At 61.1% G+C, this 57,671-nt stretch carries 50 protein-coding genes (2 of these 50 cut by a window edge); 31 read left to right on the plus strand and 19 right to left on the minus strand.

Features of this window, described 5'->3' with window-relative positions; genetic code table 11:
- The 9 genes from murD to lpxC form a co-directional block, all read left to right on the plus strand.
- Positions 1 to 1,245 carry the 3' portion of a UDP-N-acetylmuramoyl-L-alanine--D-glutamate ligase gene (gene murD, locus IMX17_RS16345; RefSeq protein WP_182265288.1) on the plus strand. 75 nt of this gene lie to the left of the window's left edge, so the window shows 1,245 of its 1,320 coding nt (coding positions 76-1,320); the start codon falls outside the window, past its left edge; its stop codon occupies positions 1,243 to 1,245.
- The gene (gene ftsW / locus IMX17_RS16350) at positions 1,242 to 2,444 is read left to right on the plus strand and encodes a cell division protein FtsW (RefSeq protein ID WP_015376649.1); all 1,203 of its coding nucleotides are present in this window, start codon (positions 1,242 to 1,244) and stop codon (positions 2,442 to 2,444) included. Before murD ends, ftsW begins: the two co-directional genes overlap by 4 nt.
- A gap of 3 nt (positions 2,445 to 2,447) precedes the next feature.
- Entirely contained in the window at positions 2,448 to 3,512 is a 1,065-nt protein-coding gene (gene murG / locus IMX17_RS16355) for an undecaprenyldiphospho-muramoylpentapeptide beta-N-acetylglucosaminyltransferase (RefSeq protein ID WP_004932773.1), read from the plus strand.
- Between the two features lie 84 nt (positions 3,513 to 3,596).
- Positions 3,597 to 5,072: a UDP-N-acetylmuramate--L-alanine ligase gene (gene murC, locus IMX17_RS16360; protein ID WP_074055947.1), complete on the plus strand. Its 1,476-nt coding sequence runs from the start codon at positions 3,597 to 3,599 to the stop codon at positions 5,070 to 5,072.
- The gene (locus tag IMX17_RS16365; RefSeq protein WP_033651670.1) at positions 5,065 to 5,985 is read left to right on the plus strand and encodes a D-alanine--D-alanine ligase; all 921 of its coding nucleotides are present in this window, start codon (positions 5,065 to 5,067) and stop codon (positions 5,983 to 5,985) included. Before murC ends, IMX17_RS16365 begins: the two co-directional genes overlap by 8 nt.
- A 1-nt stretch (position 5,986) precedes the next feature.
- Positions 5,987 to 6,838, plus strand: coding sequence for a cell division protein FtsQ (gene ftsQ, locus IMX17_RS16370; protein WP_004932761.1), 852 nt, complete (start codon positions 5,987 to 5,989; stop codon positions 6,836 to 6,838).
- Entirely contained in the window at positions 6,835 to 8,091 is a 1,257-nt protein-coding gene (ftsA, locus tag IMX17_RS16375; RefSeq protein ID WP_004932758.1) for a cell division protein FtsA, read from the plus strand. The genes ftsQ and ftsA overlap by 4 nt, the downstream gene beginning before the upstream one ends.
- Positions 8,092 to 8,165: 74 nt before the next feature.
- Positions 8,166 to 9,320: a cell division protein FtsZ gene (ftsZ, locus tag IMX17_RS16380; protein WP_004932757.1), complete on the plus strand. Its 1,155-nt coding sequence runs from the start codon at positions 8,166 to 8,168 to the stop codon at positions 9,318 to 9,320.
- 103 nt (positions 9,321 to 9,423) lie between these two features.
- Complete coding sequence (gene lpxC, locus IMX17_RS16385) at positions 9,424 to 10,341, plus strand: UDP-3-O-acyl-N-acetylglucosamine deacetylase (RefSeq protein ID WP_025159644.1); 918 nt, start codon at positions 9,424 to 9,426, stop codon at positions 10,339 to 10,341.
- A 113-nt stretch (positions 10,342 to 10,454) separates the two neighbouring features.
- Here the strand turns inward: lpxC and IMX17_RS16390 are convergent, their stop codons facing one another.
- Positions 10,455 to 10,970: a DUF721 domain-containing protein gene (locus tag IMX17_RS16390; RefSeq protein WP_046898125.1), complete on the minus strand. Its 516-nt coding sequence runs from the start codon at positions 10,968 to 10,970 to the stop codon at positions 10,455 to 10,457.
- A gap of 26 nt (positions 10,971 to 10,996) precedes the next feature.
- Between IMX17_RS16390 and secM the strand changes: the two genes are divergently transcribed.
- The 3 genes from secM (at position 10,997) to mutT (ending at position 14,803) form a co-directional block, all read left to right on the plus strand.
- A complete protein-coding gene (gene secM / locus IMX17_RS16395; RefSeq protein WP_033641856.1) occupies positions 10,997 to 11,527 on the plus strand; it encodes a secA translation cis-regulator SecM in 531 nt (176 codons plus the stop codon).
- 82 nt (positions 11,528 to 11,609) lie between these two features.
- Complete coding sequence (gene secA / locus IMX17_RS16400) at positions 11,610 to 14,318, plus strand: preprotein translocase subunit SecA (RefSeq protein ID WP_046898126.1); 2,709 nt, start codon at positions 11,610 to 11,612, stop codon at positions 14,316 to 14,318.
- An 80-nt stretch (positions 14,319 to 14,398) separates the two neighbouring features.
- On the plus strand, positions 14,399 to 14,803 hold the full coding sequence (mutT, locus tag IMX17_RS16405; RefSeq protein ID WP_046898127.1) for an 8-oxo-dGTP diphosphatase MutT: 405 nt from the start codon (positions 14,399 to 14,401) through the stop codon (positions 14,801 to 14,803).
- Between the two features lie 39 nt (positions 14,804 to 14,842).
- Here the strand turns inward: mutT and yacG are convergent, their stop codons facing one another.
- Genes yacG through coaE form a run of 3 tightly spaced genes read right to left on the minus strand, consistent with a single transcriptional unit; the run spans position 14,843 to position 16,458 of the window.
- Positions 14,843 to 15,034 carry a DNA gyrase inhibitor YacG gene (yacG, locus tag IMX17_RS16410; protein WP_025301578.1) on the minus strand — a complete coding sequence of 64 codons (192 nt, stop codon included), beginning with the start codon at positions 15,032 to 15,034 and terminating at the stop codon, positions 14,843 to 14,845.
- A 51-nt stretch (positions 15,035 to 15,085) separates the two neighbouring features.
- Positions 15,086 to 15,838: a cell division protein ZapD gene (gene zapD, locus IMX17_RS16415; RefSeq protein WP_033641859.1), complete on the minus strand. Its 753-nt coding sequence runs from the start codon at positions 15,836 to 15,838 to the stop codon at positions 15,086 to 15,088.
- A 5-nt stretch (positions 15,839 to 15,843) separates the two neighbouring features.
- Entirely contained in the window at positions 15,844 to 16,458 is a 615-nt protein-coding gene (gene coaE / locus IMX17_RS16420) for a dephospho-CoA kinase (RefSeq protein ID WP_193549986.1), read from the minus strand.
- Between the two features lie 362 nt (positions 16,459 to 16,820).
- Here coaE and IMX17_RS16425 point away from each other — a divergent pair, with 362 nt between their 5' ends.
- Positions 16,821 to 17,864 (plus strand): GMP reductase, encoded by a 1,044-nt coding sequence (locus tag IMX17_RS16425; RefSeq protein ID WP_015376656.1) that lies wholly within the window; start codon positions 16,821 to 16,823, stop codon positions 17,862 to 17,864.
- A gap of 54 nt (positions 17,865 to 17,918) precedes the next feature.
- Here the strand turns inward: IMX17_RS16425 and hofC are convergent, their stop codons facing one another.
- The 4 genes from hofC to nadC all read right to left on the minus strand — a co-directional run bounded on the left by hofC (position 17,919) and on the right by nadC (position 22,080).
- Positions 17,919 to 19,118: a protein transport protein HofC gene (gene hofC, locus IMX17_RS16430; RefSeq protein WP_033651666.1), complete on the minus strand. Its 1,200-nt coding sequence runs from the start codon at positions 19,116 to 19,118 to the stop codon at positions 17,919 to 17,921.
- Positions 19,115 to 20,557, minus strand: coding sequence for a type II secretion system protein GspE (gene gspE / locus IMX17_RS16435; protein ID WP_046898129.1), 1,443 nt, complete (start codon positions 20,555 to 20,557; stop codon positions 19,115 to 19,117). Before gspE ends, hofC begins: the two co-directional genes overlap by 4 nt.
- A gap of 5 nt (positions 20,558 to 20,562) precedes the next feature.
- A complete protein-coding gene (ppdD, locus tag IMX17_RS16440) occupies positions 20,563 to 21,000 on the minus strand; it encodes a prepilin peptidase-dependent pilin (RefSeq protein WP_046898130.1) in 438 nt (145 codons plus the stop codon).
- A gap of 189 nt (positions 21,001 to 21,189) precedes the next feature.
- Complete coding sequence (nadC, locus tag IMX17_RS16445) at positions 21,190 to 22,080, minus strand: carboxylating nicotinate-nucleotide diphosphorylase (protein WP_046898131.1); 891 nt, start codon at positions 22,078 to 22,080, stop codon at positions 21,190 to 21,192.
- Between the two features lie 84 nt (positions 22,081 to 22,164).
- Between nadC and ampD the strand changes: the two genes are divergently transcribed.
- Positions 22,165 to 22,761, plus strand: a complete 597-nt coding sequence (gene ampD, locus IMX17_RS16450) for a 1,6-anhydro-N-acetylmuramyl-L-alanine amidase AmpD (protein WP_025301585.1) — start codon at positions 22,165 to 22,167, stop codon at positions 22,759 to 22,761.
- Entirely contained in the window at positions 22,761 to 23,615 is an 855-nt protein-coding gene (gene ampE, locus IMX17_RS16455) for a beta-lactamase regulator AmpE (RefSeq protein WP_046898132.1), read from the plus strand. Before ampD ends, ampE begins: the two co-directional genes overlap by 1 nt.
- A 61-nt stretch (positions 23,616 to 23,676) precedes the next feature.
- Here ampE and hemL read toward each other — a convergent pair whose 3' ends face one another.
- The gene (gene hemL / locus IMX17_RS16460; RefSeq protein WP_193549987.1) at positions 23,677 to 24,966 is read right to left on the minus strand and encodes a glutamate-1-semialdehyde 2,1-aminomutase; all 1,290 of its coding nucleotides are present in this window, start codon (positions 24,964 to 24,966) and stop codon (positions 23,677 to 23,679) included.
- A 174-nt stretch (positions 24,967 to 25,140) separates the two neighbouring features.
- Between hemL and clcA the strand changes: the two genes are divergently transcribed.
- On the plus strand, positions 25,141 to 26,580 hold the full coding sequence (gene clcA, locus IMX17_RS16465) for a H(+)/Cl(-) exchange transporter ClcA (RefSeq protein ID WP_046898133.1): 1,440 nt from the start codon (positions 25,141 to 25,143) through the stop codon (positions 26,578 to 26,580).
- Positions 26,581 to 26,669: 89 nt separating this feature from the next.
- On the plus strand, positions 26,670 to 27,014 hold the full coding sequence (gene erpA, locus IMX17_RS16470; protein ID WP_033641865.1) for an iron-sulfur cluster insertion protein ErpA: 345 nt from the start codon (positions 26,670 to 26,672) through the stop codon (positions 27,012 to 27,014).
- 56 nt (positions 27,015 to 27,070) lie between these two features.
- On the opposite strand, the gene IMX17_RS16475 is transcribed toward erpA, so the two are convergent.
- From IMX17_RS16475 to mtnN, 4 genes are all read right to left on the minus strand, one after another.
- Entirely contained in the window at positions 27,071 to 27,304 is a 234-nt protein-coding gene (locus IMX17_RS16475; RefSeq protein WP_052759944.1) for a hypothetical protein, read from the minus strand.
- A 201-nt stretch (positions 27,305 to 27,505) separates the two neighbouring features.
- On the minus strand, positions 27,506 to 28,120 hold the full coding sequence (locus IMX17_RS16480; RefSeq protein ID WP_033641866.1) for a TRIC cation channel family protein: 615 nt from the start codon (positions 28,118 to 28,120) through the stop codon (positions 27,506 to 27,508).
- Entirely contained in the window at positions 28,120 to 28,926 is an 807-nt protein-coding gene (gene btuF / locus IMX17_RS16485) for a vitamin B12 ABC transporter substrate-binding protein BtuF (RefSeq protein WP_193549988.1), read from the minus strand. Before btuF ends, IMX17_RS16480 begins: the two co-directional genes overlap by 1 nt.
- Position 28,927: 1 nt before the next feature.
- Positions 28,928 to 29,629: a 5'-methylthioadenosine/S-adenosylhomocysteine nucleosidase gene (gene mtnN, locus IMX17_RS16490; protein ID WP_193549989.1), complete on the minus strand. Its 702-nt coding sequence runs from the start codon at positions 29,627 to 29,629 to the stop codon at positions 28,928 to 28,930.
- A gap of 129 nt (positions 29,630 to 29,758) precedes the next feature.
- Here mtnN and dgt point away from each other — a divergent pair, with 129 nt between their 5' ends.
- On the plus strand, positions 29,759 to 31,276 hold the full coding sequence (gene dgt / locus IMX17_RS16495; protein ID WP_046898137.1) for a dGTPase: 1,518 nt from the start codon (positions 29,759 to 29,761) through the stop codon (positions 31,274 to 31,276).
- Positions 31,277 to 31,457: 181 nt separating this feature from the next.
- Positions 31,458 to 32,900, plus strand: a complete 1,443-nt coding sequence (gene degP / locus IMX17_RS16500; RefSeq protein WP_033651660.1) for a serine endoprotease DegP — start codon at positions 31,458 to 31,460, stop codon at positions 32,898 to 32,900.
- A 68-nt stretch (positions 32,901 to 32,968) separates the two neighbouring features.
- On the opposite strand, the gene barA is transcribed toward degP, so the two are convergent.
- Complete coding sequence (gene barA, locus IMX17_RS16505; protein ID WP_046898138.1) at positions 32,969 to 35,695, minus strand: two-component sensor histidine kinase BarA; 2,727 nt, start codon at positions 35,693 to 35,695, stop codon at positions 32,969 to 32,971.
- Positions 35,696 to 35,761: 66 nt separating this feature from the next.
- Between barA and rlmD the strand changes: the two genes are divergently transcribed.
- The 8 genes from rlmD (at position 35,762) to IMX17_RS16545 (ending at position 46,714) form a co-directional block, all read left to right on the plus strand.
- The gene (gene rlmD / locus IMX17_RS16510) at positions 35,762 to 37,111 is read left to right on the plus strand and encodes a 23S rRNA (uracil(1939)-C(5))-methyltransferase RlmD (RefSeq protein WP_193549990.1); all 1,350 of its coding nucleotides are present in this window, start codon (positions 35,762 to 35,764) and stop codon (positions 37,109 to 37,111) included.
- A gap of 9 nt (positions 37,112 to 37,120) precedes the next feature.
- Positions 37,121 to 39,352, plus strand: coding sequence for a GTP diphosphokinase (relA, locus tag IMX17_RS16515; RefSeq protein WP_089194286.1), 2,232 nt, complete (start codon positions 37,121 to 37,123; stop codon positions 39,350 to 39,352).
- A 99-nt stretch (positions 39,353 to 39,451) separates the two neighbouring features.
- Positions 39,452 to 40,246 carry a nucleoside triphosphate pyrophosphohydrolase gene (gene mazG / locus IMX17_RS16520; protein WP_116286807.1) on the plus strand — a complete coding sequence of 265 codons (795 nt, stop codon included), beginning with the start codon at positions 39,452 to 39,454 and terminating at the stop codon, positions 40,244 to 40,246.
- Between the two features lie 351 nt (positions 40,247 to 40,597).
- Positions 40,598 to 42,235: a glutamine hydrolyzing CTP synthase gene (pyrG, locus tag IMX17_RS16525; protein WP_004932674.1), complete on the plus strand. Its 1,638-nt coding sequence runs from the start codon at positions 40,598 to 40,600 to the stop codon at positions 42,233 to 42,235.
- A gap of 81 nt (positions 42,236 to 42,316) precedes the next feature.
- The gene (eno, locus tag IMX17_RS16530; RefSeq protein WP_004932670.1) at positions 42,317 to 43,612 is read left to right on the plus strand and encodes a phosphopyruvate hydratase; all 1,296 of its coding nucleotides are present in this window, start codon (positions 42,317 to 42,319) and stop codon (positions 43,610 to 43,612) included.
- A 283-nt stretch (positions 43,613 to 43,895) separates the two neighbouring features.
- Positions 43,896 to 45,086 (plus strand): FAD/NAD(P)-binding oxidoreductase, encoded by a 1,191-nt coding sequence (locus IMX17_RS16535; RefSeq protein WP_193549991.1) that lies wholly within the window; start codon positions 43,896 to 43,898, stop codon positions 45,084 to 45,086.
- Entirely contained in the window at positions 45,083 to 45,487 is a 405-nt protein-coding gene (locus IMX17_RS16540; RefSeq protein ID WP_193549992.1) for a hypothetical protein, read from the plus strand. The genes IMX17_RS16535 and IMX17_RS16540 overlap by 4 nt, the downstream gene beginning before the upstream one ends.
- Positions 45,488 to 45,517: 30 nt before the next feature.
- Entirely contained in the window at positions 45,518 to 46,714 is a 1,197-nt protein-coding gene (locus IMX17_RS16545; RefSeq protein WP_193549993.1) for a methionine gamma-lyase, read from the plus strand.
- A 36-nt stretch (positions 46,715 to 46,750) separates the two neighbouring features.
- Here the strand turns inward: IMX17_RS16545 and IMX17_RS16550 are convergent, their stop codons facing one another.
- The 4 genes from IMX17_RS16550 to IMX17_RS16565 form a co-directional block, all read right to left on the minus strand.
- On the minus strand, positions 46,751 to 48,145 hold the full coding sequence (locus tag IMX17_RS16550) for an amino acid permease (protein WP_033652933.1): 1,395 nt from the start codon (positions 48,143 to 48,145) through the stop codon (positions 46,751 to 46,753).
- Positions 48,146 to 48,247: 102 nt separating this feature from the next.
- Positions 48,248 to 49,783 carry a histidine ammonia-lyase gene (gene hutH, locus IMX17_RS16555; protein WP_025301604.1) on the minus strand — a complete coding sequence of 512 codons (1,536 nt, stop codon included), beginning with the start codon at positions 49,781 to 49,783 and terminating at the stop codon, positions 48,248 to 48,250.
- A complete protein-coding gene (gene hutU, locus IMX17_RS16560) occupies positions 49,780 to 51,471 on the minus strand; it encodes a urocanate hydratase (protein WP_015376677.1) in 1,692 nt (563 codons plus the stop codon). Before hutU ends, hutH begins: the two co-directional genes overlap by 4 nt.
- 375 nt (positions 51,472 to 51,846) lie before the next feature.
- Complete coding sequence (locus IMX17_RS16565) at positions 51,847 to 53,187, minus strand: aromatic acid/H+ symport family MFS transporter (protein WP_033641877.1); 1,341 nt, start codon at positions 53,185 to 53,187, stop codon at positions 51,847 to 51,849.
- 327 nt (positions 53,188 to 53,514) lie between these two features.
- Here IMX17_RS16565 and queE point away from each other — a divergent pair, with 327 nt between their 5' ends.
- Together queE and IMX17_RS16575 are read left to right on the plus strand one after the other, a co-directional pair.
- Positions 53,515 to 54,186, plus strand: coding sequence for a 7-carboxy-7-deazaguanine synthase QueE (gene queE / locus IMX17_RS16570; protein ID WP_033641878.1), 672 nt, complete (start codon positions 53,515 to 53,517; stop codon positions 54,184 to 54,186).
- Between the two features lie 43 nt (positions 54,187 to 54,229).
- Entirely contained in the window at positions 54,230 to 54,739 is a 510-nt protein-coding gene (locus IMX17_RS16575; protein ID WP_193549994.1) for a GNAT family N-acetyltransferase, read from the plus strand.
- Positions 54,740 to 54,765: 26 nt separating this feature from the next.
- Here the strand turns inward: IMX17_RS16575 and queD are convergent, their stop codons facing one another.
- A complete protein-coding gene (queD, locus tag IMX17_RS16580) occupies positions 54,766 to 55,125 on the minus strand; it encodes a 6-carboxytetrahydropterin synthase QueD (protein WP_004932638.1) in 360 nt (119 codons plus the stop codon).
- Positions 55,126 to 55,561: 436 nt separating this feature from the next.
- Here queD and cysJ point away from each other — a divergent pair, with 436 nt between their 5' ends.
- Complete coding sequence (gene cysJ, locus IMX17_RS16585; RefSeq protein ID WP_182265293.1) at positions 55,562 to 57,361, plus strand: NADPH-dependent assimilatory sulfite reductase flavoprotein subunit; 1,800 nt, start codon at positions 55,562 to 55,564, stop codon at positions 57,359 to 57,361.
- Positions 57,361 to 57,671, plus strand: the start of a protein-coding gene (gene cysI / locus IMX17_RS16590; RefSeq protein WP_182265294.1) for an assimilatory sulfite reductase (NADPH) hemoprotein subunit. The gene runs 1,405 nt beyond the window's last position; 311 of the gene's 1,716 nt are visible here — the first part of the coding sequence; it begins with the start codon at positions 57,361 to 57,363; its stop codon lies beyond the right edge, outside the window. The genes cysJ and cysI overlap by 1 nt, the downstream gene beginning before the upstream one ends.

Below are 57,671 nucleotides of genomic sequence, written 5' to 3' on the forward strand. Positions count from 1 at the left end.
ATGGCGCGCGGCGTGACGCCGCGCGTGATGGATACCCGTATCGCGCCGCCAGGGTTGGACAAACTGCCTGAAAGCGTGGAGCGCCATCTGGGCGATCTGAACCAGGACTGGCTGCTGGCGGCGGATCTGATCGTCGCCAGCCCGGGCGTCGCGCTGGCGACCCCGGCATTGAGCGCCGCGGCGGAAGCCGGCGTGGAAATCGTCGGCGACGTCGAACTGTTCTGCCGCGAGGCGCAGGCGCCGATCGTGGCGATTACCGGCTCCAACGGCAAGAGCACCGTCACCACCCTGGTGGGCGAGATGGCGAAAGCCGCCGGTTGGGCGGTGGGCGTGGGCGGCAATATCGGCCTGCCGGCGCTGAGCCTGTTGCGTCAGGAATGTCAGCTGTATGTGCTGGAGCTGTCCAGCTTCCAGCTGGAAACGACGTATAGCCTGCGGGCGGCGGCGGCGACCATCCTGAACGTGACCGAAGATCATATGGATCGCTATCCGTTCGGCCTGCAGCAGTATCGCGGCGCCAAGCTGCGCGTGTATGAAAACGCCGCGGTGTGCGTGGTGAACGCGGACGATGCGCTGACCATGCCGGTGCGCGGCGCCGACGAACGCTGCGTCAGCTTCGGGGCGGACGTGGGCGACTATCACCTGAACCGTCAGCAGGGGGAAACCTGGCTGCGGGTGCGCGGTGAGAAGGTGCTGAACACGCGCGAGATGAAGCTGACCGGCCGCCACAATTACACCAACGCTCTGGCGGCGCTGGCGCTGGCGGATGCGGTCAATATCCCGCGTGCCTCCAGCCTGAAGGCGCTGACCACCTTCACCGGCCTGGCGCACCGCTTCCAGCTGGCCTGGGAGAACAACGGCGTGCGTTGGATCAACGATTCCAAAGCCACCAACGTCGGCAGCACCGAAGCGGCGCTGAACGGCCTGCAGGTGGACGGCACGCTGCATCTGCTGCTGGGCGGCGACGGCAAGTCCGCCGATTTCTCGCCGCTGGCGCGCTATCTGCAGGGCGACAACGTGCGTTTGTATTGCTTTGGCCGCGACGGCGCCCAGCTGGCGCAGCTGCGGCCGGAAGTGGCGACGCTGACCGAGACCATGGAGCAGGCGATGCGCACCATCGCCGGCCGCGTACAGCCCGGCGATATGGTGCTGTTGTCGCCGGCCTGCGCCAGTCTCGATCAGTTCCGTAATTTTGAAGTGCGCGGCGATGAGTTCGCCCGCCTGGCGCAGGAGCTTGGCGGATGAAACTACGCTTGCCGAACTTCGGGCTGACAGAACGGCTGAAAGACTGGGTGACCGGCGCGCGCGACAACGACGCGGTCAACATGGTGCTGTACGATCGCACCCTGCTGTGGCTGACCTTCGGGTTGGCGATCATCGGCTTCGTGATGGTGACCTCGGCGTCGATGCCGATCGGCCAACGCCTGGCGGACGATCCGTTCCTGTTCGCCAAACGCGATGCGCTGTACCTCGGCCTGGCGTTCGGCCTGTCGCTGGTGACGCTGCGCATCCCGATGGAAGTTTGGCAGCGCTACAGCAACGTGATGCTGCTGATGTCGATCGTGATGCTGCTGATCGTCCTGGTGGTGGGGAGCTCGGTGAACGGGGCCTCGCGCTGGATCGCGCTCGGCCCGCTGCGTATTCAGCCGGCGGAGCTGTCCAAGCTGTCGCTGTTCTGCTACCTGGCGAGCTATCTGGTGCGCAAGGTGGAAGAGGTGCGCAGCAACTTCTGGGGCTTCTGTAAGCCGATGGGCGTCATGGTGGTGCTGGCGGTGCTGCTGCTGGCGCAGCCGGATCTCGGCACCGTGGTGGTGCTGTTCATCACCACGCTGGCGATGCTGTTCCTGGCCGGCGCGAAAATGTGGCAGTTCCTGGCGATCATCGGCTCCGGCGTGTTCGCCGTGGTGCTGCTGATTATCGCGGAACCGTACCGTATGCGCCGCGTGACCTCGTTCTGGAACCCGTGGGCCGACCCGTTCGGCAGCGGCTACCAGTTGACCCAGTCGCTGATGGCGTTCGGCCGCGGCGAGTTCTGGGGGCAGGGGCTCGGCAACTCGGTGCAGAAACTGGAGTATTTGCCGGAAGCGCACACCGACTTCATCTTCTCCATTTTGGGTGAAGAACTGGGCTATATCGGTGTGGTTTTAGCCCTGTTAATGGTATTCTTCGTCGCTTTTCGCGCGATGTCCATTGGGCGCCGCGCGCTGGAGATCGACCAACGCTTCTCCGGCTTCCTGGCCTGCGCGATCGGCGTGTGGTTCAGCTTCCAGGCGCTGGTTAACGTCGGCGCCGCCGCGGGCATGCTGCCGACCAAAGGTCTGACGCTGCCGCTGATCAGTTACGGCGGCTCGAGCTTGCTGATTATGTCGACGGCGATCGTGCTGTTGCTGCGAATTGATTATGAAACGCGCCTGACCAAGGCTCAGGCGTTTGTGAAGAGGTAAGGGATGAGCGGGAAACCTAAGCGTTTAATGGTGATGGCAGGCGGTACCGGCGGGCACGTGTTCCCGGGGCTGGCGGTCGCGCATCATCTGATGGCGCAGGGCTGGCAGGTGCGTTGGCTCGGAACCGCAGACCGTATGGAAGCCGATCTGGTGCCGAAGCATGGGATCGAGATTGATTTTATCCGCATCTCCGGCCTGCGCGGCAAGGGCCTGAAGGCCCAGCTGACCGCGCCATTGCGCATCTGGCAGGCGGTGCGCCAGGCGAAAGCCATCATGCGCAGTTATCAGCCGGATGTGGTGCTGGGGATGGGCGGTTACGTTTCCGGCCCCGGCGGCCTGGCGGCCTGGCAGTGCGGCATCCCGGTGGTGTTGCATGAGCAGAATGGCATCGCCGGCCTGACCAACCGCTGGCTGGCGCGCATCGCCGCCAAAGTGATGCAGGCCTTCCCCGGCGCGTTCCCGAACGCCGAGGTGGTGGGCAACCCGGTGCGTACCGACGTGCTGGCGCTGCCGTTGCCGGCGGAGCGGTTGCAAGGGCGCGAAGGCCCGATCCGCGTGCTGGTGATTGGCGGAAGTCAGGGCGCCCGCGTGCTGAATCAGACAGTTCCTGAAGTCGCGGCGCGTTTGGGCGATAGAATTACGCTCTGGCATCAGGTGGGCAAGGGCGCGCTGGAAACGGTGCTGCGCGACTACGAGAGGGTAGGGCAGACGCAGCACAAGGTGACCGAGTTCATCGACGACATGGCCGCCGCCTATGCCTGGGCCGACGTGGTGGTCTGCCGCTCCGGCGCGTTGACCGTCAGCGAAATCGCGGCGGCGGGGCTGCCGGCGATCTTCGTGCCGTTCATGCACAAGGATCGTCAACAGTACTGGAACGCACGCCCGCTGGAAGAAGCCGGCGCGGCGAAGATTATCGAACAGCCGCAGTTCAACGCCGATGTGGTGGCCGAACTGCTGGCGAGCTGGGATCGCAAGACGCTGCTGGCCATGGCCGAGAAAGCGCGCGCGGTCGCCATTCCGGACGCCACCGAGCGCGTGGCGGCGGAGCTGGTGCGGCTCGCCAAGTAACGAGTGCAGGGGTTCGGCGCGCCGAACCTGAATAAAAGCAATGTGATGTAGGGCCGGGGTACCGGATCCGGATTAGAGAGAGTGATGAATACACAACAACTGGCGAAACTACGTACTATCGTGCCTGAGATGCGTCGCGTCCGGCACATTCACTTTGTCGGCATCGGTGGCGCCGGCATGGGTGGTATCGCCGAAGTGTTGGCAAACGAAGGGTATCAGATCAGCGGCTCCGACCTGGCGCCGAATCCGGTGACCCAGCAGTTGAGCGCGCTCGGGGCGACGATTTATTTCAATCACCGTCCGGAAAACGTGCTGGATGCGAGCGTGGTGGTGGTTTCTACCGCCATCTCCGCCGACAACCCGGAGATCGTCGCCGCCCGTGAAGCGCGCATCCCGGTGATCCGCCGCGCTGAAATGCTGGCGGAGCTGATGCGTTTTCGCCACGGCATCGCTATCGCCGGCACGCACGGCAAAACCACCACCACGGCGATGGTCTCGAGCATTTACGCCGAAGCCCGCCTGGACCCGACCTTCGTTAACGGCGGGCTGGTGAAGGCGGCGGGGACCCACGCACGACTGGGGTCCAGCCGTTATCTGATCGCGGAAGCGGATGAGAGCGATGCGTCGTTCCTGCATCTGCAGCCGATGGTGGCCGTGGTCACCAACATCGAAGCCGACCACATGGACACCTACCAGGGCGACTTCGAGAACCTGAAGCAGACGTTTATCAATTTCTTGCACAACCTGCCGTTCTACGGTCGCGCGGTGATGTGCATCGACGATCCGGTGGTGCGTGAGCTGCTGCCGCGCGTGGGTCGCCATATCACCACCTACGGCTTCAGTGAAGATGCCGACGTGCGCATCGAAGACTACCGGCAGATTGGGCCGCAGGGGCACTTTACCCTGAGCCGTCAGGACAAACCGTTGCTGACGGTGACGCTGAACGCGCCGGGCCGCCACAATGCGTTGAACGCAGCGGCGGCGGTGGCGGTAGCGACCGAAGAAGGCATCGACGACGAAGATATCCTGCGCGCGCTGGCGGGCTTCCAGGGCACCGGGCGCCGCTTCGATTTCCTCGGCGAGTTTCCGCTGGAGCCGGTCAACGGCAAAGCGGGCAGCGCGATGCTGGTGGACGATTACGGCCACCATCCGACCGAAGTGGACGCCACGCTGAAAGCGGCGCGCGCCGGTTGGCCGGACAAGCGTCTGGTGATGATCTTCCAGCCGCACCGCTACACGCGCACCCGCGATCTGTACGACGATTTCGCCAACGTGCTGTCGCAGGTGGATGTGCTGCTGATGCTCGACGTGTACGCCGCCGGCGAAGCGCCGATCCCGGGCGCGGACAGCCGCTCGCTGTGCCGCACCATCCGCAGCCGCGGCAAGCTGGATCCGATCCTGGTTTCCGATGCCGATACCGTGCCGGAAACCCTGGCGCAGCTGCTGCAGGATGACGATTTGGTGCTGGTGCAAGGCGCCGGCAACGTGGGCAAAATCGCCCGTAAACTGGCCGAGCTGAAGCTGCAGCCGCCGAAGAAAGAGGAGGAGCACCATGGCTGATAAAGTTGCAGTTCTGCTGGGCGGCACCTCCGCTGAACGTGACGTTTCTCTGCAGTCCGGCGCTGCGGTGCTGGCCGGGTTGCGCGAAGCCGGTATCGATGCGCACGGCGTCGATACCCGCGATTTCCCGGTGACCCAGCTGAAAGAGCAGGGGTTCACCAAAGTGTTTATCGCGCTGCACGGCCGCGGCGGCGAGGACGGCACCCTGCAGGGGCTGCTAGAGTTCCTCGAGCTGCCTTATACCGGCAGCGGCGTGATGGCCTCGGCGCTGACCATGGACAAATGGCGCACCAAGATGGTGTGGCAGTCGATGGGCTTGCCGGTGGCGCCTTACGTGGCGCTGAATCGCCAGCTGTATCTCGGCGCCGAAAAAGCGGCGCTGCTGGCGCGCGTGGCGGATCTCGGCCTGCCGGTGATCGTCAAGCCGAGCCGTGAAGGCTCCAGCGTCGGCATGAGCAAGGTCACCGAAAGTGCGGCGTTGGCAGCGGCGCTGGAAGAAGCCTTCCGCCATGACGACGACGTGCTGGTGGAGAAGTGGTTGAGCGGCCCGGAATACACCGTGGCGATGCTGGGTGACCAGGTGTTGCCGTCGATCCGCATCCAGCCGGCCGGCGTGTTTTACGACTACCAGGCCAAGTACATTTCGGACGATACGCAGTACTTCTGCCCGAGCGGTTTGAGCGCCGAGCAGGAAGCCGAGATGGCGGCGTTGGCGCTGCGCGCCTACCGCGGTCTGGACTGCAGCGGCTGGGGCCGCGTCGACGTGATGCAAGACAGCGATGGCAGCTTCTATCTGCTTGAGGTGAACACCTCTCCGGGCATGACCAGTCATAGCCTGGTGCCGATGGCGGCGCGCCAGTTTGGATTAAGCTTCTCGCAGCTAGTGGCGAGAATTTTGGAGTTGGCCGACTGATATGTCGCAAGCTGCCCTGAATGCGCGCGATCGCGAGGTGGATAACGGCCCGCGCCGCAGCAATGGAACCCAGTTGGCGGGAATGATTTTCCTGCTGATGGTGTTGGGAACGGTCGTGTGGAGCGGTTGGGCGGTGCTTGGCTGGATGAAAGACGCCAGTCGCCTGCCGCTCTCAAGGCTGGTGGTGACCGGCGAACGCCATTACACCACCAACGATGATATTCGTCAGGCGATCCTGGCGCTGGGCGCGCCCGGCACCTTTATGACGCAGGATGTGGACGTTATCCAGCAGCAGATCGAACGTCTGCCGTGGATCAAGCAGGCCAGCGTGCGCAAACAATGGCCGGATGAGCTGAAGATCCATTTGGTGGAGTATGTCCCGGTGGCGCGCTGGAACGATTTGCACATGGTGGACGCCGAGGGCAAAGCGTTCAGCGTGCCGGCGGAGCGGGCGGGCAAGCAGAAGTTGCCGCTGCTCTACGGGCCGGAAGGGAGCGAGCAGGATGTGCTGGAAGGCTATCGGGCGATGAGCGCCACGTTGGCGGCCAGCAAATATACGCTGAAAATGGCGGCGATGACCGCGCGCCATTCCTGGCAGCTGGCGCTGGACAACGATGTCCGGCTTGAGCTGGGGCGCGATGACCGCAACGGGCGTTTGCAGCGGTTTATCGAGCTTTACCCGGTATTGCAGCAGCAGGGCCAGGCGGAGAGCAAGCGTGTCAGCTATGTCGATCTGCGCTACGAGTCCGGCGCTTCGGTAGGGTGGGCTCCGGTGTTGGTCGATCCGCAGGCGCTTGGCGGTCAGCAAAACAGTAATCAGCAACAGAATCAGGCACAGGCAAAACAACAATGATCAAGTCGACGGACAGAAAACTGGTAGTTGGACTGGAGATCGGTACTGCAAAAGTCTCCGCGTTGGTAGGGGAAGTTCTGCCCGATGGCATGGTCAACATTATCGGGGTGGGCAGCTGCCCGTCTCGCGGCATGGATAAGGGCGGCGTAAACGACCTGGAGTCGGTGGTGAAGTGCGTACAGCGCGCCATCGATCAGGCCGAGCTGATGGCGGACTGCCAGATCTCGTCGGTGTACCTGGCGCTGTCGGGCAAACACATCAGCTGCCAGAACGAAATCGGCATGGTGCCTATCTCGGAAGAGGAAGTGACGCAGGACGACGTGGAGAACGTGGTGCACACCGCCAAATCGGTGCGCGTGCGCGACGAACACCGCATCCTGCACGTGATTCCTCAGGAATACGCCATCGATTATCAGGAAGGCATCAAAAACCCGGTTGGGCTGTCCGGCGTGCGCATGCAGGCCAAGGTGCATCTGATTACCTGCCATAACGATATGGCGAAGAACATCGTCAAGGCCGTGGAACGTTGCGGCCTGAAAGTTGACCAACTTATTTTCGCCGGTCTGGCCGCGAGCTACGCGGTGCTGACCGAAGATGAACGCGAACTCGGCGTTTGCGTGGTGGATATCGGCGGCGGCACCATGGATATGGCGGTGTACACCGGCGGTGCGCTGCGCCACACCAAAGTGATCCCTTACGCCGGGAACGTGGTCACCAGCGATATCGCTTACGCCTTCGGCACGCCGCCGACCGACGCGGAAGCGATTAAAGTTCGACACGGTTGTGCGCTTGGGTCGATTGTTAGCAAGGATGAGAATGTAGAGGTGCCTAGCGTCGGGGGACGTCCTCCGCGCAGTCTGCAAAGACAGACGCTGGCTGAAGTCATTGAGCCACGCTACACCGAACTGTTGAATCTGGTTAACGATGAAATTTTGCAATTGCAGGAGCAACTGCGTCAGCAAGGGGTGAAGCATCATCTGGCGGCCGGTATCGTGCTGACCGGTGGCGCCGCCCAGATTGATGGCCTGGCAGCCTGTGCGCAACGGGTGTTCCACACCCAGGTACGCATCGGCCAACCCTTGAACATCACGGGTCTGACGGATTATGCGCAGGAGCCTTACTACTCGACGGCGGTAGGTCTGCTGCACTATGGAAAAGAGTCTCACCTGAGCGGTGAGACAGAAGTAGAAAAACGCGCCTCGGTGGGCAATTGGTTTAAACGCATCAATAGCTGGCTGAGAAAAGAGTTTTAATGTTTCAACAAAGAGATCATGCTGAGTAATCTTTTTATGATCTCGCAGCGACAGGCACAAAACGGAGAGAAACTATGTTTGAACCAATGGAACTAACCAATGACGCGGTGATTAAAGTCATCGGCGTCGGCGGCGGCGGTGGCAACGCCGTTGAACACATGGTGCGCGAGCGCATCGAAGGTGTTGAATTCTTCGCTGTGAACACGGACGCCCAGGCGCTCCGCAAAACGGCGGTTGGCCAAACCATCCAGATTGGTAGCGGTATTACCAAAGGTCTGGGTGCGGGCGCGAACCCGGAAGTGGGTCGCAATTCAGCGGAAGAAGACCGCGAAGCCCTGCGCGCAGCGCTGGACGGCGCAGACATGGTCTTCATCGCGGCCGGCATGGGCGGCGGTACCGGTACCGGTGCGGCGCCAGTGGTGGCTGAAGTGGCTAAAGATTTGGGTATTCTGACCGTGGCCGTGGTGACCAAGCCTTTCAACTTCGAAGGCAAAAAGCGCATGGCATTCGCGGAGCAGGGTATCGCTGAACTGTCCAAACACGTGGACTCGCTGATCACTATCCCGAACGACAAGCTGTTGAAAGTTTTGGGTCGCGGCATCTCCCTGCTGGACGCGTTCGGCGCGGCCAACGACGTGCTCAAAGGCGCGGTGCAGGGTATCGCCGAGTTGATCACCCGTCCGGGCCTGATGAACGTCGACTTCGCCGACGTGCGCACCGTGATGTCCGAAATGGGCTACGCGATGATGGGTTCCGGCGTGGCTTGCGGTGAAGACCGCGCCGAAGAAGCGGCCGAAATGGCGATCTCCAGCCCACTGCTGGAAGACATCGACCTGTCCGGCGCGCGCGGCGTACTGGTCAACATCACCGCCGGCTTCGACCTGCGTCTGGATGAGTTCGAAACCGTGGGTAACACCATCCGTGCGTTCGCTTCCGACAACGCCACCGTGGTTATCGGTACCTCGCTGGATCCGGAAATGAACGACGAACTGCGCGTCACCGTGGTGGCAACCGGTATCGGTATGGACAAGCGTCCTGAAATCACCCTGGTGACCAATAAGCAGGCCAGCCAGCCGGTGATGGATCACCGTTACCAGCAGCACGGCATGTCGCCTCTGCCGCAGGAAGTGAAACCTGCCGCCAAGGTGGTCAACGACCAAGCTGCGCAGCCGAATAAAGAGCCCGACTATCTTGATATTCCAGCCTTCCTGCGTAAACAGGCAGACTAAGAATATCCTGAGAATTTGGAATCTCCGCTCTTTGTGCTAAACTGTCCCGCCAGCCTTGCTGTATGCTTGGCTGGTAGGATGGATAACATTGCGAGATAAAACGATGATCAAACAAAGGACATTAAAACGTATTGTTCAGGCGACTGGTGTCGGTTTGCATACCGGCAAGAAAGTCACGCTGACAATGCGCCCAGCGCCGGCTAATACCGGGGTCATCTATCGTCGCACTGACTTGAATCCACCGGTTGATTTTCCGGCTGATGCAAAATCCGTGCGTGATACCATGCTCTGTACTTGCCTGGTGAATGAGCATGACGTGCGTATTTCGACCGTTGAGCATCTTAACGCCGCGCTGGCTGGGCTGGGCATCGACAACATCGTCATCGAAGTCGACGCCGCTGAAATCCCAATCATGGACGGCAGCGCCAGTCCGTTCGTGTTCTTACTGCTGGATGCCGGCATCGAAGAACTGAACTCGGCGAAGAAATTCCTGCGTCTGAAAGAGACCGTACGCGTTGAAGATGGCGACAAGTGGGCCGAGCTGTCCCCGCATAACGGGTTCCGCCTGGACTTCACCATCGACTTCAACCACCCGGCCATCGACGCCAGCTCTCAGCGCTATCGTCTTGATTTCTCGGCTGAGTCTTTTGTGCGTCAAATCAGCCGTGCGCGCACCTTCGGGTTCATGCGTGATATCGAATACCTGCAGTCCCGCGGCCTGGCCCTGGGCGGCAGCTTCGACTGCGCCATCGTGGTAGACGACTACCGCGTGCTGAACGAAGACGGTCTGCGTTTCGAAGACGAATTCGTACGTCACAAAATGCTGGACGCCATCGGCGACCTGTTCATGTGCGGCCACAACATCATTGGCGCGTTCACCGCGTACAAGTCTGGTCACGCGTTGAACAACAAACTGCTGCAGGCCGTACTGGCCAAGCAGGAAGCGTGGGAATACGTGACCTTCCAGGACGAAGCCGAAATGCCATTGGCATTCAAGGCACCGTCTACCGTATTGGCGTAAGGTCTGCTTTCCTCGCCTGCGAATAACGGCAGGCGCATCCCCTGAGAGCCTGAGAATTCAGGCTCACGATGGTGTAATGTCGGCTGCCAGATGTTTTGCAGTTGTGTCGCTGATTACTTATCACGACTGGTTGTATTGGTACCCTCTCCGGCCAATGCAGCCAGCCGTTCCAATATCTTGCGCAGTTTCTCCGGGCTACGGCTCGCTAATCCTCTCAGCTCTTCCGCACTCTCCAGACTCAAATGCCGCATCGGCACGGGTTTTTCCGGCGCTTTTTCGGCGTTTTGCACCTGGTTGTTGCCTTTCGCCATCAAGGCCGGATTAATCCTGATGTCGATCGACGACAATGATGGTAGAATTTGCGCTCGTAGTGCAGACAGCAAAGCGGGTTGTTCGTAGCGCAAGCGCATCATCCAACTGGCATTTGCCGTTTCGAGCACTAAAATACCCTGTCGGAAATTCGCGACGCGGCACCAGGGATGCAGGGGAGCGGGCAACAGGCCCTTCACTGCACGGTTAAGCTTGAGCAGCGCCACCGCGCGTTGCTGGACGTTATGCAGCGGCCCTTTGCTGCCGGCAGACGCGTCGTCGAACAGGACATCTAATAATTGTGGACGGCTATCGCGCATAATGGGCTCCGGCGGATTATAAACTCGTGATCGGTATTCTAAATCGTTGGCGACAATTTGGCAGACGTTATTTCTGGCCCCATCTCCTGTTAGGGATGGTTGCGGCCACGCTTGGCGCGCCTTCCAATTTGTCCGGCGCACCCGATCAGGCCGCATTGCCGAGCACATCGTCCAGCCTTAACCGGCAAAATTCGGCCAACGGCACCTTCAACAGCCTGGCCCTGCTGCAGGACGCGCATCGCCGTCCTACCTTCAGCGTAGATTATTGGCAGCAACATGCGCTGCGCACCGTCATTCGTCACCTCTCTTTCGCGCTGGCGCCGCAGGCGGTTTATGCGCGGGTGCAGGAGAGCGAAGCCGAAGCGGAACCCCCTTTGCAGGTAGCGCAACTGGCGCTGCTTTCTACTCTCAACGCGCTGCTGACGCACGAGCCGAAGCCGCCGACCATCATTCGCCACACCCACCTTGAGGTGCTGCCAACGCTGGCGCGGCACCAGACCGGCCTGTGGGTGGCGCAGGTGCAGGGCATTCGCGCCGGGCCCGTCGCCCTCGTCTGATCTCGCCCTTTGGGCACAAAAACCATAAATAATAGCAAGTTGACTGCCGCGCTCGGCGGTCATGACAGAGATATCAAACATCATGTTAGTGAAATTATTAACCAAAGTTTTTGGCAGCCGTAACGATCGTACCCTGCGCCGCATGCGCAAAGTGGTTGAGCAGATCAACCGCATGGAACCGGACATGGAAAAGCTGTCCGATGACGAGCTGAAAGCGAAAACCAACGAATTCCGCGCGCGCCTGGAGAAGGGCGAATCGCTGGAAAGCCTGATCCCGGAAGCCTTCGCCGTGGTGCGTGAGGCGAGCAAGCGCGTGTTCGGCATGCGTCACTTTGACGTGCAGCTGCTGGGCGGCATGGTACTGAACGACCGCTGCATCGCCGAGATGCGCACCGGTGAAGGTAAAACCCTGACCGCGACGCTGCCGGCCTACCTGAACGCCCTGAGCGGCCGCGGCGTGCACGTCGTGACCGTCAACGACTATCTGGCGCAGCGCGACGCCGAAAACAACCGTCCGCTGTTCGAGTTCCTCGGTCTGAGCATCGGCATCAACCTGCCGGGCATGCCGGCGCCGGCCAAGCGCGAAGCTTACGCTGCCGACATCACCTACGGCACCAACAACGAGTACGGCTTCGACTACCTGCGCGACAACATGGCGTTCAGCCCGGAAGAGCGTGTGCAGCGCAAACTGCACTATGCGCTGGTGGATGAGGTGGACTCCATCCTGATCGATGAAGCGCGTACGCCGCTGATCATCTCCGGCCCGGCAGAAGACAGCTCCGAGATGTACATCAAGGTCAACAAGCTGATCCCTAAACTGATCCGCCAGGAAAAAGAAGACTCCGACACCTTCAAAGGTGAAGGGCACTTCTCGGTGGACGAGAAGGCGCGTCAGGTACACCTGACCGAACGCGGTCTGATCCTGATTGAAGAGATGCTGGTGGAAGCCGGCATCATGGATGAAGGCGAATCGCTGTACTCGCCGACCAACATCATGCTGATGCACCACGTTACCGCCGCGCTGCGCGCTCACGTGCTGTTCACCCGCGACGTGGATTACATCGTGAAAGACGGCGAAGTGATCATCGTCGATGAGCACACCGGCCGTACCATGCAGGGCCGCCGCTGGTCCGACGGTCTGCACCAGGCGGTGGAAGCCAAAGAAGGCGTGGAGATCCAGAACGAGAACCAGACGCTGGCTTCGATCACCTTCCAGAACTACTTCCGTCTGTATGAGAAGCTGGCCGGGATGACCGGTACCGCCGATACCGAAGCCTTCGAATTCAGCTCGATCTACAAGCTGGACACGATCGTGGTGCCAACCAACCGTCCGATGATCCGTAAAGACATGCCGGATCTGGTGTACATGACCGAGAAAGAGAAGATCGGCGCCATCATTGAAGACATCCGCGAGCGTACCGCCAAAGGCCAGCCGGTGCTGGTGGGGACTATCTCGATCGAGAAATCCGAAGTGGTGTCCCGAGAGCTGACCAAAGCGGGCATCGACCACAAGGTGTTGAACGCCAAATTCCACGCCATGGAAGCGGACATCGTCGCCCAGGCCGGCCAGAGCGGTGCGGTGACCATCGCCACCAACATGGCGGGCCGTGGTACCGATATCGTGCTGGGCGGCAGCTGGCAGGCCGAAGTGGCGCTGCTGGAAGAACCGACCGAAGAGCAGATCGAAGCCATCAAAGCCGCCTGGAAAGAGCGCCACGACGCGGTGCTGGCGGCGGGCGGCCTGCATATCATCGGCACCGAGCGCCATGAATCGCGCCGTATCGATAACCAGCTGCGCGGCCGTTCCGGTCGTCAGGGCGACGCCGGTTCATCCCGCTTCTACCTGTCGATGGAAGATGCCCTGATGCGTATCTTCGCCTCGGATCGCGTGTCCGGCATGATGCGTAAACTGGGCATGAAAGAAGGCGAAGCAATTGAGCACCCGTGGGTGACCAAGGCGATCGCCAACGCGCAGCGCAAAGTGGAAAGCCGCAACTTCGATATCCGTAAGCAACTGCTGGAATACGACGACGTCGCCAACGATCAGCGCCGCGCCATCTACAGCCAGCGTAATGAATTGCTGGACGTGTCCGACGTGAGCGAAACCATCGCCAGCATCCGCGAGGACGTGTTCAAGAGCACCATCGACAACTACATCACGCCGCAGTCGCTGGAAGAAGAGTGGGACATTCAGGGGCTGGAAGAGCGTCTGAAGAACGACTTCGATCTGGAGATGCCGATCGCCCAGTGGCTGGACAAAGAGCCGGAGCTGCACGAAGAGACGCTGCGCGAACGTATTCTGGAGAACGCCAAAGAGCAGTATCAGCGTAAGGAAGAAGTGGTCGGCAGCGAGATGATGCGCAACTTCGAGAAGGGCGTGATGCTGCAGACGCTGGATTCCCTGTGGAAAGAGCACCTGGCGGCGATGGACTACCTGCGTCAGGGCATCCACCTGCGCGGCTATGCGCAGAAGGATCCGAAGCAGGAGTACAAGCGCGAATCCTTCAACATGTTCGCCACCATGCTGGAATCGCTGAAATATGAAGTGATCAGCGTGCTGAGCAAGGTACAGGTGCGGATGCCGGAAGAGGTGGAAGCGCTGGAACAGCAGCGCCGTGAAGAGGCCGAGCGCCTGGCGCAGCAGCAACAGCTGAGCCACCACGACGAGAACGCGCTGGTGACCGAAGATCCGAACGCGCCGGCGACCGCCGAGCGCAAAGTGGGCCGCAACGATCCTTGCCCATGCGGTTCCGGCAAGAAATACAAGCAGTGCCACGGCCGCCTGCAGTAATGCCGGCCGCGGTTGACCGATAATACCCAGGGGTTCAGCTTGCTGAGCCCCTGTTTTTTGGCACCCATCAGGAGGGTGAGATGAAACATCTGAATATTGCCGTGGGCATCATCCGCAATGCTCAACGGGAGATCTTTATTACGCGCCGCGCCGCTGACGCGCACATGGCCGGATTCTGGGAGTTTCCTGGCGGCAAGATCGAGCAGGGTGAGACGCCGGAACAGGCGCTGAGCCGCGAGTTGCGCGAAGAGACCGGTATCGAAGCCGAGCGGGCCGAACTGCTGGAGGTGGTGGAACATCGTTTCAGCGATCGCATCGTGACGCTGAATTTTTATCTGGTGGAGCGTTGGGCGGGCGAGCCGTTTGGCCGTGAGGGGCAGCCGATGCGCTGGGTAAAACAGGCGGAGCTGCGTGAAGACGAGTTCCCGGAAGCCAACGCCGGCATTATCCAACTGCTGGTGGCGCAGGCTGGTGCCGCGCAATAGCACTATCGGCCTGGCGCGCGCCAGGCCTGCAAACGGCGACTAGCGGTCGTCGAGTTCGCTCCAGTCCTCACTTTCCGACAGATCGCTGTTGCTCGGAATGCGCTTCTCTTCATCGGCCCACTCGCCAAGATCGATCAGCTGGCAGCGCTTGCTGCAAAATGGCCGGAACGGGCTGACTTCGCCCCAAACCACGCCGGTGCCACAGGTTGGGCATTTCACTACGGTCGTCATAACGGTTCCTTACGCCTTCTGGCGGTGCTGAGAAGGCTTGCTTTCATGAGTTCAACAACAGGCCAGTTCGAACGTCAGGCGTTCAGGCACCATGCCATGTTCGCTGTCCAACGGCAGGAAACGAATGGCATAACGCGTCTTGTGGCCGGAAATTTGCGGATAAAGCTGCGGTGCCAGATGGAGGCGCAGGCGCAGCAGATCCGCCCCTTCGGCGTTGTCCTGGAAAAAACCGTTCAGGCTGATTTGATTGCGGAACGGCCCCGACTGACGGATCAGATCCAGCACCATGATCAGCGCCTGGTTCAGCGGATCCAGCGACTGCAGCCAGGCGGCGACGTCGGCATCGCGATCCTGCTGCGGCGCGTGCATCCACATGTGCAGGGTCGGCAGATCGAAGCTGCAGCAGCCGCCGGGAATGTTCAGACGCTGGCGCACCAGGCCGATCAGCCGGTCTTCACGCAGTGCCTGACCGAGGCGCGGTGCCGCCATCAGCGCCGATGAACGCGACTTCAACTGGCCGCGCAACTGCTCGATCAATGCCATATCCACGCCCGGCACATCGGCCCAGGCCAACAGTTTTTGCTGTTGACGCTCCAGCTCTTTGAGCAGTTCGGTGCGTACCTCGCCGCGCTCCAGCACGTCCAGCAAATCGGAGACGGTGCGGAAAAAGGTAAGGGCGATGGCGGTTTCGCTCAGGGCGCGCTGGCCGTGCAGCTGTTGCAGTAAAAACTCGATGCGCAGCCAGGTGCGCATTTTTTCGTTCAGCGGGTGTTCAAAGAGAACGGTTGGGGAAACATCACTCATGCAGTTTAATCCTGTTGGGGCGCTGTTGCCGCCAGTTCAAGGTAGCGACGATGCAGTGCGGCGACCCGTGGCTCTATCCCCTGAGCGGCGCCGCTGTTGTCAATAATGTCATCCGCAACGGCGAGGCGCTGCTGGCGCGTGGCCTGGGCGGCGAGAATGCTCTGCGCTTGCTCGCGGCTGATGCCGTCGCGCGCGATGGTGCGAGCCAACTGGGTTTCGGTGTCGACGTCGATCACCAGCACCCGATCGGCGCAATCCTGCAGGCCGTTTTCCACCAGCAGCGGCACGACCCACAGCGCGTACGGGCTGGTGGCCTGCGCCAGTTGGCGCTGGGTCTCGCGGTGTATCAGCGGATGCAGCAGCTGGTTCAGCCAGGTTTTGTCATCGGGATGGCTGAAGATGCGCTGACGCAGCGCAGCGCGGTTGAGCGCGCCGTCCGGCAGCAACATTTCATGACCAAATCGCTCGGCGATCGCGGCCAAGGCAGGGGTGCCCGGCTCAACGACCTGACGGGCGATCACGTCGGCATCGATAATGGCTGCGCCGTGGCGCGCAAAGGCGTTCGCAACGGTCGTTTTGCCGCTGCCTATGCCCCCGGTCAACGCAACAATGTAGGCCATGGTGTTAGGTGCATCCGATGTTCATAAAAAAATAATAGACGAATCATAAAGCGATCGCGCAGAAGTGCAAGTCGGCAGGCGGCGCTTGCGCCTCGGCCCCGTTTGGGCGGCGAGAAAAAGCGCAGCGGCACGGCAGAAATGAGCGGGCAATCACACTGCGATTATGCAGGTAAATTTGTCGGATTGTAGCGTAAATAAAGGCGAATTCGCAGTCTTGTTCGGCGATTATTAGCGCGTATTATAACGTCACTGGAACTGGCATTAATCTCGCCGTCATCTTTCCGCGCCACGGGAAAGCCGTCGGGCAGAGGTTCGAATATCCTCCTTGCGATCCGTCGCCATTAACCAGGAAATCATAAGTCATGCGTATTGAAGAAGATTTGAAGTTAGGCTTTAAAGACGTGTTGATCCGCCCTAAGCGTTCCACGTTGAAAAGCCGTTCCGAGGTTGAACTGGAACGTCAGTTTACCTTCAAGCATTCAGGTTGCAGCTGGTCCGGCGTGCCGATTATCGCCGCCAACATGGACACGGTGGGCACCTTCCGCATGGCCGAGGCCCTGGCTTCTTTCGACGTTCTCACCGCGGTACACAAACATTACAGTGTCGAGCAATGGGCTGACTTCGTGCAGCGCATGCCGGAATCGGTGCTGCGCCACGTGATGGTGTCCACCGGCACCTCCGAAGCCGACTTCGCCAAAATGCAGCAGATCCTGGCCCTGTCTCCGGCGCTGAAATTCATCTGTATCGATGTGGCCAACGGCTACTCTGAACACTTCGTCGCCTTCCTGCAGAAAGCGCGCGAAGCCTGCCCGAATCACGTCATCTGCGCCGGCAACGTAGTGACCGGCGAGATGGTGGAAGAGTTGATCCTCTCCGGCGCCGACATCGTTAAAGTCGGCATCGGGCCGGGATCGGTATGCACCACCCGCGTGAAGACCGGCGTGGGCTATCCGCAGCTGTCGGCGGTGATCGAATGCGCCGATGCGGCCCACGGGCTGGGCGGCCAAATCGTCAGCGACGGCGGTTGCTCGGTGCCGGGCGATGTCGCCAAAGCCTTCGGCGGCGGCGCGGACTTCGTGATGCTGGGCGGCATGCTGGCCGGCCACGACGAGTGCGAAGGCACCGTGGTGGAAGAGAACGGCGAGAAATTCATGCTGTTCTACGGCATGAGCTCCGAGTCAGCGATGAAGCGCCACGTCGGCGGCGTGGCGGAGTATCGCGCGGCCGAAGGCAAAACTGTCAAGCTGCCGCTGCGGGGCGAGGTGGAGTTCACCGTGCGCGATATCCTCGGCGGCCTGCGTTCTGCCTGCACCTACGTCGGCGCCGAGCGTTTGAAAGAGCTGACCAAGCGCACCACCTTTATCCGCGTGGCGGAGCAGGAAAACCGCGTCTTCGGCAGCAAATAAGCCGCACCTTGCATTCGGGCGCAGTGCATCGCAGCGCCCGCTATCCTTTTACCCTTATCCCAACACGCTGCCCAGTTGAAAGATAGGCAGGTACATGGCGATCACCAAAGCGCCGACAATCCCACCTACCACCAGCATCAGCAGCGGCTCCAGCGTTTGCGCCAGCGTATCGGCCAGCTCGTGCGTCTGCCGTTCATACCACTGCGCCAATTTATCCAGCAAGGCGTCCAGCGAACCGGACTCTTCGCCCACCCGCACCAACTGCCGGCACAGCGGCGGAAACAGCGGTTGCAGGCCCAGGGCATGATGAAAGGCTTCGCCTTCGGCGATCTGCCGTTGCACCTGCTCCAGCGCCTGTTTGTACAGCAGATGGTCAGCCGCCAGCGCCGCCGCGTTCAACCCTTCCACCAGCGTCAGCCCGGCGCGTTGGGTCATGGTCAGGATGCGAAATGTTTGGCTCAGCGCGCCGCCGCTCACCAGCCGGGCGATCAGCGGCAGGCGCAGCAAGAGTGCCTGTTCACGTCTGCGCCACGGCGGGCGCGGGTGCAGCCAGCGGCCATAGCCGAACAGCGACGCGCCCAGCAGCAACGCCAGATAGGGGCCGGTGGCGATCAACTGCGCAGACAATGCCAGCAACCCTTGGGTAAACCAGGGCAGCGGCGCATCGAACGATTGATAAACCTTGGCGAATTCCGGCAGCACCATCACCAGCATCAACACGCTGACCATCAGCGCCACCGCGCAGATGAAGAGGGGATAACGCAGCGCTTTGGTCACCTTGCGGCGCAGCAGCAACTGGGCCTCCTGTTGTTGCGCCAGCTGCAGGCAGCAGCGATCGAGGTTGCCGGTCAGTTCACCGATGGCGATCAGCTGGCGATAGATCAGGGGAAAAATCCCCGGTTGTTCGGCGAGGGTTTCGGAAAGCGGTTGCCCTTCGCGCACCTGGTCGGCCAGCTGGCGCAGCAGGCAGCGCCAGGCTGCCGAAGGATGCTCTGCTGCCAGCAACTGCAGCGCATTGACCAGCGGCAACCCCGCCTGCAGCAGAGTGGCGAGCTGGCGGGTGAAGTGGATTAACGGTTCTCCACGCCATTGGCCGGGCGTAACGCGTTTGCCGTGCCCGATTCGGCACGGTTGCAGGCCTTGTTCGATCAGCAACCGGCTCACCTGCCGTTTTTCCTCGCTCATCAGTTCGCCGCGGCGTAAGGCGCCCTGTGCGTCGAAAGCCTGCCAAAGAAACAACCGGCGCGCTTTCATGGTGCGGCTATGCCAGGCTGGACGACGTCGATCACGCGGTACAGTTCTTCCAGCGAGGTCGTGCCTTCGGCGGCCAGCGCCAGGCCCGCCTGCAGCAGCGAAAGCTGCCCCTGTTCGCGGGCGATATCCGCCAGCAGACTGGGAGCGGCGTTCGCCAGCAATGCCGCCTGTATTTCCGGCGTAATGGCCAACAGTTCATACACGCCGATGCGCCCATAGTAACCGCCGAAGCAATGCTCGCAGCCATCGGCGCGCCAGACGGTCAGCGGTTCCGGCCAGATCGCGCTGGGAAAATGCGTCGGCTGGCTGTGCGGATAGCGGCAGTGGCGGCACAGTCTGCGCACCAACCGCTGCGCGACGACCAGCTTCAGGCAGCCGGCGAGCAGGTAGCCGGGGATCCCCATGTGCATCAGCCGCGTCAGGGTTTCGCCGGTGGAGTTGGTATGCAGCGTCGACAGCACCAGGTGGCCGGTTTGCGCGGCCTTGACCGCGATCTCGGCGGTTTCCGCATCGCGGATCTCGCCGATCATGATGACGTCTGGATCCTGGCGCAGCAGGGCGCGCAGCACCCGGGCGAAGCTCAGCTCGGTTTTGGCGTTGATCTGAGTCTGATTAACGCCGAACAGCGGGATCTCGACCGGATCCTCGACGCTGCACAGGTTGCTCTGCGCATCGTTCAACTGGCGCAGACCGCTGTACAGCGTCACCGTTTTGCCGCTGCCGGTCGGGCCGGTCACCAGGATCAACCCTTGCGGGCAGGCCAGCGCCGTCGCATAGCGCGCCAGATCCGCCCGGCTCATGCCTAACTGATCCAGCGGCAGTTCTTGTTGCTCGCCCTGCTGAACGCGCAGCACCACCTTTTCGCCGTGCAGCGTCGGCAGGGTGGCGATACGCATGGCATAGCGCGCGCTGTCCAGCGTCAGGCTGAGCTGCCCGTCCTGAGGCTGACGGCGCTCGGCGATATCCAGCTGGCCGAGGATCTTCAGCCGGGCGATGAGGCGCGCGGCCAGCTGCGGCGGCGGTGAGGCGAGGGTTTGCAGCACGCCGTCGATGCGCAGACGAATGCGAAAATGCTGCCGAAAGGGCTCGAAGTGGATGTCCGAGGCGCGGCGCTGGATGGCCAGGCGCAGCGTCTGGTTGATGAATTGCACCACCGGCGCATCGCCGTCGTCGGGGTAGGCGATATCGGTCGTGTCCTCTTCGGCCGCCAGCGGCGCCGAGAGCGGTTCGTGGCGCTGGTTAAGCGCCAGCTCCAACCTGGCCGCCGGCCATTGTTCCAGATGGATGCGTTTGCCGGTGGCGAAACGCAGCGCCGCCAGCAGCCCCTGCGGCGCTTCTTCGCTGAGCGCGACCGTCAGTGTGGTCGGGTCTTCGCTCAGCGCCAGCGCCTGATAGCGCCGACACAGGGTGTGAACCTCTTCGCTGATTTGCGCGTTCATCGCCGTTACTCCGCCGCGTCGTCGAAGCGGAAGACTTCCCGGCATACCTCAACCAGCGTCGCGTTTTCGCTGCTGCACAGCCGGGTCCAGCGGGTCAGCCCATCGGCGTTCGACTTGGGGGTTAACGCCACCGCCAGCCCCTGCAGCGTTTGGGCGCCGGTCAGCGTGATTACGCCTTTAACGACTTTCACCCCGCTGACATAACGCGACGCGCCGCTGGTGGGAATGCCTTTGCTGCCGGCTTCACAGCCGGCGGGCGCGCCTTCATCCAGCACGCACAGCTCGACCGCCAGCTTATACGGCGCCATGGTTTGCAGCATGTCGGTCATCGCCGCTTTCTGGATGTAGCGCTGATAGGCGGGAATGCCGATGGCGCTGAGGATGGCGATGATGGCGATCACCACCATCAGTTCGATCAGGCTAAAGCCGCGTTGCGTTTCCATGCGTTGTTTCCTCCATAAGGGTGTGGAAAACAACGGTAGCGGTTTGCGCGGGGGAACGGCGAGCGGGTTTTACGCGTTTCTCGGCGAACTTCCATCAGTATTGATGTCGTTTGCAGCGGAGGGAAAAACGGTGCGAGGGGCTTCGCAAATCTGCGGTAACGCCCCCGGCGGCGGCCGGGGGCGAGGGGATCATTTGAAGCGCATCGACAGATCGAGCGCGGTCACATGCTTGGTCAGCGCGCCGACCGAAATGTAATCCACGCCGGTCTCGGCGAAGGTGCGCAGCGTCTCGCTGGTGACGTTGCCGGACACTTCCAGCTGGGCGCGGCCCTGGGTTTGGGCGACCGCCTGACGCATCATCTCGACGCTGAAGTTGTCCAGCATGATGATGTCGGCGCCGGCGTCCAGCGCCTGCTGCAGTTCATCGAGCGACTCGACTTCCACTTCCACCGGCACGTCGGCGTGCAGCCAGAAGGCTTTTTCCACCGCGTTTTTGATCGAGCCGGAGGCGATGATGTGGTTTTCCTTGATCAGGAAGGCATCGGACAGCCCCAGCCGATGGTTGCTGCCGCCCCCACACAGCACGGCGTATTTCAGCGCGGTGCGCAGGCCGGGCAAGGTCTTGCGGGTATCGAGCAGGCGAGTCTGGGTGCCTTCCAGCAGAGCCACGTAGCGGCTGACCTCGGTCGCCACGCCGGAGAGCATCTGCACGAAGTTCAGCGCGGTGCGCTCGCCGGTCAACAGCACCCGCGCAGGGCCGCGCAGCCGGCAAAGCGGTTGGTTCGGTATCAGACGGTCGCCGTCTGCCACCAGCCACTCCACCTGCACCTGGTTGCCCAACTGAATAAAGACTTCGTTCAGCCAGCGGCGGCCGCAGAACACGCCGGCTTCGCGGGTAATGACGGTGGCTTCGGCCTGCTTGTCCGCCGATAACAATTGCGCGGTAATATCGCGCCCGGCGTTAACTTCACCTCCCAGGTCTTCGCGCAGCGCCTGGGCGACGGCATAGGGAATATCACTTTCAATACGTTCAAGAAGCTCGGTGCGGCGACGGTCGGCACTGTAGCGGCGTGTCGGCATGGAAAACTCCGAAATGGACGGTTAGTTCGTAGGGGAACATGCTACTCTGTTGCAGGAATAAGTACCACCGCAGAGAGGTGTCTGATGCAGTTGGAAAATGGCTGGATTGTCGGGGTGACGCGAGTGGTTTCGCCGCACTGCGATCGGCGCCCGGATGACGAGCCGCCCTCGCTGCTGGTCATCCATAACATCAGCCTGCCGCCCGGCGAATTCGGTGGCCCCTATATCGACCAGCTGTTCACCGGCACGCTAGATCCCGCGCAGCACCCTTATTTCGCCGAGATCCATCAGCTGCGAGTGTCTGCGCACTGCCTGATCCGCCGCGACGGGGAGATCGTGCAGTATGTGCCCTTCGACCAGCGCGCGTGGCACGCGGGCGTTTCTCTGTATCAGGGGCGCGAACGGTGCAACGATTTCTCCATCGGCATCGAGCTGGAAGGCACCGACCAGTTAGCCTACACCGAGGCGCAATATCGCACGCTGCAGGCGGTCACCGCACTGCTGGCCGAACATTATCCGCCGTTGGCGGCGCATATCGCCGGGCATTGCGATATCGCCCCCGGCCGCAAAACCGATCCCGGGCCGGCGTTCGATTGGGATCGCTATCTGGCATCTCTGGAACAACGCGGCGCGCCCGCCGACGCTATGCTTGAGACAAGAAAAAGGGAGAGGAATCGCTAATGACGCTGTTTACGCTGTTGCTGGTTTTGGCCTGGGAGCGCCTGTTCAAGCTGGGTGAACACTGGCAGCTGGATCACCGTCTTGAAGTGGTGTTTCAGCGGCTGCATCGGGTTTCGCTGGCGCAGACGCTGGCGATGACCGCCGCCTGGATGGTGATCGTCTGGGGCGTTCTGTGGTTGTCGCACGGGTTATTCTTCGGCGTGGTGACGCTGCTGCTGTGGATCGTCATCGATCTGCTGTGCGTCGGCGCCGGCATCAAGCGCAAACACTATCGCGCCTACCTGAAAGCGGCGCGGCAGGGGGATACCCATGCCAGCGATCAGATGGCGGAAGAGCTGGCGTTGATCCACGGTTTGCCGGTGGACTGCAGTGAAGAGCTGCGCCTGCGCGAGCTGCAAAACGCGCTGCTGTGGATCAACTTCCGTTATTACCTGGCGCCGCTGTTCTGGTTCGTGGTCTTTGGGCCGTACGGGCCGATCGCGCTGGCGGGATATGCCTTCCTGCGCGCCTATCAAACCTGGCTGGCGCGCCACAATACGCCGCTGGAGCGTTCGCAGTCGGGCATCGATCAGCTGCTGAACTGGCTGGACTGGATCCCGGTGCGTTTGGCCGGGGTGGCCTATGCGTTGTTCGGCCACGGCGAGCGCGCGCTGCCGGCCTGGTTCGCCTCGCTCGGGGATCGGCATTCGTCGTCGTATCAGGTGTTGACGCGGCTGGCGCAGTTCTCGCTGGCGCGCGATCCGCATATGGACCCGGTGCAAACGCCGCGGGCGGCGGTGACGCTGGCGCGCAAGGTGACGATGATCATCGTGGTGGTGGTGGCGCTGTTGACCATTTATGGCACGCTGCTGTAAACCGCCGTGAAAAACAAAACGGGCGCCTCGGCGCCCGTTTCTTTTGGCCATCCGGCCGGGATTACAGCTTGGCGAAGCAGCGACGCGCGGCGTCGATGGTGCGCTGGATGTCTTCCTTGCTGTGCGCCACGGACATGAAGCCCGCTTCGAAGGCGGACGGCGCGAGATACACCCCCTCTTCCAGCATCAGGTGGAAGAAGCGCTTGAAGCGTTCCACGTCGCACTGCATCACGTCCTGGTAGCAGGTGACCGCCGGCGCGTCGGTGAAGAACAGGCCGAACATGCCGCCGACGTTGTTGACCACCAACGGAATATTCTCTTCCTGCGCCGCGTGCAGCAGGCCAGCGGCCAGCATCTCGGTCAGTTCGGTCAGCGTCTGATGCACGCCGACCTGCGACACTTCGGTCAGGCAAGCGTAGCCCGCCGCCATGGCGATCGGGTTGCCGGACAGGGTGCCCGCCTGGTAGATCGGGCCGGTCGGCGCCAGCGCGTCCATCACCTCGCGCCGGCCGCCGAAGGCGCCCACCGGCATGCCGCCGCCGATGATTTTGCCGAGGCAGGTCAGATCCGGCTCGACGCCGTAATAGGATTGCGCGCCGGCCAGCGCGACGCGGAAGCCGGTCATCACTTCGTCGATGATCAAGAGCGCGCCGTACTTGTCGCACAGGGCGCGCAGGCCCGGCAGGAATTCCGGCAGCGGCGGCACGCAGTTCATGTTGCCGGCGACCGGCTCGACGATGATACAGGCGATTTCGGACGGGTACTGTTCGAAGGCGGCGCGCACCGAATCCAGATCGTTATAGGTGCAGGTCAGGGTGTGTTTGGCGAAGTCGGCCGGCACGCCCGGTGAGTTCGGCTGGCCGAGGGTCAGCGCGCCGGAGCCGGCTTTCACCAGCAGGCAGTCGGCGTGGCCGTGGTAGCAGCCTTCGAACTTGATGATTTTATCGCGGTTGGTGTAGCCGCGCGCCAGGCGGATGGCGCTCATGGTGGCTTCGGTGCCCGAGTTCACCATGCGCACCATATCCATCGTCGGCACCAGCTCGGTGACCAGCTGCGCCATTTTGACTTCCATCTCGGTCGGCGCGCCGAAGCTCAGGCCGCGCTGCGCCGCTTCGATCACCGCGTCGCGGATCGCCGGGTGGTTATGCCCCAGCACTATCGGCCCCCAGGAACCGACATAGTCGATATAGGCCTTGCCGTCGGCATCGAACAGGTAAGCCCCGTCTGCGCGCTCGATAAACAGCGGCACACCGCCCACGCCGGTGAATGCACGCACCGGAGAGTTTACCCCGCCGGGGATCAACTGTTGCGCCTGGGCGTACAGACTTTCGGACTTGCTGTGTAGGCTCATAAATCGGCTCCTGGATTCTCTTTTGAATGATTTGACCGCGCTATTCTAGAGGAGAGCGCCGCGTTATGAAACGATCACAGTCAGATACCATTAACGGCAGCGCCCGCCGCCGGGTTGGGGTAGAATAACCGCCTTGCCTATTTGTATTACAAATTACCTGACGAATCACTCGCGATGACAGAATCACAATCACAGCCAGTCGGGACGTTGAGCCCGCGTCTTAGCCGCAGCGATGCGGTGCGCCAGTTTATCCGCCGCGATAAAACGCCGGTGGCGATCCTGTTGATGGCCGCGCTGGTGGGGACGCTGGCCGGTTTGCTCGGCGTGGCCTTCGATAAAGCGGTGGCGTGGGTGCAGCAGCAGCGGCTGGCTTCGCTGGCGCAGGTCGCCGACTTCTGGATCCTGGTGTGGCCGCTGGCGTTTATCTTGTCCGCCGCGCTGGCGGCGCTGGGTTATTACCTGGTGCGGCGCTTTGCGCCTGAGGCGGGCGGTTCGGGCATTCCTGAGATCGAAGGCGCGCTGGAGGAGCTGCGGCCGGTGCGCTGGTGGCGCGTGATACCGGTGAAATTCATCGGCGGCATGGGAACGCTGGGGGCGGGCATGGTGCTGGGGCGCGAAGGGCCTACGGTGCAGATGGGCGGCAACGTCGGGCGCATGGTATTGGACGTGCTGCGCATTCGCGGCGCCGAGGCGCGCCATTCGCTGCTGGCGACCGGGGCCGCCGCCGGGCTGTCCGCCGCGTTCAACGCGCCGCTGGCCGGCATTCTGTTTATCATCGAAGAGATGCGGCCGCAGTTTCGCTACAACCTGATCTCGATTAAAGCGGTGTTTATCGGCGTTATCATGTCGAGCGTGGTGTTCCAGCTGTTCAACGGCCAAGGCTCGGTGATCGCGGTCGGCAAACTCGCCTCGGCGCCCATCAACACCTTGTGGCTCTATCTGGTGTTGGGCGCGATATTCGGCGCGGTGGGCGTGGGATTCAACGCGCTGATCTTTCGCACTCAGGACATGTTCGCGCGCCTGCACGGCGGCAGAATGCGCAATGTGCTGCTGATGGGCGGGCTGCTCGGCGGCGTGTGCGGCATTCTGGGGCTGATCCAGCCGGAGGCGGCGGGCGGCGGCTTTGGGCTGATCCCGATCGCCGCGGCGGGCAATTACAGCGTCGGCATGTTGATGTTCATTTTCATTACCCGCATCTTCACCACGCTGCTGTGCTTCGGTTCCGGCGCGCCGGGCGGCATCTTTGCGCCGATGTTGGCGCTGGGCACGCTGTTCGGCACCGCCTTCGGGCTGGCGGGGGCGCATTTGTTCCCGCAGTACGGCATCGAGGCGGGCACTTTCGCCATCGCCGGCATGGGGGCGTTGTTCGCCGCCACGGTGCGCGCCCCGCTGACCGGCATCGTGTTGGTGCTGGAAATGACCGACAACTACCAGCTGATTTTACCGATGATCATCACCTGCCTGGGCGCTACGGTGGTGGCGCAGCTGCTCGGCGGCAAGCCGCTGTATTCGTCGATCCTGGCGCGCACCCTGCAACGGCAGGAGGCGCAGTTGGCGCGGGAAGCGGCGGAGAAAACAAGTAAAGAAAATACAACAAATGCGGTGAATACTTGAACGCAACACTCAGGTATCGGATAATCGTTAATATTAATCAGGCAGCCCTGGTCGCGATCTGATGCTGAACAATGTTGGGAGTAAAGAGTATGAGTGATGAAACGGCACTGCCCCTGCAATTTACCGAGGCAGCAGCAAACAAGGTCAAGTACCTGATTGCTGACGAAGAAAATCCGAACCTGAAGTTGCGGGTTTACATTACCGGCGGCGGCTGCAGTGGATTCCAGTACGGTTTCACTTTTGACGACAAGGTCAACGATGGCGACATGACCATCGAGAAGCAGGGCGTGGCGCTGGTGGTCGATCCGATGAGCCTGCAGTATCTGGTTGGCGGTTCGGTCGACTACACCGAAGGGCTGGAAGGATCGCGCTTCGTGGTGACCAACCCGAATGCCAAAACCACCTGCGGTTGCGGTTCGTCGTTCAGCATCTGAGTTTGCCTGTCAGAATATCAACCCGCTCGCTTTCCGGCCGGCGGGTTTTTTTATGTCTACCATTCCACCAGGATCACTTCCGCGCCGCTCTCCTGCGTCGGTGGGGTGCGGATGACCTTCGGTTGAGCCGCCGCATGGCTGCATTCGGCCTGTGGCGCAGCGGCTTCGAGGCGCACGGCGCATTGCGGTTCAATGGTCAGGGTAACGCCGATCTGGCCGCTGACGGCATCGGCATAGACGGCGCCACTCAGCAGGGCGCCACAGCAGGCAAGCAGAATTTTTTTCATCATTGCGGGAATAGCCATCCGTAAGCCATCTTGTGATGACTTATCGGCAAAAAGTTAAAAAGTTTTAACAGCGCGGGGAAAGCATTAACCTGAGGGTTACAGAATTTTACATCGTCACTACGCTATTTTTCGGGTGAAAATAATACCACCGAACCCGTTTTTAGTCTAATAAATCACCAGGTCGCCGCCCCGCAGGGCGGCGGCTCAGCGTTCGAGAATAAAGGCGGGCAGCTTGAGGTGCCAGCGGATGGCCGCCAGCCGAATGGCCAGCGTGATGACCATACCCAGCATCATGGCCTGTTGCAGCGGCATGTTGAAGGTGTAAAACGCCGTGGCGTGCGCGATGCCGCCGATGATGCAGGCGGTGGCGTAAATTTCGGTGCGCAGGATCATCGGGATCTCGCGCGCCAGCACGTCGCGGATAATGCCGCCGCCGACGCCGGTGATCACCCCCATGCAGATCGCCACCAGCGGGCCGGTGCCGGCCGCGAAAGCCTTGTTGACGCCGATGCCGACGAACACCGCCAGCCCGACGGCGTCGAGCACCGGCAGCACCCATTTCGGCAGGCGGCGCGGCTGGCGCACCAGCAACAGCGTCAAGACGCAGGTGATCATCGCCACCACCAGATCGGTGGGATCCTTGACCCAGAACACCGGGCCGTTGGCCAGCGCCATATCGCGGATGGTGCCGCCGCCAACCGCGGTGACCACGCCCAACACCAACACGCCGAACGGATCCATGCGCAGCTTGCCGGCCAGCAGTACGCCGGAGACGGCGAACACCGCCGTGCCGAGAATATCCAGCCAGAACACCAGCATCAGCGGATCTCCGCCAGCTGGCGGCACAGCTGCTGCGCCGCCAACAGCAGCCGCGGCCCACCGCGATTGAACCAGTCTTCGTTCAGCGCGATCACCGGTACCTGCAGCTGAGGCGCCCAGAAGGCTTTCACATTGGCGGCCTCTTTCGCGCCGCCGGTGATGACGATGGCCTGGGGTTGGCGCGCCAGCACCTGCTCGCGGCTGATCTGCGGCCAAGGCGTGCGGCTGTCGGCGAAGACGTTCTGCGCGCCGCACAGCGCCAACACCTGGCTCTGCAGCGTGGCGCCGGAGCTGGTGAACAGCGGCTGGGTGCCGAACTGCAGCAACACGCGTCGCGGAGGATTATCGGCGTACTGTTGCCTGAGAGCAGCGAACTGACGGCGAAGGCCGGCGGCGGCCTGATGCGCCTGGTCCGGGTGCGGGCTGTATTGCGCCAGCTTATCCAGCAAGCCGGCGATCCCTTCGAGATTATCGGCGTCCGCATAGAAGATCGGAATGCCGAATGCGGCGAGCTGATCCAGCACGCGCTGCGGATTACCGCCGCGCCAGGCGAGGATCAGATCCGGCTTGAGCGCCAGCACCCGCTCCAGGTTGATGCCCTGCCAGGAGGCCACCTGCTCCAGCCTGGCGGCCTGCGGCGGATAATCGGAATAGGCGCTCGCCGCCACCAGCACCTCGCCCATGCCGGCGGCATAGGCGAGTTCGGTCGCATTGGGCGCCAGGCTGATCACTCGCTGGGCGGCCCCGGCCGGCAGGGCCAGCCAGAATGCCAGCAGCCAGAGCGCCGAGGTGAAGCGCCGCCTCACATCAACCGCGCTTGGCCAGGGTTTGCAGCATGGTGTTGACCATCAGCGTAGACTGCTTGGCCGCTACCACCAGGAACTCGTCAAAGCTCATGTGCGACTCGCTGTCGGCGACGTCGGAAATGGCGCGCACCACCACGAACGGCGTGCCGAACAGATGGCAGACGTGGGCGATCGCCGCGGCTTCCATTTCCACGGCGGCGACGCGCGGGAAGGTGGCGCGGATGCGCGCCAGCGGCTCGGCGCCGTTGATGAAGGCGTCACCGCTGCAGATCAGGCCGCGCACCGCGTGCAGCTCCAGCTGTTTGATGCAGCTTTCCGCCAGCGCGATCAGCGCGTCGTCGGCGACGAACGCCGCCGGGCAGCCGGCCATCTGGCCCGGCTCGTAGCCGAAGGCGGTGACGTCGGCGTCGTGGTAGCGCACTTCTTCCGACACTACGATGTCGCCCACGCGCAGCGTGCTGGCCAGGCCGCCGGCGGAGCCGGTATTGATCACCACGTCCGGGCTGCAGTGCTCCAGCAGCAGGGTGGTGCCCATGGCTGCGGAGACTTTGCCGATGCCGGATTTCAGCAGGGCCACTTCAACGCCGCCGATCTGGCCGGTGTAGATTTCGCAGCCCGCGCGCTGGATGGTTTGACGGTTTTCGATTTGATCGCGCAGCAGGGTGACTTCCTGCTCCATTGCGCCGATGATGCCTACTTTCATAAATAACACTCGCTGATTGGCCGTGAGAATTGCGGCATAGTCTATCATGGCTGTGTATCAGAGATAATGCGTTGCATCCGCCGCCGGGAATTGTTATCACGGGGGCAGGGCGCAACGGCGGAGAAACAGATGTCCGGGATCGACTTCAAGCAAAAAATCAGCTTCCAACGGCCTTTCAGCAAACCGATCGAGGCCGAGGAAGAGTACGACATCGTGCGGCAGTTCGAGAGCGATCGCGGGCGCATCGTCAACTCGGCCGCCATCCGCCGTTTGCAGCAAAAAACCCAGGTGTTTCCGCTCGAGCGCAACGCGGCGGTGCGCAGCCGCCTGACGCACTCGATGGAGGTGCAGCAGGTCGGGCGCCATATCGCCAAAGAGATCCTCAACCGCTTCAAACAGGCGGGGAAGATCGATGAATTCGGCCTGACCCGGCTGCTCGATCCGTTTGAGAGCATCGTGGAAATGGCCTGTCTGATGCACGATATCGGCAATCCGCCGTTCGGTCACTTCGGCGAGTCGGCGATCAACGACTGGTTCGCCCAGCGCCTCGATCCCGCCAGCTGCGGCAGCGAGCCGGGCAGTCACGATCGCTGCCAGGTCGCGGCGCTGCGCCTGCATGAAGGGGAGAGCGATCTGAACCGGCTGCGCAGCCGGATCCGTCAGGATCTCAGCCACTTCGAGGGCAACGCCCAGGCGATCCGCATGGTGTACAGCCTGCTGAAACTCAATCTAACCTACGCGCAGGTCGGCTGCATTTTGAAATACACCCGCCCGGCTTATTGGGCGGGCGACATCCCCGCCAGCCACAGCTATTTGATGAAAAAGCCCGGCTATTATCTGGCGGAAGAAGCCTTTGTCGATCGGCTGCGGCGCGAGCTGCACATGGGCGAGTTCGATCGTTTTCCGCTGACCTACATCATGGAGGCCGCCGACGATATCTCGTACTGCGTGGCCGATCTGGAAGACGCGGTGGAGAAGAGCATTTTCACCGTCGAGCAGCTGTATCAGCACCTGATTCAGGAGTGGGGCGAGGTGGCGCCGGGCGATCTGTTCGACAAGACCGTCGCCAGCGCGTTTCGCAAGATCGATCGCGGCGGCGCGCGGCGCAGCGCAGAAGATCAGTTCTTCATGTATCTGCGGGTGTTTACCGTGGCGCGGCTGGTGCCGCACGCGGCGCAGCGCTTTATCGACAATCTGGACGCGGTTTATCAGGGCAGTTTCAATCAGGCGCTGCTGGAGGATTCCAGCCCGGCCTATCGGCTGCTGAAAATATTTAAAAATGTGGCGTTCAAGCATGTGTTCAACCACCCGGAGGTCGAGCAGCTCGAGCTGCAAGGCTACCGGGTGATCAGCGGCCTGCTGGACATTTACAGCCCGCTGCTGGCGATGTCGCTGGCGGACTTCAGCCGGTTGGTGCGCGAGGACAGCCATCGCGCCTACCCGATCGAAACGCGCCTGTTCCACAAGCTGTCCACCAAGCATCGGCTGGCTTATGTGGAAGCGGTAGAAGGGTTGCAGCATTTATCGCCGGAGCAGCAAACCATTCGGGAATATTATTTCCGCGCGCGTTTATTGCAGGACTATATCAGCGGAATGACCGACCTTTATGCCTATGATGAATATCGTCGATTAATGGCGGCGGAATAATTAAGCGGAGGAATAATTATCAGCAATTCCAACCGGTTGGCTGTCTCGAGTTTTGTAAAGACGAACAATATTTGTTTACTATTGCCAATCATCTGTGCCGGAACTTCGGGCTATTAATTAACTCTGAATAAGCACGCAAGACAGCCATTCTTTTTTGAACGACTTTATAAGAGACACACAGATGAAAAAAACCGCATTAGTTCTGAGCGCACTGGCATTCAGCATCGGTATGGCGATGGGCCCGGTAACGGCCAGCGCCGCTGAAACCGCGTCTTCCAGCACCCAGCAGTTGCCGAGCCTGGCACCGATGCTGGAGAAGGTGATGCCTTCCGTCGTTAGCATTAACGTTGAGGGCAGCACCACGGTCAATACGCCGCGCATGCCGCAACAGTTCCAACAGTTCTTCGGTGAAGATTCGCCGTTCTGCCAGGACGGTTCGCCGTTCCAGGGCTCGCCGATGTGTCAGGGCGCTGAACAGCCCGGACCGGATGGCCAGCAGCCGCAGGGCACGCAGCAGAAATTCCAGGCGCTGGGCGCCGGGGTGGTCATCGATGCCGCCAAGGGCTATGTGGTGACCAACAATCACGTGGTGGACAACGCCAACAAGATCCAGGTGCAGCTGAGCGACGGTCGCCGTTTCGACGCCAAAGTGATCGGCAAGGATCCGCGTTCCGACATCGCCCTGATCCAGCTGAAAGACTTCAAGAATCTGACGGCGATCAAGATGGCGGACTCCGATCAGCTGCGCGTCGGCGATTACACCGTGGCGATCGGCAACCCGTACGGGCTGGGTGAAACCGCCACCTCGGGCATCGTGTCCGCCCTGGGGCGCAGCGGCCTGAACATCGAAAACTACGAAAACTTTATCCAGACCGATGCGGCGATCAACCGCGGCAACTCCGGCGGCGCGCTGGTTAACCTGAACGGCGAGCTGATCGGCATCAACACCGCGATCCTGGCGCCGGACGGCGGCAACATCGGCATCGGCTTCGCCATTCCGAGCAATATGGTGAAAAACCTGACGGCGCAAATGGTCGAGTATGGCCAGGTGAAACGCGGCGAGCTGGGCATCATGGGCACCGAGCTGAACTCGGAGCTGGCCAAGGCGATGAAGGTCGACGCGCAGCGTGGCGCCTTCGTCAGCCAGGTAATGCCGAAATCTTCCGCCGCGAAGGCGGGCATCAAGGCCGGCGACGTGATCGTCACCATGAACGGCAAGGCCATCTCCAGCTTCGCCTCGTTCCGGGCAGAGATTGGCACGCTGCCGGTCGGCAGCAAGATGTCGCTGGGCATTATCCGCGACGGCAAGCCGGTAACGATTGACGTCACGCTGGAGCAAAGCGCGCAGACCCAGGTGGCCTCGGGCAATATCTACACCGGCATTGAAGGCGCCGAGCTGAGCAATACCCAGGTCGGCAACGTGAAAGGCGTTAAGGTCGACAGCGTGAAAGCCGGCAGCGCCGCCGCGCGTATCGGCCTGAAAAAGGGCGACGTGATCCTGGGCGTGAACCAACAGCCGATCCAGAACCTGGGCGAGCTGCGTAAAATCCTCGACAGCAAACCGTCGGTGCTGGCGTTGAATATTCAGCGCGGCGATAGCCAGCTGTACCTGCTGGCGCAGTGATAAACGTCAGGCGCTAAAAGCAACAAAGGCACGCTACGGCGTGCCTTTTTGCATTATGGCCTGAGGATTCAGGCCGGTTGCGCCAGATGCGCGCGCGCCGCGTGGATCACCAGTTCAATCTCATCCAACAGCTCCAGCCACTCCGGCTCCAGTTCGTCGTTGGTGATGCCCTGGCGCAGCTGCCGCTCGAGGTAGAAACACAGCTGCTTGAGGCGCGGCACGCCGCTGTAGCTGCAGCTGCCATGCAGCTTATGGACCAGGTCGAGGATCTCGTCGTCGTGTTGCCCCTCGAGCAGCGCCTGCACCCGTTCGCGCACCTGCGGCAGGAAATCGAGCAGCATTTGCAGCAGATCGCGCGCCAGATCCGGCTTATTGGCCGCCTGGCGCAGCGCCAGCGGCCAGTCGAGCGACAGCGGGGCATCGTCGGCGACGGCGTTTTCCACGTCGCCGCTGTGGTAGCGCGACAGCACGCGGGTCAGCATTTTCTCGTCGATCGGCTTGGCCAGGTAGTCGTCCATCCCCGCCTGCAGCAGATGCTCGCGTTCGCCGCTGGCGGCATGGGCAGTGACGGCGACGATCGGGGTGGAGTTGTGGTGCGGCAGTTGGCGGATCAGTTCGCTGGCGTGAATGCCGTCCATCTTCGGCATTTGAATGTCCATCAGGATCAGATCCAGCACGTTGTTGCGCGCCAGCGCCAGCGCTTCCTCACCGCTCTCGCACAGCAGCGTTTTTTCCACCTGTTCGCCCAGCAGCGTGCCGATCAGCTTCAGGTTGGCCGGGTTGTCGTCGACCGCCATCACCGTCAGCGGCAGGCGTTTACGCTCAGGCGGGGCGGCAAGCCGATCGGGCGTCTCCATTCTCAGCAGCGGGAACAGACGCGTGCTGGTGATAGGCTTGATCAGGCAGCCGAGCGCGCCTTGTTGCTTAAGCAGCTCGGCGTCGATCTGCGCCTGGCACGGCAGCGCCAGAATGACCCGATCGGCCAGCTTGAGCGAGGCCAACAATTTGTCCTGGTGCTGCGCCATGTTGTCGCGGAACGGGATCGGCACGCCGGCCAGCAGGAAGTCATAGTGGCCTTGTGGCAGTTGACCCAACGTCGGCGAGTGGGTAATCACCAACTGCGTGACGCTGAGCATGTTGAGCGTCGCCTGCGCCGCCGTCGGGTTGGACTCGATGTAGGCGAGCGTTTTGCCGTTCAGATCCGGCAGGCTCGGCGCCAGCGACAGCATGCCTTCGTTCAGATCGAGCGTGATGTGGAACCAGAAGGTCGAGCCACGGTTCAACTGGCTGTGGAAGCAGATATCGCCGCCCATCTCCTTCACCAGTTTTTGCGTGATCACCAGCCCCAGCCCGGTACCGCCGTGGCGGCGGGAGATGCTGGCGTCCGCCTGGCGGAACGCCTGGAACAGCTGCGACTGCTGGCGTTCGGAGATGCCGATGCCGGTGTCGTGGATCTGCACTTCCACTTCCACCCGGCGCTCCAGCTGTTTGCGCAGCTCGACGCGAATATCGATATTGCCGGTTTCGGTGAACTTGATGGCGTTGCCCAGCAGGTTGGTGATGATTTGCTGCAGGCGCAGCGAGTCGCCGATCACCTGCTCCGGCACGTCGTTGTGCACATCCAGCGTCAGCTCCAACCCTTTGTCATGTGCGCTGGGGGCCAGCAGCACCACCACTTCGTCCAGCGTTTCGCGCAGGGCGAACGGAATATGCTCCAGCACCAGTTTGCCGGCCTCCAGCTTGGAGAAGTCCAGCACGTCATTGATGATGGTCAGCAGGTTGTTGGCCGAGCGCTCGATGGTCTGCAAATAGTCGGTCTGGGTCGCGCTCAGATCGGTTTTCAGCATCTGGCGGGTAAAACCGATCACACCGTTGAGCGGGGTACGCAGCTCGTGCGACATGTTGGCCAGGAATTCGGACTTGATGCGCGCCGCCTCCTGCGCGCGTTTTTTCGCCAGATCCAGTTCGACGTTCTGGATCTCCATCTGCTCCAGCGTTTCACGCAGGTCGGACGTGGCCTGATCGATGTTCTGCTGCATCTCTTCGTGATAGGCGGTGAGCGACATCGCCATCGAGTTGATGCCGTTCTTCAGCATGTGCAGCTCGCCGAGCATGTAGCCCTCCACGCGGCTGTCGAGCTGGCCGCGGCGGATGCGATCGACGGTGTTCACCATGTTGCGGATCGGGCCGGTCACGTCGCGCATCAGGCGGTAAGCGAACAGGATGGCGATGCACATGCACAGCAGCAGCAGCAGGGTGGAGACGAACACCTCTTTATACTGCTGCAGCCGCACCGACTGCAGATCCAGCTCGATCGCCACATAGCCCAGGTTGTTGTCGGGGTGGCTGCCGCCGTCGGCGGTTTCATCCGGATACTGATTTTCCGACAGGATCGGCGTGCGCAGGATCAGCGAATCGCCGCGCCGGGTGAGCATCAGTTCGGTGGGCAACGGCACGCCTTTCGGCAACTGCAGCTGGGCGAAGTTGTGGTGATAATTGGAGGTGACGAACAGGTTGTTCTGCGCATCGAACACGGTGATCGAGCGCACGATGTCCGAATGGCGGCGGTGCAGCAGGCTGACCAGTTGCCTGACCGATTCGCGGCTGCGGAACGTCATGCCGTACTCGCTGGCTACCGCCAGCGGCTCGATGATGCTGGCGCCGGCGTCGACCAATTGCTCCTGCAGCTCGTTATAGCGGTGCACCACGAAGAAGGTGCTGAGCAGCAAACCAATCAGCAAGGTCGGGGCCAGAATCAGGATCATCATGCGCGCACGCAGGCTGTATTTGGTCATGGGATTCCAATGTGGGAGAATTGACAGCTGACACTAGCTTAATGAACCAGCACACAATCGACAAATATGGCGCAATTCTACTCTCCCAAACGCCGCGTGACGACCCGGCAGAGCTCACAAATCTTCACCGTGACGGTGAGCGATCTCGATCCTTTCGGCCAGGGCGTGGCGCGCCACGACGGCAAAGCGGTGTTCGTGCCGGGCGTATTGCCGGGCGAGCAGGCGGAAATCCAGCTGACCGAAGACAAGCGCCAGTTCGCCAAAGGCAAGCTCAAGCGCCTGCTGAGCCGCAGCCCGCAGCGGGTGGAGCCGCGCTGCCCGCATTTCGGCGTGTGCGGCGGCTGCCAGCAGCAACATGCGGATGAGGCGCTGCAACAGCAGAGCAAGGCGGCGGCGCTGGTGCGCATGATCGCCCGCGAAACCGGAGTAACCCCGCAACAGGAACCGGTGATCGCCGGCCCGGAATACGGCTATCGCCGCCGCGCCCGCCTGAGCCTGGCGTGGCAGCCGAAGCTGCAGCGCCTGATGATGGGGTTTCGACAGGCGGCCTCCAGCGAGCTGGTGGCGGTGGAGCACTGCCCGGTGCTGCGCCCGGAGCTGGAGCAGCTGCTGGCGCCGGTGCGCGCCTGCCTGAGCGGGCTGCAGGCGGTGCGGCGGCTGGGGCATGTAGAGCTGGTGCTGGCGGATAACGGCCCGCTGCTGGTGCTGCGCCATCTCGACGCCCTGAAAGAGGCGGATCGCCAGGCGCTGTTGGCGTTTGGCGAGCGGGAAAAGGTCGCCGTTTATCTGGCGCCGGACAGCGATCGGGTGGAAAAACTGTGCGGTGAAACGCCGTATTATCAGGTTGACGGGCTACGCTTAGACTTCAGTCCGCGCGACTTTATTCAGGTTAATGATGCCGTAAACCAACAAATGGTGGCGCAGGCCCTTGAATGGCTCGACATTCAACCCAATGATCGGGTGCTGGACCTGTTCTGCGGCATGGGGAATTTCACCCTGCCGCTGGCGCGCCACGCCGCTGCGGTGGTGGGCATCGAAGGTGTTGCCACGCTGGTAGCGAATGGGCAATATAATGCACATAAGAATAAGCTGAATAATGCGTCGTTCTTCCATGAAAATCTGGAGGACGACGTTGAGCGGCAACCTTGGGCAGCACAAGGGTTTGATAAGGTGATGCTGGATCCCGCCCGCGCCGGTGCGGCCGGGGTGATGTCACACATTGTAAAACTGGCGCCGGCGCGGGTGGTGTATGTTTCCTGTAACCCCACCACGCTGGCTCGCGACAGCAAAGTGCTGTTGAACGCCGGTTATCGTCTTGCGCGCGTGCGGATGTTGGATATGTTTCCGCACACGGGGCATCTTGAATCAATGGCGCTGTTTATCAACGAGCGCGCGCCAGAGGTCGCTGCAAAGTAGGGAGAAGTTATGGTTGCGGTAAGAAGTGCACATCTGAATACGGCGGGTGAGTTCGCTCTCGATGAGTGGATCGCCGGCTTGGGGCTACCCAACCCGCAGTCATGTGAGCGATTGGCCGCAACCTGGCGTTATTGTGAGCAGCAGACCCAAAACCATCCCGACGCCTCGCTGCTGTTGTGGCGCGGCCTGGAGATGGTGGAAATCCTCTCGACGCTGAGCATGGATAACGACAGCATGCGCGCCGCGCTGCTGTTCCCGCTGGTGGATGCCGGCATCGTGCAGGAAGAGGTCCTGACGGAAACGTTCGGCAAGGGCATCGTCGCCCTGGTGCATGGCGTGCGGGACATGGACGCCATTCGCCAACTGAAAGCCACCCAAAACGACTCGATGGCCTCCGAACAGGTCGACAACGTGCGCCGCATGCTGCTGGCGATGGTGGAGGATTTCCGCTGCGTCGTCATCAAGCTGGCGGAGCGCATCGCCCACCTGCGCGAGGTGAAAGACGCGCCGGAAGACGAACGCGTGCTGGCGGCGAAAGAGTGTTCCAACATCTATGCGCCGTTGGCTAACCGGCTCGGCATCGGCCAGCTGAAGTGGGAGCTGGAGGATTTCTGCTTCCGCTACCTGCACCCGGAAGAATACAAGCGCATCGCCAAGCTGCTGCATGAGCGCCGCATCGATCGCGAACAGTTTATCGACGATTTCGTCGCCGGGCTGCGCGCCGAGATGGCCAAAGAAGGCATTCGGGTGGAGATCTACGGCCGGCCGAAACACATCTACAGCATCTGGCGCAAGATGCAGAAAAAGCACCTGGCGTTCGACGAACTGTTCGACGTGCGCGCGGTGCGCATCGTGGCGGAGCGTCTGCAGGATTGCTATGCGGCATTGGGCATCGTGCATACCCACTTCCGCCATCTGCCGGATGAGTTCGACGACTACGTCGCCAACCCCAAACCCAACGGCTACCAGTCGATCCACACCGTGGTGCTGGGGCCGCGCGGCAAAACCGTCGAGATTCAGATCCGCACCCGGCAAATGCACGAAGACGCCGAACTGGGGGTGGCCGCGCACTGGAAGTACAAAGAGGGCGCGGGGGTTACCGTGCGCTCCGGCTATGAAGAGCGCATCGCCTGGCTGCGTAAGCTGATCGCCTGGCAGGAAGAGATGGCGGACTCCGGCGAGATGCTCGACGAAGTGCGCAGCCAGGTGTTCGACGATCGGGTCTATGTCTTTACCCCAAAAGGCGACGTGGTCGATCTGCCGGCCGGCTCCACGCCGCTCGATTTCGCCTACCACATTCACAGCGACGTTGGTCACCGCTGCATCGGCGCCAAGATCGGCGGCCGCATCGTGCCGTTTACCTATCAGCTGAAGATGGGCGACCAGATTGAGATCATCACCCAGAAACAGCCGAACCCAAGCCGCGACTGGCTGAACCCGAACCTGGGCTACGTGACCACCAGCCGCGGGCGCTCGAAGATCCACAACTGGTTCCGCAAGCAGGATCGCGACAAGAACATTCTTGCCGGCCGCCAGATGCTGGACAACGAACTGGAACACCTCGGCATCAGCCTGAAAGAGGCCGAGAAGCTGCTGATCCCGCGCTACAACATGAACTCGCTGGACGAGGTGCTGGCGGCGATCGGCGGCGGGGACATTCGCCTGAACCAGATGGTGAATTACCTGCAGGGCAAGTTCAACAAGCCGAGCGCCGAAGAGCAGGATCGTGAGGCGCTGCGCCAGCTGGTGCAGCAGAAAGCGCCGCCGCCGGCCCGCAACAAGGATAACGGCCGCGTGGTGGTGGAGGGCGTGGGCAACCTGATGCACCACATCGCCCGCTGCTGCCAGCCGATCCCGGGCGACGACATCGTCGGCTTTATCACCCAGGGGCGCGGCATCTCGATCCACCGTGCGGACTGCGATCAGCTGGCCGATTTGCAATCGCATGCGCCGGAGCGCATCGTCGATGCGGTGTGGGGCGAAAGCTACTCCAGCGGTTATTCGCTGGTGGTGCGCGTGATGGCCAACGATCGCAGCGGCTTGCTGCGCGATATCACCACTATTCTGGCCAACGAAAAGGTCAACGTGCTGGGCGTCGCCAGCCGCAGCGACACCAAGAAACAGCTGGCCACCATCGACATGGATATCGAAATCTACAACCAGCAGGTGCTGGGGCGGGTGTTGGCGAAGCTGAACCAGCTGCCGGACGTGATAGACGCCAAGCGTCTGCACGGCAACTAACTCCTGCGCCTTTCGGGCCGCATCCGAGATCGATGCGGCCCGAACTCCATCAATTCCGGCGGACATGTCCGTGCGCCCCCATTTTCTCAGAGATTTTTTATGACCCAATCCACTCCGCTGCAGCGCCTGCTGAACATCATGAAAACGCTGCGCGACCCGCAGAACGGTTGTTCATGGGACCGCAAGCAAACCTTCGCCACCATTGCGCCCTACACGCTGGAAGAGACTTACGAAGTGCTGGACGCCATCGAACGGCAGGACTACGCCGATCTGCGCGACGAACTGGGCGACTTGCTGTTCCAGGTGGTGTTCTACGCCCAGATGGGGCAGGAACAGGGGCTGTTCGATTTTGATGAGGTGTGCACCGCCATCAGCGACAAGCTGGAGCGCCGTCATCCGCACATCTTCGGCGACGCCGAGGGAGGAGACAGCGAAGCCGTGGCGGCGCGCTGGGAGCAGCTCAAGGCCGGCGAGCGCGCCGAAAAAGCGCTGCACTCGGTGCTGGACGACATTCCGCAGGCGTTGCCGGCGTTGATGAAGGCGCACAAGATCCAAAAGCGCTGCGCCTCGGTCGGCTTCGACTGGAACACGCTGGGCCCGGTGCTGGACAAAGTGTATGAAGAGATCGACGAAGTGATGCACGAAGCCCGCCAGGCGGTGGTCGATGAGAGCAAGCTGGAAGAGGAGATCGGCGATCTGCTCTTCGCCACCGTGAACCTCTCGCGCCATTTGGGCCACAAGGCCGAGAACGCATTGCAGGCGGCCAACCGCAAGTTCGAGCGCCGTTTCCGCGAGGTGGAGGCGATCGTCAAGCAACGCGGGCTGCGGCTTGAAGACGCCACGCTGGAGCAGATGGAAGACGCCTGGCAGCAGGTGAAGCGCCAGGAAAGTTGAATCGCTGCAACGACAATGTTGATCGCAAACAAGGTTCACTCAGGCTGAAACGGTTAAGCTTGCGGTCAGGTCACAGGCGCAGGGCTGCCGTCGGCAGCAAAAGGCCAACAAACTGAAATCTAAGGTGTTTTATCGCTCGAGAGGGGCGGTAAAAAGAAATTTTCTCCGCTAACTCTTTGTATTTACTGGAGGGTTTTGGGCGCGCCGGCGGAGTAAACCCTGATGAACACGGGAGGGCGGCCGAGATGATGGACAGTAAAACGATCGTTTGTAGGTCAGGAGAGGTTCGGGTATACTACTTTCCCGTCCTGGTTCTTCCATCGTCTTTAAACCTAAACTCTCAGGTTCAGCATGACAACTAATTATATTTTTGTGACCGGCGGGGTCGTATCCTCTCTGGGTAAAGGCATTGCCGCAGCCTCTCTGGCGGCTATTCTTGAAGCCCGTGGCCTCAACGTTACCATCATGAAACTGGACCCGTACATCAACGTGGATCCGGGCACCATGAGCCCGATTCAGCATGGGGAGGTTTTCGTCACCGAAGACGGCGCAGAAACCGATCTGGATTTGGGTCACTACGAGCGCTTCATCCGCACCAAAATGTCGCGTCGCAACAACTTCACCACCGGCCGCATCTACTCCGACGTGCTGCGTAAAGAACGCCGCGGCGACTATCTGGGCGCGACCGTGCAGGTCATTCCGCACATCACCAACGCGATCAAAGAACGCATCATCGAAGGCGGCGAAGGCCACGATGTGGTGCTGGTGGAAATCGGCGGCACCGTCGGCGATATCGAATCGCTGCCGTTCCTCGAAGCCATCCGTCAGATGGCGGTGGAAGTGGGCCGCGAGCACACCCTGTACATGCACTTGACGCTGGTGCCGTACATGGCGGCGGCGGGCGAAGTGAAAACCAAGCCGACCCAGCATTCCGTAAAAGAGCTGCTTTCCATCGGTATTCAGCCTGATGTGCTGATTTGCCGTTCCGACCGCGCGGTTCCTGCTAACGAACGCGCGAAAATCGCGCTTTTCTGCAACGTGCCGGAAAAAGCGGTTATCTCTCTGAAAGACGTTGATTCTATTTATAAAATCCCAGGCCTATTGAAATCTCAGGGGCTGGACGATTATATTTGTAAACGATTCAGCCTGAACGCGCCGGAAGCCAACCTGGCCGAATGGGAACAGGTGATCTACGAAGAAGCCAATCCGGGCGGCGAAGTGACCATCGGTATGGTCGGCAAATACGTTGAGTTGCCGGACGCCTACAAGTCGGTGATCGAAGCGCTGAAGCACGGCGGGCTGAAAAACCGTCTGACCGTGAACATCAAGCTGATCGACTCGCAGGACGTGGAAACCCGCGGCGTGGAAGTGCTAAAAGGGCTGGACGCGATCCTGATCCCGGGCGGCTTCGGCTACCGCGGCGTGGAAGGCAAAGTGATGACTGCACGCTATGCGCGCGAGAACAACATTCCTTACCTGGGCATTTGCCTGGGCATGCAGGTGGCGTTGATGGAGTTCGCTCGCAACGTGGCGGGGATGGAGAACGCCAACTCCACCGAGTTTATGCCAGACTGTAAGTACCCGGTGGTGGCGTTGATCACCGAATGGCGCGATGAAGACGGCAACGTCGAAGTGCGCAGCGAAGAAAGCGATTTGGGCGGCACGATGCGCGTAGGTGGCCAACAGTGCAACCTGAGCGACAACAGCCTGGTGCGTCAGCTGTACGGCGAACCGACCATTGTCGAGCGTCATCGTCACCGTTACGAAGTTAACAACATGCTGTTGAAGCAGATCGAAGCCGCAGGGCTGCGTGTCGCCGGTCGTTCCGCCGACAACAAGCTGGTCGAGATCATTGAACTGCCGAATCACCCGTGGTTTGTGGCCTGTCAATTCCACCCGGAATTTACATCGACGCCGCGTGATGGGCATCCGCTGTTCGCCGGCTTCGTGAAAGCCGCAGGCGAGCATCAGAAGCGCCAGGTGAAATAAAATATTTGGTAGGCGGCGCGCGGTGAGAACCGCGCGCTGTTTGTCTGGAGTTTTAGTTTAACTTGTACTGAGGAAAACCTAATGTCCAAAATCGTTAAAGTCATCGGTCGTGAAATCATCGACTCCCGCGGTAACCCGACTGTTGAAGCCGAAGTTCATCTGGAAGGCGGTTTCGTCGGCCTGGCTGCTGCGCCGTCAGGTGCTTCTACCGGTTCCCGCGAAGCGCTGGAACTGCGTGACGGTGACAAGTCTCGTTTCCTGGGTAAAGGCGTACTGAAAGCCGTTGCTGCAGTAAACGGTCCGATTGCTCAGGCAGTACTGGGTAAAGATGCCAAAGACCAGGCGAACATCGACAAGATCATGATCGAGCTGGACGGCACCGAAAACAAATCCAACTTCGGTGCCAACGCCATTCTGGCGGTTTCCCTGGCAGCAGCGAAAGCGGCCGCAGCCTCTAAAGGCATGCCGCTGTACGAGCACATCGCTGAACTGAACGGCACCCCAGGCAAATTCTCCATGCCACTGCCGATGATGAACATCATCAACGGCGGCGAGCACGCTGACAACAACGTCGACATTCAGGAATTCATGATTCAGCCGGTTGGCGCGAAGACCCTGAAAGAAGCGGTGCGCATCGGTTCCGAAGTGTTCCACCACCTGGCGAAAGTTCTGAAAGCCAAAGGCATGAACACCGCCGTGGGCGACGAAGGCGGCTATGCGCCAAACCTGGGTTCCAACGCCGAAGCGCTGGCAGTTATCGCTGAAGCGGTAAAAGCGGCGGGCTACGAGCTGGGCAAAGACGTGACGCTGGCGATGGACTGCGCGGCTTCCGAATTCTACAAAGACGGTAAATACGTGCTGGCCGGCGAAGGCAACAAAGCCTTCACTTCCGAAGAGTTCACTCACTTCCTGGAAGAGCTGACCAAACAGTACCCAATCGTGTCTATCGAAGACGGCCTGGATGAATCCGACTGGGCGGGCTTCGCTTATCAGACCAAAGTGCTGGGCGACAAAATTCAGCTGGTGGGCGACGACCTGTTCGTGACCAACACCAAGATCCTGAAAGAAGGCATCGAGAAAGGCATCGCTAACTCCATCCTGATCAAGTTCAACCAGATCGGTTCTCTGACCGAAACGCTGGCGGCTATCAAGATGGCGAAAGACGCCGGCTACACCGCGGTGATCTCTCACCGTTCCGGTGAAACCGAAGACGCAACCATCGCCGACCTGGCGGTAGGTACTGCGGCTGGCCAGATCAAAACCGGTTCCATGAGCCGTTCTGACCGCGTTGCCAAGTACAACCAACTGATCCGTATCGAAGAAGCGCTGGGTGACCGTGCGCCGTTCAACGGCCTGAAAGAAGTTAAAGGCCAGTAAGTTCGACCGATTCGGTTGCTAAATAAAAACCCGCCGCGGCGGGTTTTTTTATGGCTGACGTACCGATGTTAACCCTGCTTTATTTATTAACAATCGCTGCGTTTACCCTAATAAATTTATTGTGCAGTTTTCTTGCCGGTTTTTATATTCCGTTTTTATTTGCTTTATAATTATTCGTTACTAGACTGCCAATAAGGCGGCGTTATTTTTTCTTGCCGTTAAATATCGCCATCATCGTAATGCGTTCTTTCATACTGCCGGGTTTCGGCTGGGGGAGGGCCAGATGCGACAGCGAGTCGTCATTGTCGGCGGTGGAACCGGCGGCACCATGCTAGCCAATCTGCTGGCCGTGAAATTGCACTGGGAAATTCTCAATAATAAAGTTGAGTTATTAATGATTTCGGATTCGCCGCTGCATTATTACAAGCCGGCGTTTATGTATGTGGCATTCAATAATTTTTTCAAGCAGGAGCTCACGCGTTCACAGCGGAGTTTATTGCGACCGGGAATACAGTTTGTCGTCGATAAAGCGGAATCTTTTGATTTAAAACAGCGGTATATCATTACGCAAAGCGGCAAGCATTATCCGTATGACTTTCTGGTTTTTGCTACCGGCTGTGTGCCCTGGCCGGAGCGCATCGAAGGGTTGGCGCAGGCGGGCGATCATTTCTACCAGTATCAGGCCGCGCGGCGGTTGGCGCATAAGCTGGCGACGATCGAGAAAGGCCGCATTTTCATCACCGTGTCCTTCCCTGAAACGCCTAATGTGCCCCATCAGTGCGGCATCGCGCCGATCGAAACCACCCTGATGCTGGACGACTACCTGCGGCGGCGCGGCGTGCGCAAGGCGGTGGAGATCGTTTATACCTACCCAACCATTTCTCAACTGCTGCGCAACTGTCTGTTTTTACAGCGCCCGACCGGCGAAGCGCTGCCCGCCATTTTTGCCGCACGCGACATTCGCCACCAGCGTGGGTTTACCCTCAGCCGGGTGGACGCTCAGCGCAACATCGCCTATTCCGCCGAGGGGGAAGAACAGCCGTTCGACATTCTGATGGCGACGCCGCCCATCCGTGCAGTGGAGGCGGTGCGCAATACCGGGTTGAGCGAGAGCCAAAACGGCGAAGGCTGGCTGCCGACCGATCATCAAACGCTGCAGGTCTACGGCCAGCAGGGGGTGTATGTCATAGGCGATACCGTGGATTTGCCGGTCAGCAAGGCCGGTGGCTCTTGCCATAATCAGGCGCCGGTCATTGCCGACAACATCGTGGCGGAAATGCGGCTGGGCCAAACCGTGAGTCATTACGACGGCAAGGTGCAGGCGGTCGCGCAAATGGGGCTGAATGCCGGCATGCCGCTGGTGTACGACTACCGTCACGACGTACTGCCGACGCCAGCCACCAAGGCGGGCGGCATGCTGCGCAACGGGTTTAACCGCGGCCTTTACTGGGCCACGGTAAGGGGGCTGATATGACGGAAAGCACGGTGCATGCGGCTGACCTGCAATCATTGGCGGCGTTGCTCGAGAAACTGCAGCCGCTGCTGGCGGGCGGCCGTTTGGATAACGTGATCGATCTGTTGTCGCTGCTGTCGGACGCAGTGGACATCGCCGACAACGCGCTGGTGGAGAAACTGGCCGGCGTCTTTGAAGGTTTTGTGACCATCGGTTGGGAAGGCGGAACGGCGCTGCAGATGGCGCACAGCGAGCTGCAATTGAATCCTCCGCCGGCCAGTTTTCGCGCGCTGTACGCCTTGCTGAAACAGCCGGATACCCTGCTGGGATTGACGCTGCTGCTGCGTACTTTACAAATCATCGGCCAGCGCACGCGAGACAGCGCATTGCCGCCGGCCCTTTCGGATGAATCAACAAATTAAGCTTCACCCACTCAGGTAAGGAGTTGTGTTATGTCCGCTACAGCAGTTGGCCACGACTTTGCCACCCGGGCTATTCATTACGGCTACGATCCTCAGCGCTATCAGGGGGCACTGTCTCCGCCGGTGTTTATGAGCTCTACGTTTGCTTTCCCCACCGCGGAATACGGCGGCGCCTGCTTTGCCGGCACCGAGCCGGGGTACTTTTACTCGCGCATCGCCAATCCGACGTTAAACCTGCTCGAGCAACGCGTCGCCAACCTGGAGGAGGGAGAGGCGGCGGTGGCGTTCGCTTCCGGCATGGGGGCGATCACCGCCTGTTGCTGGACGCTGCTCAGACCGGGCGATGAGCTGATTGTCGACGAAACCGTGTATGGTTGCACCTTCAGCTACTTTCATCATGGTCTGGCGCGCTTTGGCGTCAAGATAACCCACGTTGATCTGACCCGGCCGGAGCGGCTGGCGGCGGCCATTGGACCGCGTACCCGCCTGGTGTATTGCGAAACGCCGGCCAATCCCAATATGCGTTTGATCGATATCGCCGCCGTAGCGGAGATTGCCCATCGGCATCAGGCGCTGTTGCTGGTGGACAACACCTATTGCACGCCCTATCTGCAGCGGCCTTTGGCGTTAGGCGCCGATATCGTGGTGCACTCGGCGACCAAGTACCTCGGAGGACACGGCGATCTCCTGGCCGGAATAGCGGTGACGCGTCAGGCGTTGGCCGAGGCGATCCGTCTGGAGGGGCTAAAGGACATGACCGGGGCGGTGCTGTCGGCGCAGGATGCCGCGCTGGTGCTGCGCGGGATGAAAACCCTGCCGCTGCGCATGGAGCGTCATTGCGATAACGCGCAGCGCCTGGCGGAGATGTTGGCGGAGCATCCGGCGGTCGAGCGGGTATATTACCCCGGCCTGGCGAACTTCCCGCAGCATGCGTTGGCGCAGCGGCAAATGGCGCGCCCCGGCGGCATGCTGGCGTTTGAGCTGCGGGGTGGCCTGCGTGCGGGCATTTGCTTCCTCAACGCGCTGCAGCTCATCTTGCGCGCGGTCAGCCTGGGCGATTGCGAAAGCCTGGCGCAACACCCGGCCAGCATGACGCACTCGGCCTACACGCCGGAAGAGCGGAAACGGCACCACATCAGCGAGGGGCTGGTGCGGTTGTCCGCCGGGCTGGAGGCGTTTGACGATCTGCAGGCTGATATCCTGCAGGCGTTGGCGCAGGCGCAATAAAAAACCCGCCGCAGCGGGTTTTAGCAGAAGCGAGCGTTACATCTGTTGCGTCGCCGCGGTCACCGGCGAACCGCCGCCTTTCTTGCGCACCCACAGCCAGTAAGCCACGGTGAGTAAAGCGATCCACACCAGCCCAACGTACAGCGCGATGCGGCTCTCTTCGAAATAGCCGAGCAGGCCGATGACGAATGCCATAAAGGCGGTCGCCAAGGCCGGCGCGACCGGCCACCACGGCACCGGGAAGCTCAACTGACGCGTTTCTTCCGGCGACAGCGTGCGGCGCATCACGATCTGCGACAGCAGGATCATCAGCCACACCCAGACGGTGGCGAAGGTGGCGATCGAGGCGATGATCATGAAGACCTTCTCCGGGATCAGGTAGTTGAGCACCACCGCCAACAGCAGGGCGACTGACATCACCAGCACCGTCATCCACGGCACGCCGCTGGCGGTCAGCTTGGTGAAGCTACGCGGCGCCTGGCCGTCCTGCGCCATGCCGTACATCATGCGGCCGGCGCCGAAGATGTCGCTGTTGATGGCGGAAATGGCGGCGGTGATCACCACCACGTTCAGCACGTTGGCGGCGGAGCTGATGCCGAGGTTGCTGAAGATCTCAACGAACGGGCTACCGTTCTGGCCGATGCTGTTCCACGGATAGATCGCCATCAGCACTGTCAGCGTCAGCACGTAAAACAGCAGGATGCGCACCGGCACGGCGTTGATCGCCTTCGGCAGCACTTTGGCGGGGTCTTTCGCCTCGCTGGCGGTGATGCCGATGATCTCGATGCCGCCGAAGGCGAACATCACCACCGCCAGCGAAGCGACCACGCCGCCGATGCCGTTAGGCATAAAGCCGCCGTGTTGCCACAGGTTGCTGATGCCGGTGGCGTGTTGGGCTTGCCCGAAACCGAACAGCATTACCGCCGCGCCGCCGACGATCATCGCCACGATGGCGGCGACCTTGACCAGCGACAGCCAGAACTCCAGCTCGCCGAAGACCTTGACGCTGCACAGGTTGAGCGCGCCGATAAACAGGATGATGCTGAGCACCCAAACCCACTGAGCGACGTCCGGGAACCACAGCCCCATATAGATGCCGAAGGCGGTGACGTCCGCCAGGGCGACGATCACCATTTCAAAGGTGTAGGTCCAGCCGGTGAGGAACCCGGCCAGCGGGCCGAGATAGTGGCTGGCGTAGTGGCCGAACGAGCCGGAAACCGGCTGATGCACCGCCATTTCACCCAGCGCGCGCATCACCATGAATACCGCCGCGCCGCCCACCAGATAGGCCAGCAGCACCGCCGGGCCGGCCAGTTGGATGGCGCCGGCGGAGCCGTAGAACAGGCCGGTGCCGATCGCCGAGCCGAGAGCCATGAAACGGATATGCCGCGCGTTTAGTCCGCGTCTGAGTTGGGTCGTTTCGTTACGCATGTTGTTTCCCGTTAAGTGTTTGCCGAACAGGCACGCGCTGCCCGCACCGGGTGGAACGCACCCGGCGGGGCAGAACAAACTGCGTGATTCAGTGTGTGATGATTATGCCTGGCTAGGCAGCAGCGCCGCAGGCAGCAGCGATGTCAGGTGACCGGCCGCCAAGAGTTGGCTGGCGGCTTCAATGTCGGGGGCGAAGAAACGATCCTTGTCGTAGAAACTGACATGCTCGCGCAGCAGACGACGCGCCTGCTCCAGACCTTCCGAGGTCTTCAGGCCGTTGCGGAAATCCAGGCCCTGGCAGGCGGCCAGCCATTCGACCGCCAGAATGCCGCGCACGTTGTCCGCCATGCTCCACAGGCGGCGACCGGCGGCCGGCGCCATGGAGACGTGGTCTTCCTGGTTGGCGGAGGTCGGGATGCTGTCGACGCTCGACGGATGCGCCAGCGCTTTGTTTTCGCTGGCCAGCGCCGCGGCGGTGACCTGAGCGATCATGAAGCCGGAGTTCACGCCGCCGTTTTCCACCAGGAACGGCGGCAGTTGCGACATGTGTTTGTCCATCATCAGCGAGATGCGGCGCTCGGACAGCGAACCGATTTCGGCGAACGCCAGCGCCAGGTTATCGGCGGCCATCGCCACCGGTTCGGCATGGAAGTTGCCGCCGGACAGCACGTCACCCTGTTCGGCGAACACCAGCGGGTTATCGGAGACGGCGTTGGCTTCTATCTCCAGCACCTCGGCGGCCTGGCGGATCTGCGTCAGGCAAGCGCCCATCACCTGCGGCTGGCAGCGCAGGGAGTAAGGATCCTGCACTTTTTCGCAGTTGCGATGCGAGTCGGAGACTTCGCTGCGCGCGCCGAGCAGGTGGCGGTAGGCGAGGGCTGCATCGATCTGGCCGCGCTGGCCGCGCACCTCATGGATACGCGCATCGAACGGGCTGCGGGAGCCCAGCGCCGCTTCCACCGTCAGGCTGCCCGCCACGGTCGCGGCGGCGAACAGGTCTTCCGCGTCGAACAGGCCGCGCAGCGCGAAGGCGGCGGAGACCTGGGTGCCGTTCAGCAGCGCCAGGCCCTCTTTCGCCGCCAGCGTCAGCGGTTTCAGACCGGCCTTGGCCAGCGCTTCGGTCGCCGGCAGCCATTGGCCCTGATGGCGCGCCTGGCCTTCGCCCAGCAGCACCAGGCTCATGTGCGCCAGCGGCGCCAGGTCGCCGGAGGCGCCGACCGAGCCCTTCAGCGGGATATGCGGATAAACTTCGGCGTTGACCAGCGCGATCAGCGCCTGGATGACTTCCAGACGAATGCCGGAGAAGCCGCGCGACAGGCTGTTGATTTTCAGCACCATGATCAGGCGCACCAGATTGTCGTCGGTGGGCTCGCCCACGCCGGCGGCGTGTGACAGCACGATCGAACGCTGCAGGTTTTCCAAATCGTCGCGGGCGATGCGGGTCGAAGCCAGCAGGCCAAACCCGGTGTTGATGCCGTAAGTGGTGCGGTTTTCTTCAACGATGCGTTCCACGCAGGCCACGCTCTGCTGGATAGGGCCGTAGGCGTTGTCGTCCAGCGTCAGCGTCACCGGGTGTTGATACACGTCGCGTAGCTGGGCCAGCGTCAGTTTGCCTGGGCGAATAGTCAGCGCTTTCATGCTTTTTCTCCTTGGGTCGCGGCAACCATCGGCAGGTTCAGGCCTTGCTCACGGGCGCAGTCGATAGCGATATCGTAACCGGCGTCGGCGTGACGCATGACCCCGGTAGCCGGGTCATTGTGCAGGACGCGGGCGATGCGCTCGGCGGCTTCGTCGGTGCCGTCGCAGACGATCACCATGCCGGAGTGTTGGGAGAAGCCCATGCCGACGCCGCCGCCGTGGTGCAGGGAAACCCAGGTGGCGCCGCTGGCGGTATTCAGCAGCGCGTTCAGCAGCGGCCAGTCGGAAACGGCATCGGAACCGTCTTTCATCGCTTCGGTTTCACGGTTCGGGCTGGAAACGGAGCCGGAATCCAGGTGGTCGCGGCCGATGACGATCGGGGCGGACAGTTCGCCGCGGCGCACCATCTCGTTGAACGCCAGGCCCAGCTTGGCGCGCTGGCCGAGGCCAACCCAGCAGATGCGCGCCGGCAGGCCCTGGAAGCTGATGCGCTCGCGCGCCATGTCCAGCCAGCGGTGCAGGTGCTCGTCATCCGGGATCAGCTCTTTCACCATGGCGTCGGTTTTGTAGATGTCCTGCGGATCGCCGGACAGCGCCGCCCAGCGGAACGGCCCGATGCCGCGGCAGAACAGCGGACGGATGTAGGCCGGCACGAAGCCCGGGAAGTCGAAGGCGTTGTCGACGCCGGTTTCTTTCGCCATCTGGCGAATGTTGTTGCCGTAGTCGAAGGTCGGCACGCCCATCTGCTGGAACGCCAGCATGGCTTTGACGTGATCGGCCATCGATTGCTTGGCGGCGGCGACCACTTTGGCCGGCTCGGTTTGCGCGCGCTGGCGATACTCTTCCCAGCTCCAGCCCTTCGGCAGGTAGCCGTTCAGCGGATCGTGGGCGCTGGTCTGGTCGGTGACCATGTCCGGGCGCACGCCGCGGCGCACCAGCTCAGGCAGGATTTCCGCCGCGTTGCCGCACAGAGCGATGGAGATGGCTTTGCCTTCTGCGGTGTATTTTTTGATGCGGGCCAGCGCGTCGTCCAGATCTTTGGCCTGCTCATCGACGTAGCGGGTTTTCAGACGGAAATCGATGCGGCTCTGCTGACATTCGATGTTCAGCGAGCAGGCGCCCGCCAGCGTCGCGGCCAGCGGCTGGGCGCCGCCCATGCCGCCCAGACCGGCGGTCAGCACCCAGCGCCCCTGCAGGCTGCCGTCGTAGTGCTGGCGGCCCGCTTCGACGAAGGTTTCATAGGTGCCCTGAACGATGCCCTGGCTGCCGATGTAGATCCAGCTGCCGGCGGTCATCTGGCCGTACATCGCCAGGCCTTTGGCGTCCAGCTCGTTGAAGTGTTCCCAGGTTGCCCAGTGCGGCACCAAGTTGGAGTTGGCGATCAGCACGCGCGGCGCGTTGCTGTGGGTTTTGAATACGCCGACCGGTTTGCCGGACTGCACCAGAAGGGTTTCGTCTTCTTCCAGCGTTTTCAGGGTTTCGACGATCTTGTCGTAGCAATCCCAGTCGCGCGCGGCGCGGCCGATGCCGCCGTACACCACCAGCTCGTGTGGGTTCTCCGCAACTTCAGGATCGAGGTTGTTCATCAGCATGCGTAACGGCGCTTCGGTCAGCCAGCTTTTTGCGTTTAATTGTGTGCCGCGTGGCGCGCGTACATCGACATTGCGAACTTTGTTATTTGTAGTCACAGCATTTTCCTCAAACAGTATCGGTGCAGATTCCATGCCGCGGTGGGGATGAGTACCACGGCATAACAATGCGTAGGGCTTATTAACATATACTTGTATGTACAAGCATATGCAACACTGACCAGTTGCCGCTGAAAAGTGGCATAAGAAAAAGTTATTTTCTTTTTATATCAGATTGATATGCGATTTTTTATCACCGGTATCAGGTACGGGAAGCCGGAGAAAAGTGAGCTGTTCGGCAAAAATGAATTAAAATTGACTCATTTTTGGGCGGCTAGTCACAATATTTTTACAGTCTGATTACAGTTGACGGCGGAGGATAAAAAAGCCCTATCGCCGCAGGAAGAAAGCCCGCCGTGGGCGGGCTTGCAAGGGTCAGGCGGCCGGCTGCAGCGTCGGTTTGCGGCTCATCTTGCACACCGTGGCGATGGCGGCGATCAGCGCCGGCACGCACAGGAACATCAGGATGCTCTGCACTTCCCACTGCATGGCCAGCAGTTGGGCACCCATCATGGTGCCGGCGACGCCGCCGAAGCGGCCGATGCCCTGCATCCAGGCGATGCCGGTGGCGCGGCTGTGGGTCGGGTAGAAGGTCGCCGCCAGCGTTTGCAGCCCGGACTGCGCGCCGTTCATGGTGACGCCCATCAGGAAGATGAAGGCGCCCAGCAGCACGATCTGTTTATCCTCGGTGGCCATCGCCACGATCAGCAGGGCGGTGACGACAAAGCCGCTCGAGACGACTTTGTGCGCATTCCAGCGGTCCATCAACCAGCCGGCCACCAGGATGCCCAGCGTGCCGCCGAAGGTGAACAGCGAGGTGAGCATCGCCGATTGCTCCAACTGATAGCCCAATCCCTGCATCAGGATCGGCATCCAGCTCAGCAACACGTAGTAGATCACCAGCCCCATAAAGTAGGTCAGCCACAGCATCAGCGTGCCGAGCAGGTAAGGGCGGCTGAACAGCAGGCCGACGCTGGTCTTGGTCTGCGCCAGCTTCTCTTCGTACAGGTAAAAACGCGTCACGCCGTCGAGGCTCCGGCTGACGAAACGCTGCGCGATACGCTTGATCTTCGCCGCATCCTGGCCGCGGTTAACCATATATTTAACCGACTCCGGCAGCAGCAGGATCAGCAGGACAGTCAAGACCAGCGGGGCGATGGCGCCGAGCAGCAGCACGCTGTGCCAGCCGTAGTTCGGGATCAGCCACGATGAAATGGCGCCGCCGCCGGCCGCGCCCAGCGGAAAACCGCAGTACATGGTGTTGATCGCCAGCGAACGGCAGCGCTGCGGTGCGTATTCGGAGATCAAGGTAATGGCGTTGGGCATCGCCGCCCCCAGCCCGAGGCCGGTGAGGAAGCGCCACAGCGTCAGGCTGTTGAGCGAACCGGCATAGGCGGTGGCCAGGCTCGACAGGCCGAAGAACAGACAGGAAAACACCAGCACGCGCTTGCGGCCGATGCGGTCGGAGATCGGCCCGGCGATCAGCGCGCCGAGCGACAGCCCCAGCAGCGCAGCGCTCAGCACCGGTCCAAGATCCTGCTTCACGATGCCCCAGTCTTTGGCGACCGAGGGGGCGATATAGCCCATGGCGGCGGTATCGAAACCGTCGATGGCGAGGATCAGAAATCCGAGAATGATCAGTGTCCAGTGAAACAGCGAAAACTTGCTGTCGTCGATGGCCTGTTGAATGTTTAACTCGCTGGTGGAATGAGTCATGGCACCCTCTAAACGCAGATGTAGTCGTGATGGATGGAACGTGGCCGAAACTGGCGCTCGGCTTGTGTTTGCTTGTATATACATCTGCGCGTCGGCGCTTTATGTCAAATATAATTATCTTATTTGTTAACTGCGTGTTGTTTTCTGTGGAGCAGGTTGCACCGCCGATGAAAGGCCAAAGACCGGTTAACAAATTAAATGAACGCCCTTGGCGGTGAGATATGCTGACGGCGGCGCGGAGGATAAAATTTAATACAATTTTGGCCGTTTGGTCGCCGGGCCGGAATCTGCGATAATCGCTTTTTACTTTTCCAGATTGAGAAACCGATGCAGTACCCGATCAACGAGATGTTCCAAACCTTGCAGGGCGAAGGCTTTTTCACCGGCGTTCCGGCCATTTTCATCCGCCTGCAGGGCTGCCCGGTAGGGTGCAGCTGGTGCGACACCAAACATACCTGGGAAAAGGAAGCCCATCGGGAAGTAGACCTGCAACGGATCCTGGTCAAAACAGAAGAGAGCGACGCCTGGGGCAATGCCGGCGCCGAGCAGCTGTTGGCGGTGATGCGCCAACAAGGTTACACCGCGCGCCATGTGGTGATCACCGGCGGTGAACCCTGCATCTACGATCTGGCGCCGTTGACCGAGCTGTTCGAACAGCACGGCTACCGTTGCCAGATTGAAACCAGCGGCACCCACGAAATTCGCTGTTCCGCCAACACCTGGGTGACGGTTTCGCCCAAGGTGAATATGCGCGGCGGCATGAAGGTGCTGGATCAGGCGCTGCGGCGCGCCGACGAGGTGAAGCATCCGGTGGCGCGCGAGCGCGATATCGAGGCGCTGGATGCGCTGCTGGCGACGCTGCAGGACGATAAGGCGCGCATTATCGCGCTGCAGCCGATCAGCCAGAAAGAAGAGGCGACCCGCCTGTGCATCGAAACCTGCATTGCGCGCAATTGGCGGCTGTCGATGCAGACCCACAAATATCTGAATATCGCCTGAGTTTTTTATTGGCCGCAGGCCTTCGAACGGGACGGGAGTTACGGTGAAAATTGTATCGCGTGCATTCGAGGCGGTGACGGAAGCGGAATTGCGGTCGATTCGCTCGCTGTTGTCTGACGCTTTCCCCGAGATAACCGACGGATTTTATCGGCGGCAGGTGCCGGCTTGCCTGGTGACCGCCACGGAAGGCGAGGCGATCGTCGGCCAACTGGCGGTGCATGAGCGGCCGGTGTTGATTGACGGTGAGGCCGAGGTGATCGGCATCATCGGGCTGGTGGCCGTGGCACACACGCATCGGCGCCGCGGCGTGGCCGCAAACATGCTGGTGAAGGCGCATGACTATTTGCGCAGTAAAGGGATCGCGTATTCCATACTGTTTGCGGTAAGCGAAAAGTACTATACCGGCGCCGGCTATCGGGCGATGGAAAACGAGACGGCGTTCATTGAGGATGGCGAGAGCAAAACGTTTGTCTATCGAGGGGGAATGGCGCTGAGCCTGTCGGAAAGGCCCTGGACGACGCGGCGTCTGGATCTGCAAGGCGATGTAGTGTGAGGGTATCTGCACATACCCTCACGGCATCAACCTTTATATACGCATCCCGCCGTACAGGTCTCTTTCACCATCACCGCAGTCAGTTCCGGTAACTGGGGCTTGAGCTGCTGCCAAATCCAGGCGGCGAGCACTTCGCTGGTGGGATTTTCCAATCCTGGAATATCGTTCAGATAATGGTGATCCAGCCGCTCCCAGATCGGGGAAAACACAGCCTTGAGCTCGGCGAAATCCATCACCCAACCGGTGTGGGGATCCACTTCACCGGTCACTTCCAGACGCACCATAAACGAATGCCCATGCAGACGGCCGCATTTGTGGCCCTCCGGCACATGCGGCAAACGGTGTGCGGCTTCAAACTGAAAATCTTTAAACAGCGTGGTTGCCATTATTACGGCCTCATTGACTCAAAAACCGCCGCATAGTACCGGAAAGCGCGTCTGCTTGCCATTTATACCGTTATGGTCTACCGCCACGGCAAACGCATCCGGTTAACACTTTTTTTGTTTGGTGTCTGCGGCACCTATCGGCTGGGGTTATGAGCCGAAATGTTGAACGGTGAAAAAATGATGAAAAAAAGCGCTTTATTTTCATCTGGATAAAAAACTTTGTTTAACGGTTTAAGCGTTATCCCTTACCGGAAAAACAGCTTAGTCATTTTGGTTATGATTTATTGCTATCCCTTATTTAATCGTTGCTATTCTGCTCGGTAACCTTACAAACTCTCCTGATCTTTTCCGCACGCCCGACGCAGCGAAGAGACAGCGACTGACACTGGCGCGCGCCTGGCAGGAAAGGCGCTAAGTATAGGAAATAAGTACAGCAATGACGACTCAGGCTCCTCCAACATCTTTGCTCCCGCTGACGCCCGAACAGCTGGCACGCCTGCAGGCGACGATCGGCGATTATTCGCCGACGCAGCTGGCGTGGCTGTCCGGCTATTTTTGGGGCATGGTCAATCAACAGCCAGGAGCCGTGGCCATTGCGCCCGCCGCCCCTGCCGCCGCCGGCATCACCATCATTTCTGCTTCGCAGACCGGCAATGCGCGCCGCCTGGCGGAGCAGCTGCGCGACGATTTGCTGGCCGCCAATCTGAACGCCACGCTGATCAGCGCCGGCGATTACAAGTTCAAACAGATAGCGCAAGAGCGCCTGCTGGTGATCGTCGCCTCCACGCAAGGGGAGGGCGAGCCGGCGGAAGAAGCGGTGGCGCTGCATAAATACCTGTTCTCGAAAAAGGCGCCGAAACTGAGTGACACCGCGTTTGCGGTGTTCGGGCTGGGCGACACCTCTTATGAGAATTTCTGTCAGTCCGGTAAAGATTTCGACGCCAAGTTGGCCGAACTGGGCGCCGAGCGCCTGGTGGAGCGCGTGGATGCCGACGTGGAGTATCAGGAACTGGCCGCCGCCTGGCGCAAACAGGTGGTGTCGGTGCTGAAGGCGCGCGCGCCGGCGGAAAGCGCCGCGCCGGGCACGTTGGCCAGCGGCGCGGTCGACCTGATCGACAGCAGCCCGTACAGCAAGGAACAACCGCTCACCGCCCAACTGGCGGTCAAGCAGAAAATTACCGGCCGCGCGTCCGATAAAGACGTGCGCCATATCGAGATAGACCTGGGCGATTCCGGCCTGCGCTACCAGCCGGGCGATGCGCTCGGCGTATGGTTCGACAACGATCCGGCGCTGGTGGACGAACTGGTGCAGCTACTGTGGCTGAAAGGCGACGAACCGGTCGAAGTGGAAGGACAGACTCTGCCGCTGGCGCAGGCGCTGCGCAGCCATTTCGAACTGACGCAGAACACCACGCCGATCGTCGATAAATACGCCGCGCTGTCGCGCGACGAAACGCTGATCGGTCTGTTGGCGGATAAAGCCGCGCTGCAGCAGTATGCGCACAACACGCCGATCGTCGACATGGTGCGCCAGGCGCCGGCGGATCTGAGCGCCGAACAGCTGGTCGGGCTGCTGCGTCCGCTGACGCCGCGCCTGTACTCCATCGCCTCTTCACAGGCGGAAAATGAGAACGAAGTGCACATCACCGTGGGCGTCGTGCGTTACGACATCGACGGGCGCGCTCGCAGCGGCGGCGCCTCCGGTTTCCTGGCGGATCGCCTGGAGGAGGACGGCGACGTGCGGGTGTTTATCGAGCACAACGACAACTTCCGTCTGCCGGCCAACCCGGAAACGCCAGTGATCATGATCGGCCCGGGCACCGGCATCGCGCCGTTCCGCGCCTTTATGCAGCAGCGCGACGCCGACGGCGCCGGCGGCAAAAACTGGCTGTTCTTCGGCAACCCGCACTTTACCGAAGATTTCCTGTACCAGGTTGAATGGCAGCGCTACGTGAAAGACGGCCTGCTCACCCGCATCGATCTGGCCTGGTCCCGCGACCAGCAACATAAAATATACGTACAAGACAAACTGCGCGAACAGGGCGCGGAAGTGTGGCGCTGGATTCAGGAAGGCGCGCACATTTACGTCTGCGGCGATGCCAATCGCATGGCGAAAGACGTGGAACACACATTACTGGAACTGGTGGCCGAGCACGGTGGCATGGATACCGAGCAGGCGGATGAATTTTTAAGTGAGCTGCGCCTTGAGCGCCGTTATCAGCGAGATGTTTACTGATGAGTGATAAACACCCCGGGCCTTTGGTAGTCGAAGGCAAACTGGCCGATGCGGAGCGCATGAAGAAGGAGAGCAACTTCTTGCGCGGCACCATCGCCGAAGATTTGAACGACGGTCTGACCGGCGGCTTCAACGGCGACAACTTCCTGTTGATCCGTTTTCACGGCATGTACCAGCAGGATGACCGCGACATTCGCGCCGAACGCGCCGAGCAGAAGCTGGAGCCGCGCCACGCCATGATGCTGCGCTGCCGCCTGCCGGGCGGCGTCATCAGTCCGCAGCAGTGGCTGGGCATCGACAAGTTCGCGCA

Origin of the sequence: Serratia sp. X3 (genome assembly GCF_014982455.1) — a bacterium.
GTDB classification, from domain to species: Bacteria; Pseudomonadota; Gammaproteobacteria; order Enterobacterales; family Enterobacteriaceae; genus Serratia; species Serratia ureilytica.

Coding starts and splice junctions, on each gene's coding strand:
- ftsW (WP_015376649.1), top strand. CDS start 1,242: ATGAAACTACGCTTGCCGAACTTCGGGCTGACAGAACGGCTGAAAGAC.
- murG (WP_004932773.1), top strand. CDS start 2,448: ATGAGCGGGAAACCTAAGCGTTTAATGGTGATGGCAGGCGGTACCGGC.
- murC (WP_074055947.1), top strand. CDS start 3,597: ATGAATACACAACAACTGGCGAAACTACGTACTATCGTGCCTGAGATG.
- IMX17_RS16365 (WP_033651670.1), top strand. CDS start 5,065: ATGGCTGATAAAGTTGCAGTTCTGCTGGGCGGCACCTCCGCTGAACGT.
- ftsQ (WP_004932761.1), top strand. CDS start 5,987: ATGTCGCAAGCTGCCCTGAATGCGCGCGATCGCGAGGTGGATAACGGC.
- ftsA (WP_004932758.1), top strand. CDS start 6,835: ATGATCAAGTCGACGGACAGAAAACTGGTAGTTGGACTGGAGATCGGT.
- ftsZ (WP_004932757.1), top strand. CDS start 8,166: ATGTTTGAACCAATGGAACTAACCAATGACGCGGTGATTAAAGTCATC.
- lpxC (WP_025159644.1), top strand. CDS start 9,424: ATGATCAAACAAAGGACATTAAAACGTATTGTTCAGGCGACTGGTGTC.
- IMX17_RS16390 (WP_046898125.1), bottom strand. CDS start 10,970: ATGCGCGATAGCCGTCCACAATTATTAGATGTCCTGTTCGACGACGCG.
- secA (WP_046898126.1), top strand. CDS start 11,610: ATGTTAGTGAAATTATTAACCAAAGTTTTTGGCAGCCGTAACGATCGT.
- mutT (WP_046898127.1), top strand. CDS start 14,399: ATGAAACATCTGAATATTGCCGTGGGCATCATCCGCAATGCTCAACGG.
- yacG (WP_025301578.1), bottom strand. CDS start 15,034: ATGACGACCGTAGTGAAATGCCCAACCTGTGGCACCGGCGTGGTTTGG.
- zapD (WP_033641859.1), bottom strand. CDS start 15,838: ATGAGTGATGTTTCCCCAACCGTTCTCTTTGAACACCCGCTGAACGAA.
- coaE (WP_193549986.1), bottom strand. CDS start 16,458: ATGGCCTACATTGTTGCGTTGACCGGGGGCATAGGCAGCGGCAAAACG.
- IMX17_RS16425 (WP_015376656.1), top strand. CDS start 16,821: ATGCGTATTGAAGAAGATTTGAAGTTAGGCTTTAAAGACGTGTTGATC.
- hofC (WP_033651666.1), bottom strand. CDS start 19,118: ATGAAAGCGCGCCGGTTGTTTCTTTGGCAGGCTTTCGACGCACAGGGC.
- gspE (WP_046898129.1), bottom strand. CDS start 20,557: ATGAACGCGCAAATCAGCGAAGAGGTTCACACCCTGTGTCGGCGCTAT.
- ppdD (WP_046898130.1), bottom strand. CDS start 21,000: ATGGAAACGCAACGCGGCTTTAGCCTGATCGAACTGATGGTGGTGATC.
- nadC (WP_046898131.1), bottom strand. CDS start 22,080: ATGCCGACACGCCGCTACAGTGCCGACCGTCGCCGCACCGAGCTTCTT.
- ampD (WP_025301585.1), top strand. CDS start 22,165: ATGCAGTTGGAAAATGGCTGGATTGTCGGGGTGACGCGAGTGGTTTCG.
- ampE (WP_046898132.1), top strand. CDS start 22,761: ATGACGCTGTTTACGCTGTTGCTGGTTTTGGCCTGGGAGCGCCTGTTC.
- hemL (WP_193549987.1), bottom strand. CDS start 24,966: ATGAGCCTACACAGCAAGTCCGAAAGTCTGTACGCCCAGGCGCAACAG.
- clcA (WP_046898133.1), top strand. CDS start 25,141: ATGACAGAATCACAATCACAGCCAGTCGGGACGTTGAGCCCGCGTCTT.
- erpA (WP_033641865.1), top strand. CDS start 26,670: ATGAGTGATGAAACGGCACTGCCCCTGCAATTTACCGAGGCAGCAGCA.
- IMX17_RS16475 (WP_052759944.1), bottom strand. CDS start 27,304: ATGATGAAAAAAATTCTGCTTGCCTGCTGTGGCGCCCTGCTGAGTGGC.
- IMX17_RS16480 (WP_033641866.1), bottom strand. CDS start 28,120: ATGCTGGTGTTCTGGCTGGATATTCTCGGCACGGCGGTGTTCGCCGTC.
- mtnN (WP_193549989.1), bottom strand. CDS start 29,629: ATGAAAGTAGGCATCATCGGCGCAATGGAGCAGGAAGTCACCCTGCTG.
- dgt (WP_046898137.1), top strand. CDS start 29,759: ATGTCCGGGATCGACTTCAAGCAAAAAATCAGCTTCCAACGGCCTTTC.
- degP (WP_033651660.1), top strand. CDS start 31,458: ATGAAAAAAACCGCATTAGTTCTGAGCGCACTGGCATTCAGCATCGGT.
- barA (WP_046898138.1), bottom strand. CDS start 35,695: ATGACCAAATACAGCCTGCGTGCGCGCATGATGATCCTGATTCTGGCC.
- rlmD (WP_193549990.1), top strand. CDS start 35,762: ATGGCGCAATTCTACTCTCCCAAACGCCGCGTGACGACCCGGCAGAGC.
- relA (WP_089194286.1), top strand. CDS start 37,121: ATGGTTGCGGTAAGAAGTGCACATCTGAATACGGCGGGTGAGTTCGCT.
- mazG (WP_116286807.1), top strand. CDS start 39,452: ATGACCCAATCCACTCCGCTGCAGCGCCTGCTGAACATCATGAAAACG.
- pyrG (WP_004932674.1), top strand. CDS start 40,598: ATGACAACTAATTATATTTTTGTGACCGGCGGGGTCGTATCCTCTCTG.
- eno (WP_004932670.1), top strand. CDS start 42,317: ATGTCCAAAATCGTTAAAGTCATCGGTCGTGAAATCATCGACTCCCGC.
- IMX17_RS16535 (WP_193549991.1), top strand. CDS start 43,896: ATGCGACAGCGAGTCGTCATTGTCGGCGGTGGAACCGGCGGCACCATG.
- IMX17_RS16540 (WP_193549992.1), top strand. CDS start 45,083: ATGACGGAAAGCACGGTGCATGCGGCTGACCTGCAATCATTGGCGGCG.
- IMX17_RS16545 (WP_193549993.1), top strand. CDS start 45,518: ATGTCCGCTACAGCAGTTGGCCACGACTTTGCCACCCGGGCTATTCAT.
- IMX17_RS16550 (WP_033652933.1), bottom strand. CDS start 48,145: ATGCGTAACGAAACGACCCAACTCAGACGCGGACTAAACGCGCGGCAT.
- hutH (WP_025301604.1), bottom strand. CDS start 49,783: ATGAAAGCGCTGACTATTCGCCCAGGCAAACTGACGCTGGCCCAGCTA.
- IMX17_RS16565 (WP_033641877.1), bottom strand. CDS start 53,187: ATGACTCATTCCACCAGCGAGTTAAACATTCAACAGGCCATCGACGAC.
- queE (WP_033641878.1), top strand. CDS start 53,515: ATGCAGTACCCGATCAACGAGATGTTCCAAACCTTGCAGGGCGAAGGC.
- queD (WP_004932638.1), bottom strand. CDS start 55,125: ATGGCAACCACGCTGTTTAAAGATTTTCAGTTTGAAGCCGCACACCGT.
- cysJ (WP_182265293.1), top strand. CDS start 55,562: ATGACGACTCAGGCTCCTCCAACATCTTTGCTCCCGCTGACGCCCGAA.